The organism is Gordonia sp. CNJ-863 (genome assembly GCF_001942325.1).
Classification (GTDB): domain Bacteria; phylum Actinomycetota; class Actinomycetes; order Mycobacteriales; family Mycobacteriaceae; genus Gordonia; species Gordonia alkanivorans.
In genome coordinates this window covers 56,922-106,109 of record NZ_MKKG01000010.1, presented here as the reverse complement: position 1 = coordinate 106,109, position 49,188 = coordinate 56,922, and the positions used below count along the sequence as shown (strand labels likewise).

The following is a 49,188-nucleotide window of genomic DNA, read 5'->3' as shown; positions in this document are numbered from 1 at the left end:
GGTCCTGTCGGTGTGAGTGATGAGGTGTAGGGGCTTTCATCTTCACACCACAGGACCCGCCCGCATCCCCGGCTCGCCGCCGCCGAACCCGACCTACATCTTGTGCCCGGTAGAACCCGTTCTACGCACCGTCAATCAGGAAGAGCCCGATATCGTCGACTTCGTCGACGACAAAAATGTCAACGTCGTCGTTCCCATGCGCGGCGCGTACAGCTATTACACCGATTGGGTGAGGGTTGATCCGGTCCTCGGTCGCAACAAATGGACGACCTTCCTGACCAGGGAGCTCCCACCGGTCATCGATGACAAGCTCAGCACCAGCGGCGTCAATGCCATCGCCGGCATCTCGATGGCGGGAACCTCGGCGCTGAGCCTCGCCGAGGCCGCTCCCGGCCTCTACACCGCGGTGGCGTCGTACAGCGGCTGCGCGGAGACGAGCACCAACATCGGCCGACTCGCGATCCAGGCGGTGGTCGAACTCCGCGGTGGCGGTGACGTGACCAATATCTGGGGGCCGATCGGGTCGCCGGCGTGGCGGGAGCACGACCCGGTGGTCAACGCCGGCAAGCTCCGCGGGAAGTCTATCTACATCAGTTCGGGCACCGGCCTGCCCGGCCCGCACGATCGGCTCACCGGCGCGGGGATCGATGGCGACACCGTCATCTACGCCGATCAAATAGCGGTGGGCGGTGCCATCGAGGCGGCGACGTATCACTGCACGCAGAACCTCGAGAAGAGGCTCAAGCAGCTACGCATCCCCGCGACGTTCGATTACGAGCCCGGGACGCATTCGTGGCCGTATTGGCAGGACCAGCTGGCCAAGTCGTGGCCGATGCTCGAGCGTGCTCTGACCCGCTGATCGACCGGCTGGACGCCGGTGAGGCGTGTTCATCTGCAACGATGAGTCGCGTGACTGTGACACCCGGTGCGCCGAGCCCGATCGGCAGCCTCCCGAATCTGCGTGACCTCGGCGGCTGGCGGACCGCCGACGGGCGAGTGGTGCGATCCGGGTTGCTGTTCCGGTCGACGGACTTCTCGTCGCTCACCGACTCCGATGTCGCCGCCCTCGAGGGCCTCGGCCTGCGCACGGTCTACGACCTCCGTTCGGTGCACGAGAGGGAGGCCATCCCGGACCCGTCCCTGCCCGATGTCACCGAGGTCGGGCTCGACGTGCTCGCCGACGCGCAGATGTCGATCCCGGCCAACATCGGTGCCGTACTTGCCGATCCGGCCGTGGTCGCCCAGGCCGACGAGGTCCTGTCCGGCGGCAAGGCGCGCGAGATGATCTCCGGGACCTACCGCGAGATGATCACCCTGCCGAGTGCCACCGCCGCCTACTCGGAGTTCTATCGCGGACTCCTCGGCGACGCGCCGAGCCCGATTCTCTTCCACTGCACGACCGGCAAGGACCGCACCGGTTGGGCCGCCGCGGCATTTCTCACCCTGGTCGGGGTGGGTGAAGAGGACGTCTACCGCGACTACCTGCTGACCAACGAGCGCCTCATCCCGGCGCTGAAGCACATCTTCGACGGCTTCGCGGCCGCGGGCGGCGACCCGCAACTTCTCGTCGGCGTTCTCGGCGTCGACGCGGGATACCTCGACGCGGCCTTCGACGAGGTGCGGACCAGATACGGCGGCATCGAGGGGTACTTCAGCGAGGCGCTCGGAATCGGTACCCGCGAGCAGGACAAGATCCGCGAACGTTTCCTCGTCGAGGCCTGACCCGGCCTATCGGAAGACCATGCACGTGGCCGTGGCGCGTGCGACCAAGGTCTGCGTACCCGGTCGGACACGCCTCCCGGGCGATCGGGCTATGTATAGTCGCATAGACCACCCGGACGAGATGAAGGAGCAGGTCATGGCGCCGCATTCCGCCGAATCCGTCATCTCCGGTTCGGATGAGCGTGGTCCGCGTGAGCGGATGATCGTCCATGCCGCGGACCTGATCGGCCGCGACGGTGTCGCCGGGACCTCGATCGGCGACGTCATCTCCGCGAGCGCCGCGCCCCGCGGGTCCATCTACCACCACTTTCCCGGCGGCAAGACGCAGCTCATGACCGAGGCGGTCCGGTACGCGGGAGACTTCATCGCCGAGCGGCTCGCGCGCCGGGCCACGCTCACCCCCGCCGAGACGGTTCGCGAGATCGGCGGCGTGTGGCGGCGCATGCTGGTCAACACCGACTTTCAGTTCGGTTGCCCGGTCATGGCCGGCGGCCTGGCGCGTCGCGGCGAGCCCGAGGTGGCCGACACCGCCGCCGAGATCCTCCGCCGCTGGGCCGATCTGATCACCGCCCGGCTCGTCGTCGACGGTGTGGACAGCGAGCGCGCCGATTCGCTGGCGAACCTGATCGTGGCCGCCATCGAGGGGGCGGTCGCACTCTGCCAGACGCAGCGCAGCGTCGAACCGCTCGATCGCGTCATCGCCGAACTGGCCGCGCTCTGCGACGCCGCGGTCTACCGGTAGGCATTCCCGCCGGTTCTGACGAACCCGCAGACCTGGTCATCTGTACGTCGTTGGCTTGCGGCGGGCTCCGTAGTAGGTTCACGGTGGCGCCACCTCGGTGGCAGTACGCCGTGTGAACGACGCTGGGCCGAGTTCGGGAGGGGACACGATGACGCCGGTCTTCCGGCATGAGCTGGGCTCGGACTTCGACCGCCTCCACCCCAACGTCGCATGGCGTTACGGCATCGACTCCACCTCCGGGGTCGCCCAGATCTGCCACGGCATGTACGAGTCGGTGTACGTGTCCTCGGTCCTGCCCCCACCGGCTCTCTGGCACTACGCCAAGCGGAACGCCCTGCCGTCCAAGACCAGTCGGATGGTCCCGTTCACCCAGGCCTACTACTGCTACGTCGATGAACTCGAGCGCGAGTCCCTCGCGGTACTGCGGACCTTCCGGTACACGACCGGCCCGCGCAAGCTCAACTCCCTCCTCGTCGCGGGACGCAGCGGACTCGTCGACTACTTCGGCGACGGACCCGAGTTCCTCTATCCGATCGAGCCGTCGGTGACCCCGGCCGGCGAGCTGCTCCTCGAGAGCGGACCGATGCGCTGGCTGGGGCGCGGACCGAAGGTGGGCATGAAGGGCCTCTTCACCGCGCAGATGAACTACATCGAGGGGTGGGACGAGAAGCGCGAACGCTTCCGCTGTGACATGACGGTTCGCAATCCGGTCATCGGCGAGATCATGCATTTCCGAGGATGGTTCACGGCGGCGGACCAGGCGTGCACACTCCGCGACATCCCCGACGAGGCGTGGCCGGTGAACCTCGTCGACCGGGAGAGCTGATCCCCGTCGAGGCGCGAGCTGGGTGAACCTGGTCACCCGACCAGGACGAATCCCGACGGCGCACGGTTCGGTGTGTGCCCGCGGAGGCCGGACGGTAGGTTCACCCCATGCTGTCTCCGCGAACATCGAATTCCACATCGCCGCCCCGGTCTCGGTGGTGATGGAAGTACTCATGGACATCGAGTCCCTCCCCGAGTGGTCGGGCCCCCACAAAGAGGCCGAGATCATCGACGAGCACGACGACGGCGCACCGAGGACCGTGCGCATGGTGGTCACCGCGGCGGGTATCTCCGACGAACAGACCTGTACGTACGAGTGGACCGACACGACCTGCGAATGGCGCCTGATCAAGTCGAATCAGCTCAGTGAACAGCGCGGCAAGTACACCGTCACCGCGACCGACACCGGTTCGCACGTGCACTTCGACCTGGAGGTCGATCTCAAGATCAAACTGCCCGGATTGATCGTCAAGCGCGCCCAGAAGATGGCCGTCGACACCTCGCGCAAGGGGCTCACCGCCGAAGCCGAGAAGCGCGCCGCCGGCTGAGCAAACCGCGCCCGAACCGGGTCGCCGTCATCCGGACGGTGTCGACCCGACGATCCCCCGGGTGGCCCGCGCGGACCGCGGGTACCCTGGGATCGTCATCAGCCCAGCCGTTGCACCATGGAGGCCAAATCCCTTGAAAATGAACAAATTTGCCGTCCGGGCGTTGGTCTTCCTCGCCGGTGGCGCCGGTTGTGTCGCATTCGCCGGGTTGTCCGGTGAGGGTGTCGCATCGGCTGTTCAGTGCACGGCGTCGAACGGGCAACAGATCGAACGGGTCGTAGGTGCGAGCGGTTGCGGCGCCAAGGCCGGATTGGGTAGCCGCGCGACCGCCGAGGACCGCAGTGGCAACGGCACGGCCATCTCCGTGTCGGACAACGGCGGCAACGCCTCGTCGTACAACCTGCAGCCGGGCTCGTCGGCCCTCGCAGGTGCCAACTCGCGCGGCGTGGCGTACTCGGTGACCACCGGTCCCAAGGCGCTGTCGATCGCGCAGGCGCGGCGCGGCGGCACCACGGTGGCGGTCGGCGGCTGGGGTGGCCAGGCCTACGCCGGACCCGACGGCGCGGTGTGCAGCGGCGGCTTCGCGGCGGCCTTCGATTCGGTTACCGGTAAGGCCTGCCTGCATTCGGGTTCCATCGATCTGCGCAACTGACCGGTCGGCTCGTCCACCGATCTGAGACCAAACCCGCCCGACGCGGCGCGTCGTTCACCGGCGCGTCGGGCGTGGTCCACCCGGTCGTCCTATCGTTGGGATCGTGACCGATCTACACGACGCAGACCCCCACGTCGGCCCGGACTTCAGTGTCCTGAACGGCCGAGAGGCACTTCAGCAACTCGTCGACCTGCACGATGTCACCCAGTTCACCGTGAACGACGACGATGACGACGACCCCGTCCTGCTGACGCTGCCGCATCGCAACGTGGTCGACACCTGGCGTCAGGACTACCCGTACTCCGAGCGCATGAGCCGGCGCGAGTACGAGGTCACCAAACGTCGCCTGCAGATCGAGTTGCTCAAGCTCCAGAAGTGGTCCAAGCAGACCGGGCAGCGCCACCTGCTGGTCTTCGAGGGTCGTGACGCCGCCGGCAAGGGCGGCACGATCAAACGCTTCAACGAACACCTCAACCCGCGTGGTGCTCGCGTGGTCGCCTTGGAGAAGCCGAGCGAGCGCGAGGCGACCGAGTGGTACTTCCAGCGCTACGTCCAGCACCTGCCGGCCGGTGGCGAGATGGTCTTCTTCGACCGGTCCTGGTACAACCGGGCCGGCGTCGAACGCGTCATGGGTTTCTGTAATCCGCAGCAGTACACACAGTTCATGTCGCAGGTCCCGGCCTTCGAGAAGATGCTCGTCGACGACGGCATCAACCTGGTGAAGTTCTGGTTCTCGGTGACCCCGCTCGAGCAGCGCACGCGGTTCGCCATCCGCCAGATCGATCCCGTCCGGCAGTGGAAGCTCTCGCCGATGGACCTCGCCTCGCTCGACAAATGGGACGCCTACACCGAGGCCAAGGAGGCGATGTTCGCCGCCACCGACACCGACCACGCGCCGTGGACGGTGGTGAAGTCCAACGACAAGAAGCGTGCCCGCATCAATGCGATGCGGTACGTGCTCAGCCTGTTCGAGTACGACGGCAAGAACCACGACTTCGTCGGTCGACCGGATCCGCTGATCGTCGGGCGTGCCGCGGACGTCGTCGGGGAGTAGCAGTCGGGGCTCGGTAGCCTCGTGGGGTGCGAAGCTTTCTGAGTGCTCTGATGACGCTCGTCGCGATGGCGGCGACCGTGCTCGCGGTCCCGGCTCTGTGGCTGGACCTGCGTATCGTCGACCAGGACGGATTCGTCTCCACCGTCGCGCCGATGGCCGAGAACCAGAAGGTGAAGGACTACCTCGCCGACGAGATCGCCGCCCAGGCCACCGCCCGCACCGATCTCCCGATCGCGGGTGCGCTGGTGCGTCCGCTGGCCGCGACGTACACCGACAGCGAGCAGTTCCGGCTCGACTTCGCCGATGTGGTCGGCCAGCAGCACGCCTGGCTGTTCACCGAACCCGCACCGGGTGAGGACACGTCCGTCATGCAGCTCGACATCACCGCGATGATCAACCGGGCGCTCAATCTGACCGGCACCCCGAACGAGATCTCGGGACCGGTCGTCGTCGAATTGACCAACGGGGCTTCGGGTCTCGAGGCCGGTAGATACGCCGAGGTCGGCAGCCAGATCACCATGCTAGCCCGGGGTGCGGCGGCGGTCGCGGTCATCGCCGGACTCCTCGCCCTTCTGCTCGCGCACCGGCGCAGCACGGTCTTCGCCTGGCTCGGGCTGGGCGCTGCCGCGGCCGGGGTCGCGAGCTGGGTCATCGGCCTGTTCTTCGCCGACCGCGCCAAGCAGGAGGTCGCGGGTGCCGAATCATCGGGTCGGCAGGTGGCCGAGCTGATCATCGACGGGGCCTACTCCGACCTCACCCAGGTCGCGCTGATCGTCGGCGGGGTGGGCGTCGCGATGGTCGTTGTCGGGCTCATCGGCCGGATGGTCTTCGCGGGCCGGCGCTGAGCCGTCCCGCTCCCTCCAGCCGCGAGCGAAGCGAGCCTCTCAGTGCCCGGCGAAGGCCTCGGCGAGCCACCAGGATCCGCCGTCGTTCGTGATCTTGGCGTCGATGACCAGCGGGCCGGACGGTTCGGGGGAGTCGAGTGAGGCGACCCAGCGTCGAACCTCGTCGAGGTCGTCGAACCCGGTGACCGTCACGCCCGTCGCGCCGTGGCCGCGGGCGATGGCGGCGATGTCGGTCTCGGGGAAGGTCACCGTCGTCATGTCGGCGTCGCCGAAATGGTGTACCTCGGCGCCGTACGCGGAGTCGTTGTAGACGATCACGACGAGCGGAAGTGCCAGGCGGACGGCGGTTTCCAATTCGGAGATCGCCATCAGGAAACCGCCGTCACCGGTGCCGAGGACAGGCAACCGGGCGGGTTGGGCGATCGCCGCGCCGATGGCCGTGCCCAGTCCGACGCCGATCGACTGGAATGCCTGGGTGAAGCAGAAGCCGAACTCGTCGGGCACCGACAGATGCGTCGACGGGTACCCCATGAAATTGCCCGAGTCGATGGACAGGATGCGGTCGGCAGGCAGGATCTCGTCGAGAGCAATGCTCAACGCGCGCGGATCGATTCGGCCGTCGACAGGCTCGGCGGTGACCGGGACGTCCTGCCACCGCGCCGACGCGGCGATCCGTTCGGCCACATCATCGGTCCGGTATCCGTTGTGCGACAGCGGATCACCGGAAAGTGCGGCGAGCGCGTCGGCTGCGGTTGCTGCGCAGTCTCCCACCACGCCGACGTCGACCGGGCGGTGCGCGCCGATCGCCTCGACCTCGACATCGACCTGGGCCACCACGGTCTGGTCGCCGATGAGCCGGCCGTGCCGCATCGTCCACATGTTGAGCGCGCATCCCCACCCGACGATGAGGTCGCGCCGGCGATGAGCTCCGCGGTCGTCGGCGACGAGAAGCCGCCGGAGATGCCCAGCGAGAACGGATTTCCGGCGAAGAGGCCGTTGGCGACCGCCGACGTGGCGAGCAGCGCACCACTTGCCTCCGCGAGCTCCGCGATCTGCGGACCGGCCTCACGACCGCCCCGTCCGGCGACGAAGACCGGCCGGCGGGCCGCGCGAATCGCCGCGACGAGGGTTTCCGCCGACGCGGCGTCGGGCCGGATCCGCGGTGCCCCGAACGAAGCGGCGACCGGCCCGGGCACCTCGACCGGTGCCGCGGCCACGTCGATCGCGATGTTGAGCACGACGGTCCGGCGCTGGGTCACTGCGGTCCGGTACGCCCGGGTCACATCGGCGACCACGGTGTTCGGGCCGTAGACGCGGTCGCTCACCGCGCCCACGCTCGTCGCCAGTTCGTCCTGGTCGATCCGGAAGTTCGACTGCAGCGCGGCAGCCGGGGCGTCGGCGGTCAGCACGATCATCGGGGTACGACTCTTCGCCGCCTCGCCGATGCCGGTGACCGCGTTGGTCAGACCGCAACCCTGGTGCACCGTCAGCACACCCACCCGTCCAGACATGCGCGAGTAGGCGTCGGCCATGGAGGCCGCGCCACCCTCGTGGCGTGCCGCGGTGAATCCGACCCCGCCGGCGCGCAGCGCGTTGGTCATGACGAAGTTGCCGCTGCCGACGACCCCGAACGCGTGACCGACGCCCAGATCGGCGAGAACACGGCCCGCGACGTCGGCGACCGTCGGGCCGTACGTTGTCGCTGAGGCCGTCACGCCGATCAGCTCTCGACGATGGCCAGCACCCGCGACGGGCTGCCGGTACCGCCGACGATCGGGAGCGGACTGACGACGATCACGGCACCGGTGGCGGGCAGCGCACCGAGGTTCCGCAGCGAGGTGAGGCCGTACTTGTCGTTTCCGAGGAAGTGGTAGTGGACGGGGAAGGCCGGCTCGAAACCACCTGCGAGACCTGCGTCGACACCGACGGTCTCGACGCCGAGTCCGGTGATCTGCCGCTGCACGGCCAGCCACTCGGCGCATTCGACCGAGACGCCCGGGGTGTGCGAGCCGGTCTCGTCGGCGTTGAGGAACTCCGCTTCCGACCCACCTCGTGATTCCCATCCGGTGCGCAGCAGGAGCCAGGCACCCGGCAGCAGTTCGCCGTGCTCGGCCTCCCATGCTTCGACGTCGGCGACCTCGAGCAGATAGTCGGGGTTGTCGGCGACCTTCGCGGTCAGGTCGAGGACGGCTGCCGGACCGATCAGCCGCTGCACGGGGATCTGGGAGACGTCGTCACCGTCGCGACCGCTGATCCAGTGGATCGGTGCGTCGAGGTGGGTGCCGATGTGCTCGCCGGTGTGGATGTTGTTGTGCCGCCAGTATGGTCCGGGTTCGTTGTAGGCGCTGACCTCTTCGAGGCTGAAGTCGATCAGGTTCGCGAACGGGGCCGGCAACCGCAGGGCTGGGGTCGAACTCGACAGCGGGGTGGTCAGGTCTATCACCCGGAGGGATCCGTCGGCGAGGCCGGTGAGGAAACCGGGCAGGGCGGTGGCGGTCACTTGCGCGCGCCCCGCCAGTTCATGCCCCAGCCGTAGGCCTCGTCGATCTTGTCCTGAGCGCCTCGGATGTAGCGCACCTCGCGGTTGATCACCAGTTCGCCGCCGCGGTTCTCGAGCAGCGCGATGGCGCAGGAGATCGCGGACTGGTCGGCCTCGTCGAGTCGGACCTCGATCTGCGGTCCGCTGACCGGCGACAACGTGACGACGCCGTTGGCGCTGGCCCAGTTCGGCGTGCCCTCGTAGATGTAGGCGAAGATCAGGATTCGACGGATTCGGTTCGTGGCGGCGAGGTCGATGTACATGTTCTCGCCGCCGGCGCCGCTCCGGTCATCACCGTCGAGGTAGATGATCGGCTCCCCGTCGCGGGGAGCCCGGAACGAATTGCCCAGGGCCTGGACGATTCCCTTGCTGCCGTCGGTGAATTCCCACAGGCAGGCGAGGTCGAGGTCGATGCCCTTGGCCTTGCGGAAGAAGCCGCCGCCGGAGGAGTTCGCGGTCCAGCTGAGGTTGACGCGCACCTGACCGGTGGCCGCGCCCTGCTTGCTCAACGAGATGCTCGGCGCCGACTTGGTCAGCGTGATCTTGGAGAGCGACACCGGCTGGGCCGGCGGCTGCTGGCCGTGACCCGGAGCCGGAGGCTGTGCGGGCGGTTGCGGGGGTTGGGCTTTCGGGCGCTTGGTGTAGTCGATCCCCATCAGGTTTCCTCATCTCGTCGTGGGCGGCATCGTTGTCGGTCGCGGTGATCTGCTGCCCAGGGTAGTGGAGCTGCGACCTCAATCCGCCTGAGGAGCGAGCGTCCGCCACAGGAACTCGAACGCGAGCGCGGACTTGAACGCTGCCTGTTTGTTGTCCGCGGCGCCGCCGTGGCCGCCCTCGATGTTCTCGTAGTAGAGAACCTGGTGACCGCTTTCCTCCAGCCGCGCAACGAGTTTGCGGGCGTGGCCGGGATGGACGCGGTCGTCGCGGGTGGACGTCGTGACCAGGATCGGCGGGTACGAGGCGCCGGGATCGATGTTCTGGTATGGCGAGAACGGCTTCATGAACTCCCACTGTTCGGGATCGTCGGGGTCGCCGTACTCGGCCACCCACGACGCGCCGGCGAGGAGCAGGTGATAGCGCTTCATGTCGATCAGCGGGACCTGACACACCAACGCGCCGAAGAGTTCCGGGTATCGGGTGAGCATGACGCCCATGAGGAGTCCGCCGTTGGAACCGCCCTGTGCGCCCAGCTGTTCCGGAGTGGTGAGGCCCCCGTCGACGAGGGCACGTGCCACGGCGGCGAAGTCCTCGTACACCTTGTGGCGTCCGGCCTTCTGCGCCTGCGTGTGCCACGACGGACCGTATTCGCCACCGCCGCGAATGTTCGCGATGACGTAGATGCCGCCGCGCTCGATCCAGTTCTTGCCCGACAACGAGAGGTAACTGGGTGTGAGCGAGTTCTCGAACCCGCCGTAGCCGTAGAGCAGGGTGGGACCGCTGGTCACCTCCCGTCACGGATCACGAAGTAGGGAATCTGTGTTCCGTCGTCGGAAGTGGCGAAATGCTGCTCGGCGATCACCGATTCGGAGTCGAAGTACGTCGGGCTGCGCTTGATGACCTCCGGCGCGGTCCCGTTGCTGTGCAGGAGGCTCGGCGGATCGGTGAACGAGGTGGCCATCCAGAACACCTCGTCACTCTCGTCCGGATCGGTGTCGAGCACGGACACGGTGGCGAGGCCCGGGAGGCCCGGGAAGTCGATGACCTCCCAGCTGCCGAGCTTGCGCACCTCGACCATGGTGTGCACGTCGTGCAGCGTCACGATGATGAGTTGCGAACGCGTGTAGGCATAGTCGACGAGACTCGTGTGGGCATCCGGGGTGAACAGCACGGTCGCCTCGCGGCCACCGGCCCGGTAGTCGTCGTAGTCGAAGGCCAGCAGGGTGCCCGGCGCATGGGTCGTACCGTCGACCGTCCACTCCGACCGCGTCATCACCAGCAGCCAGTTCATCCGCACACCGGCGTGGGCATCGGTCGGGACGTCGATGAGTTCCGTTTCGCCGTCGCGTAATTCGAACATGAGCGAGTTGAAGAAGTCCGTCGAACGCAAGATGAAATGTCGCTCGAAGCCGGGGGTGTCGTCGTAGATCGCGTGCACCGACACGTCGCTCTTCTCGCCGGCGAAGACGGTGGTCGCGGCCTCCAGCGGGGTGCCCCGCGACCAGCGTTTGACCACGCGGGGATAGCCGGAGTCGGTCAACGACCCGACGCCGTCCGGTTGATCGCCGAAATCGGTTCCGACATAGACGGTGTCGCGGTCGATCCAGCGCACACTCGACTTGTTCTCCGGCAAGGAGAAGCCGTCGGTGATCCACTGCCGCGTCGGGATGTCGAACTCGCGGATCACGCTCGCGTCGGCACCGCCCCGCGACAGCGAGACCAGCGCGCGTTCGTACTCGGGACGGAGCACCGTGGCCCCCGACCACACCCAGTTCTCGTCCTCGGTGCGCGCGAGTTCGTCGACGTCGAGGATGATCTCCCACTCGGGCGCATCGGTCACGTAGGACTCCAGCGTCGTCCGCCGCCAGAGCCCGCGGGGATTGGTCGCGTCGCGCCAGAAGTTGTAGAGGAACCCACCGCGACGCCGGACGAACGGAATCCGGTCGTCGGTGTCGAGGATCGCCAGCGCCGACGCCTCCATGTCGCGGAAGCGGTCCGACGACGAGAGCTTCTCGACGGTCGGGTCGTTGTGGGAGCGTACCCAGGCCAGCGCGTCGTCGCCGGTGACGTCCTCGAGCCAGAGGAACGGATCGTCGGTGTCGGTGCTGGTGGAGATGCCGTCGGCGTGCTCGGTCATGGCGTCCAACTTACGCGGGACGGGTGCAGGTCACCGCCGGTGCGGGACCCGCCCTCGTCACGTCTGTGCCCATCCAGGCCGAAATCGTGCCGGTGGACCACGGAATGTGCACGTCAGGGCGTCTTCGCGGTATCTTTCTCCGCGAGGATGAGGAGATCCGCATGCCCACTACCGATTCGGTCCCTGTCCGACGCTCCGGCCCCGACACCGACTCCGCCGCGGGGCGACAATCACGATGGCGCGGCCCGGGATGGGGACGCGTGTCACTCGCGGCCTGCTCGGCCCTGTCGGTGATCGCCCTCGTCGCTGCGTGCGACACGGCCTCGTCCGGCACCGGCAACCCGCCGACCGAACCGTCGGGGGCGTCGGCGCTGGTGAACCCGAACGCCGTGGACGCGATGCCGCTACCCGACGGTGCGGTGGACAAAGCGGTCGGGCAGCTCGACGGGCTCGCCGAGTCGTTGATGTCGTCGACGGGTCTGCCCGGACTCGCGGTGGCGGTGGTGTCGGGCGGAGAGACGAAGTATGCGAAGGGGTTCGGGGTCAAGGACCTGACGACCGGGCAGAAGGTCGATCCGAACACGGTCTTTCAGCTCGCGTCTGTGTCGAAGTCGGTCGGATCGACGGTGGTCGGCGCGGCGGTCACCGACAAGACGGTTGCCTGGGGCATGCCGATCGTCGAGGGGCTGCCCTGGTTCGCGCTCGCCGAACCGTACGTCACCCGGACCGTGACCGTCGGCGACATGTACTCGCACCGATCCGGTCTGCCCGATCACGCCGGCGACAAGCTCGAGGACATGGGCTACTCGCAGACCGAAATCCTCCAGCGGCTTCGGTTCATGCCTCTCGACCCGTTCCGGATCAGCTACGCGTACACCAACTTCGGTGTCACCACCGGTGGTGAGGCAGTCGCCGCGAAGGCGGGCAAGGACTGGCCGACGCTGTCGCAGGACCTCATCTACGGGCCGCTGGGCATGACCAGCACCAGTTCCCGCTACGCCGACTTCGAGAAGCGGGCCGACCGAGCCGTCGGGCACATCAAGATCGACGGCAAGTGGGCCAAGACCGACATCCCCCGTGACCCCGACGCCCAGTCGCCGGCCGGCGGGGTGAGCTCCACGGTCAACGACATGGCCGTCTGGCTGAAGATGGTTCTGGCGCAGGGCAAGCACAACGGCGCCGAGATCGTCGCGCCGGACGCCCTGCTGCCGGCGGTCTCTCCGCAGATCGTGTCCAACCCGCCGGCGTCGCCGGACGACCGTGCCGGGTTCTACGGGCACGGCTTCAACGTCGGCGTCACCACCGATGCGCGCACCCAGTTCAGCCATGCCGGCGCCTTCGCCTCGGGTGCTGGAACCTCGTTCTCGATCCTGCCGTCCGCGGACACGGCGATCGTGGTGCTGTCCAACGCCGCACCCATCGGGGCGGTCGATGCACTCGCCGCGGAGTTCATGGATCTCGTGCAGTTCGGTGAGATCCGCAGCGACTGGCGTGCGCTGTACGCCAAGGCATATGCGCCGCTGAGTGTGCCCAGCGGCGACCTCGTCGGAAAGCAGGCACCGGCGAATCCTGCTCCGGCCCAGCCGTTGCCGACATTCGTCGGCACATATGCCAACGCAGTCTACGGACCGGCCGAGGTCGTCGAACGGGACGGCAAGCTGTTCCTCGAGATGGGTCCCGGTGGAGTCCGCAAACACGAACTCGCACACTGGGATCGGAACATCTTCACCTTCACCCTGCACGACGAGAACGCCGAACTCGGCAGCATCTCCCAGGTGACCTTCGACGGCCCGAAGATGACGATCGAGTACTACGACGACGAAGAGAGCGACGGGGTCTTCCTGCGCAGCTGAGGCCGGTTCAGCGGCCCGTCCGGCCGTCGACGCCCTCGCGGATGATGTCGAGATGGCCTGCGTGGCGGGCGGTCTCCTCGATCATGTGGGTCAGCGCCCACCGCATCGACGGTGAGGATCGTCGGCCGGCGGCCCTGGGCGCGGGCTCGCCGAGGTCAGCGTAGGCCTCGATGACCGCGTTCGCCTCGGCCACCGCCTGCCGGTAGCCGGCCTGGATGCCGGGCACCGTATCCGACTCCCCGCAGGTGAACGTCGCCTTCCAGTCGGCGGTGTCCTCGCCGAGGAAGAAGAACCGTTCGACGAAGGTCAGGTGCCGCACCAGCCCGAGGAGGTTGGTGCCCGACGGCACGGCGGCTGCGCGCGCGTCGGCCTCGTCGACACCGTCGAGTTTCGACACCGCCGACGAGCGCAGGTAGTCGAGGAAGCCGACGAGAACTTCCTTCTCCGTTCCGCCGGTCGCCGGCGGCGGTGTGTCCTTGCGGCGAGGAGCCATGGGGTCACCATAGGCGGGAGCACGGCGCACTTGTCGCGTATCGGTGCGGTCGGCGCCACGACACGCGACAGCTACCGCGGCGTCAGCTGGCCGGGCCGCTCACCGACGACGAGACCGCGAGGGGATCGGGCACCTCGCCGGTGCGGATCGGGCACCGCGTGTGCGAGTAGATCGTCGGCATGCAGAGGTTGCAGTGCACGCACTTCGACGTCGTCGACGGGTCTGCGGCGATCCGCAGCGGCAGATCCGGCTCACGGAGGACCGCCCGGCCCATCGCCATGAATTCGAACCCCTCGGCCATCGCGGTGTCCATCGAGGCCCGGTCGGTGATTCCGCCGAGCAGGATCATCGGCAGGTCGACGGCCTTCCGCAGTTCCCGCGCGAGCGGCAGCAGGTAGCCGTCGTGGTACTGATAGTGCTTGAGGAAGATCGGCGCGAAAGCCTTGAGCCCGTACTTCATCGGACCGGAGAAGGCGGCGGCGAACTCCTTGCGCGGCGCCTCGCCGTGGAACAGGTACATCGGGTTGAGCAGCGAGCTGCCCGCGGTGGGTTCGATGGCGTCGAGATGGCCGTCGGACTCCAGCAGCTGCGCCACCTGGCAGGCCTCGTCGACGTTGAAGCCGCTGAGCTTGGCGCGGCCCTTCGTTCGTGCCTCCGGCGACCGTTCGATGTCGGGCTTGCCGACGCCGTCGTAGGTGTTGAGCTTCACCCAGATCGCGGCCTCGTCCCCGACCTCCTCACGCACGCTCTCGACGACCTCGCGTGCCATACGCGCGCGGTTGACCAGGCTGCCGCCGTACCCGTCGCGGCGGTGGTTGAGCAGGGGAGACAGGAAGCTGGAGATGAGATAGTTGTGGCCGCAGTGGATCTCGAGCCCGTCGAAGCCGGAGTCGACGGCGATGCGGGCGGCCTGCCGGAACTTCACCCGCAGCTCGGCGATGTCGGAGACGCTCGCCTTGTGGGTCAACGACATCCCCATCGGCGCGGGGATTCGGCCCGGACCCCAGGCCTTGGCACGGTTCGACACCGAGTTCGCGACCGCGCCGGCGTGGCCGAGCTGTGCGGCGGCGAGTGCGCCTTCGGAGTGGATGGCGTCGGTCAGCTTGCGCAGTCCGGGCATCGCCTCGGGACGCATCCAGATCTGGTGGCGGTCGGTGCGGCCCTCCGGTGAGACCGCGCAGTAGGCGACGGTGCTCATCGCGACACCGCCGGCCGCGACCTCACGGTGGAACTCGACGAGTTCGTCGGTGACGAGCGCGTCGGGCGTCATGCCCTCGAAGGTGGCGCACTTGATCAGTCGGTTCCGCAGGGTGAGCGGGCCGAGCTGTGCTGGGCTGAACGGTCCGGCGTCGGGGCTGTCCACGTCGGTTCCTCTCAATCGGTTTCTTGTTCGGACGGGCTGGGGTCTGGTGGCGCCGACAGTCCCGCGGTGACGAACCCCGCGAGGGCGTCGACGGCCTGGGCGTCGAGTGGCTCGGAGCTGCCGAAGCGCAGGAGGATCAGCTGGAAGGCGAGTGCCCAGCGGCGCCGTGCCGCGCGGGAGGGCAGTCCGGGGATGGCGTCGAGCAGGAGGTCGGCGAACGGATCGAGGCCGAACCACCGGGCGGTCCAGCCGACCGTCGGGTGGGTCAGCACGAACCGCGACAGCAGGCGCAGGTGTAGGTGCCCGGTCGGATCGCACTGGAGATCGACGAACGGCGCGAGCAAGACGTCGACGACGTGGCGCACCGAATCGTTCTCGGGATCGATCGAGGCCAGCGCGTCTGCCCAGCACGGTGCCAGCCGGGATTCGAGAAGGGCGATGGTCAGATCGTCCTTGGTCCCGAAGTGGTAGTGCACGGCCGCGGGGTTTGCGTCGGCGGCGGCGCAGATCGCGCGGACCGACACCTTGTCGTAGCCCTCGGCCAGGAACAACCGTTCGGCGACGACGAGCAGGGTCTCGCGGGTACCGGGCGAGCCGGTCCCGGACGGCGTCGCGTCGGTGGTCTGGGTCACAGTGGGATGGAACCACAGATCAAACAGCGTTTCAAACAGTGATTGAAATCGTGGTGGTGTTACCAGGGAGTAGCGGGACGGACTGCGACGGACCATCGACGGGACGTAGGGTGGCAGGCGTGGCTGAACACTTTCAAACAGTTGTATTGGGTGCAGGTCCAGGTGGGTACGTAGCCGCGATCCGGTCGGCTCAACTGGGCATGAAAACCGCTGTCATCGAGGAGAAGTACTGGGGCGGTGTGTGTCTCAACGTCGGATGTATCCCGTCCAAGGCGTTGCTCCGTAATGCCGAACTGGCACACATCTTCAATCACCAGGCCAAGACCTTCGGCATGAGTGGCGACGTGTCCTTCGACTTCGGCGCGGCGTTCGACCGCAGCCGCAAGGTCTCGGACGGCATCGTCAAGGGCGTCCACTACCTGATGAAGAAGAACAAGATCACCGAGATCGACGGTTACGGCGTGTTCACCGATGCCAAGACCATCAAGGTCCGCGGCGGAGACGCATCTGATTCCACAGATCAGGAGATCACCTTCGACAACGTCATCATCGACACCGGCTCGACCGTGAAGCTCCTGCCGGGCGTCGAATTGTCGGAGAACGTGGTCACCTACGAAACCCAGATCCTCACCCGGGAGCTGCCCGAATCCATCGTCATCGTCGGCGCGGGTGCCATCGGTATGGAATTCGGCTACGTGCTCGCCAACTACGGCGTCGACGTCACCATCGTCGAGTTCCTCGACCGCGTCCTGCCGAACGAGGACGCCGACTCGTCGAAGGCCGTCGCCAAGGAATACAAGAAGCTCGGCGTCAAGCTGCTCACCTCCACCAAGGTGCAGTCGGTCACCGACAACGGCGACAGCGTCACCGTCAGCTACAAGGACGCCAAGGACAAAGAAGGCGAGCTGACCGTCGACAAGGTCCTCATGTCCGTCGGTTTCGCCCCCCGCGTCGAGGGTTTCGGTCTGGAGAAGACCGGCGTCGAACTCACCGATCGCGGCGCGATCGCCATCGACGACCACATGCGCACCAATGTCGAGGGCATCTACGCCATCGGTGACGTCACCGCCAAGCTGCAGCTCGCCCACGTTGCCGAAGCGCAGGGTGTGGTGGCTGCCGAGACCATGGCCGGCGCCGAGACGATGACCCTGGGCGATTACCGCTTCCTGCCGCGTGCCACCTTCTGCCAGCCGCAGGTCGCGTCGTTCGGTCTCACCGAGGCGCAGGCCAAGGACGAGGGCTACAACGTGAAGGCCACCACGTTCCCCTTCACCGCCAACGGCAAGGCGCAGGGTCTCGGTGAGACCGCGGGCTTCGCCAAGCTGGTCACCGACGCCGACACCGACGAGCTGCTCGGCGGCCACGTGGTGGGTGACGGTGCGTCCGAGCTGCTCCCGGAGATGACGCTGGCCCACAAGTGGGATCTCACCGCCAAGGAGTTGGCCCGCAACGTGCACACCCACCCGACGATGTCGGAGGCGCTGCAAGAGACTTTCCACGGCGCGATCGGGCACATGATCAACCTGTAGAAGTCCACTTCGCAAAGTGAGGGATTCGTGCCGGAAAAACGGTATGAATCCCTCATTTTGTTTGCGTGGTTCCGGCGAGTGGCAATTTCGTGCCTATTCCGAGGAACAAATCTGCGCATGAATGCGGGACCCGGTGTGAGGTTCTCCCTCGGATGCCGGGAAAAGAATGAATACACGGTATAACCAAAAGTCATGACCACAACGATCCTTCACAATGCTCGCCTGATCGACGGGACCGGCGCCGACCCGATCGCCGACGCGGTCGTCGTGATCGACGATGGCAAGATCGCCTACGCCGGTGCGGCTTCCGGTGCCCCGCAGATCGACGAATCGGCGAAGCCGGTGAAGGTGGATGTCGGGGGCAACACCGTGACCCCCGGGTTCTTCGACTGCCACGTGCATCTCTCGCTGCCGGGCACCAAGGGCTCGCCGATCATGGCCGCGATGGTGCCGGCGTCGTACCGTTTCTTCGAGCTCATCGACCGGCTCAAGACCACCATCGAGGCCGGTGTCACCACCGTCCGCGACCTCATGGGTGTCGACGTGGGCGTCCGCGACGCCGTCGCCCACGGTCTGGTCGCCGGCCCGCGTCTGCTGGTCGCCGACAAGATGCTCAGCCAGACCGGTGGTCACGCCGACTTCCACATCCCGTCGGGCCTCAGCGGAACCGGCCTGATCGGCGGTGAGCTGGTCGACACCGTCGACGAGGCGCGCAAGGCCGTCCGCGAGCTGCTCCGCAGCGGCGTCGACGTCATCAAGGTCGCCTCCAGCGGCGGTGTCTCCTCGCCCAGCGACGATCCGGACTGGCTGGGTGCCCGCACCGAGATCGTCGCCGCGCTGGTCGAGGAGGCCGAGAACTACGGCGGACGCAAGGTCGCCGCGCACGCGATCGGTTTCCTCGGTATCCAGGCCGCCGTCCAGGGTGGCGCGCACTCCATCGAGCACGGGTACGCACTCACCGACGAACTCCGGACGGAGATGGTCGAGCGCGGTCAGTTCCTGGTCCCCACTCTGATCGAGACCCTGAAGCCGGACACCGCGACGCCGCAGGCGGTCGCCAAGTCCGAGAAGTGGCACAAGCTGGCTCACGAGTCCATCGCGGCGTCGGTCGAGGCCGGGATCAAGGTCGCCGTCGGCACCGACGCCGGTCTGGTCCCCGACCACGGTGCCACCCTCGGCGAGCTCGGCTGCCTGGTGAAGTTCGGTGGCATGACCCCGATGCAGGCGATCGTCGCCGGCACCAAGACCTCCGCCGAGCTCTGCGACGTCGCCGACAAGCTGGGCACCCTGGAGGCGGGCAAGCTCGCCGACGTCGTCGTCGTCAAGGGTGATCCGCTCGCCGACATCGACTCGCTCGCCGACCACGACAACATCCTTCTGGTCCTCAAGGAGGGCAAGACCGCTTCCAACCGTGGCGGTTACGCGGTCTGATCGGTTTCGACCGACGCATCTCGCGAGAGCCGTCCATTCGCTGAACGACAGACGAATAGGACGCACGTCAGCGAGTGCATTCTCGGAGAATTCGACGAGAAACGGACTGCGCGGGGGCGGGCTACGCTCGGAACGGTGAGTGCCGACGAGCGTGCCCGGGAATGGGAGTTGCCATGGCAGCTCGACGTCCGTGGCACCGTCGGCCATCTCCGACGCGGAGCCGGCGACCCCACGTTCGTCTACGGCAACGACGGGTCGATCTGGCGTTCGGTGCAGACCCCCGACGGGCCCGGCACGGTGACGCTGCGCATCGACGGTTCGCGGGTGCTGGGACGCGCCTGGGGGCCCGGCGGCGACTGGTTGCTCGAGCAGTTGCCGGACTTCCTCGGCGCCTCCGACGAGCCGGAGGCGATGGCGGTGCACGACGACGTGGTCGCCGGACTCGTCCGTCGCTCGGCGGGCCTGCGGATCGGCCGCACCGATCGGGTGTGGGAGGCGCTGGTACCGGCGATCCTCGAGCAGAAGGTGGTCGGGGCGGAGGCCTTTCGCGCCTGGCGATATCTGGTCCGACGCTTCGGCGAGCCGGCGCCGGGTCCGGTACCCGGCACGATGCGTGTACCGCCGCCGCGGGCCGCGTGGGCGGACATCCCGTCGTGGGAGTGGCACCGTAGCGGCATCGAACCCGTGCGCATGCGCACGATCCGCGGGGCGACCGCGATGGACGTCGAACGTCACCACGATCGGCTCCGGCTCCTGCGGGGCGTGGGGCGCTGGACCGAGGCGGAGACGCGCGCCCGGGCCGTCGGCGACACCGATGCGGTGTCGGTCGGCGACTATCACATCCCGACGCTGGTGGGCCTGACCCTCATCGGCGAACCGGTCGACGACGCGGGCATGCTCGAGCTACTGGAACCCTATGCCGGACAACGGCGTCGGATCATCAGGATGGTGGAGCTGCACGGCGTCCGGCGAGAACGGCGCGGACCGCGGATGACGGTGCGCGACTACCGGTCCTTCTGACCCGGAACGTCAGCGAGACACATCCGAGGACGAAGAGGGCCACCGCGACCGCGCCGCAGTAGAGCAGCCCGCCGGTGGGACCCCACGGCGGCATGAATGCGAGTTCCTGCCCGGTGCCGAAGGTTCCGTTGAGGAAGGGCATGTACTGCTGCAGCGTGTAACCGTCGGGAACCAGGCTGATCGCGTTCTCGATGACGTACGTCCAACCGAGGAGGGCCACAACGGTTCCTGCCGGGTGTCCGATGATCGCTGCGAGTCCGATGCCGATCCCGACGGTGAACACCGCGAAGACGGGTACCGCGATCAGGAAGCGGAGGCCCTCGGGTGAACCGATGTCGACGCCGCTGTAGACCTTCGGGAAGAAGGTGGGCAGGATCGCCATGACCAGCGCGACCAGTGCGGCGCTGCACAGCGCGGCACCGACGCCGTAGGCGATCCACCGGGACACCAGACCGGTCCAGCGCCGCGGGTAGAGGTGGCGGGCGAGTTCTCCCAGCGCGCCGCGCTCGGCGGTCGCCTGTGCGTAGGCGGCGACGACGGCCCAGATCATCACGGTGAAGGTGATGACCCAGTAGACCGAGTTGGTGGTGGTGACCGAGGTGACCTGGATGCTCCCCGAGATCGACGCGAATCGTTCGGCGACGGTGGCGACGCCGAGGGTGATGACAAGGGGTAGCAACACCGCGCCCGGGATCAATCCGTAGAGCAGGATGCTGCGTGCACCGCCGACGCGGGTGAGTTCGGCGCGTGTGCCGCGACGTATCTGGCCCGCGACGCCGGCGAGTGTGGTGGTCATGCGATGACTCCTGCCGGGGTGTGCCCGCCCACCGCGGCGAGGTAGGCCTCCTCGAGATCGGCGTGCCCGCCGACGAACTCGGTCAGCGGCGCATCGGCCGCGATCCGGCCGGAGTCGAGCACGACGACGCGGTCGGCGGTGCGGGCCACCTCGTCGAGGTGATGCGAGGCGATGAGCAGGCGGCGGCCGTCGCCGGCGAGATCCTGCAGAAGTCCTCGCAGCCAACGGATGCCGTCGATGTCGAGACCGTTGACCGGCTCGTCGAGTATGAGGGTCCGCGCATCGCCCAGGAGGGCGGCAGCGATCCCGAGTCGCTGGCGCATGCCCAGGGAGTAGTCGACGACGCGGCGGCCGGCGACGTCGGTGAGTCCGACGAGGTCGAGCACCTCGCGACCCGGCCGGTCGGGATCCCACCGGCCCGTGCCAGCCAGGTCAGGTGACGCCGTGCGCTGTGGCCGGGGTGGGCGTCGTCGGTGCCCAGGTGCATACCGATCACCGTGGACGGTGAGTCGAGTTCGGTGAATCGCTTGCCGTCGATCAGGATTCGGCCCGACGCGGGAGGTATGACGCCGCAGATCGTCCGTAGCAGCGTCGTCTTGCCGGTGCCGTTGCGGCCGAGAAGGTAGACCAGCTCACCGTCGTCGACGCGGGTGGTCACCCCATCGAGAACGGCCTGCCCGCCCACTCGGACGGACAGGCCGCTGATGTCGAGCACGGCTACTAGGCGTTGCAGTAGATGTTCAGGCCGACGGTCTTGACGCCCTGGCACAGCGAGCCGGCCGCGAGCTTCCAGTTGCCGTCGAGCTTCTTGAACTCGATGGTCATGCGGATCGTGGGACGTCCGGCGGAGCCGCTGTTGAGCGTGGCGGTGGCGCTGTTGCCCTTCTGAACCAGCGGACCGGTCACCTCGTTCCAGCCGCGCGGCGCGCGGAAGAGGCCGAGCGAGTAGACGGTCTTGGGGACGATCACGGCATTCATCCCGCCCTCCACGTTGGCGGCCTTGGCCTGATCCGACGCCGGGGTCTCGACCAGGAACTCGACGATGTCGTTGAGGTCGGCGAGCGTCGGGCGGTCGGTGGTGACCTTGAAGTCCGGTGGGAAGGTCTTGGCGGCCGAGGCACCGCCGGTGGCCGCGACGAGCCCGACGACGGCCACGAGCGTCGCGAGCAGCGTGATGGTCATCCTGCGGATGAGATGCATGACGTGGGTCCCTCCTGTGTGGCGGTGGTCGTTCGCCAACGCCTTTGGAGAAACTTAATCCTTCAAATTAATTAAGGCAAGCCTCACCTGAGTGGGGCTTCAAGGCGGGTTGTACTGCGCCGCAACGGGGCCAGGCGCAGCACGATCTCGCAGTCGCCACCGGCGGGGTCGGGGGCGACGGTGACGGCATACTGCGAACTGAGCGCGGGGGAGCTGGCGGCGAGCGCCTGCTCGATGACGCCGCGGGCGACGCCGCGGGCGACCTCGGGATGCGTACGGGCGACGTCCCGCAACGGGCACGAGCAGAGCCGCAGCTCGTGAGAGCCGAAGGCGCTCATGATGTTCGAGACCTGGAATCCCAGCGCGCCGAGAGTCTCCGCGGCGACGGTCACCGGGTCGGGCAGATCGGTCGCCGACACCGGGCGCGCATGCTCCTCGGCCCAGAGGCGACCGGCCTCGGCTCCGGCATGTTCACGCGTGGCCTGCGTGCTGCCCAACTGGCCCAGGAGATGGCCCAGGAGTGCACCGGTGGGCGCCTGGCGGACCACCTGATAGCCGACGCGGGGGCGGCCGACGCCCGGCGTCGGAACGGTCGTGGTCTCGACCCGCCCCTCCTCGATCAGCTTGGCGAGGTGGAACCGGGCCGTGGTCACGTGCAGGTCGAGGCGCGTCGAGACCTCTCCGGCGACCATCGGTTCGACCGATTCGGACAGCAGGGCGATGATCTTGTCGCGCTGCTTGGCCGCCATGGTTGGTCCTCTCGATCTCGACGCGCCCCACGCCTGCTCTCAGTCCCCGGAGGGTTGCTCTCCGGTGGGATTCTCCAACACGACCAGTGTGACGACCGCATCGGTCCGCGCTTCGAGCGCATGCGGGATGTTGGCGTTCACGTGGATCGCGACGCCCGCCTCGAGGCGGGTGGTGGTCTCCCCGACGGTGAAGTCGATCTCGCCGGTCTGGCCGATGACCAGTATCGGCCGGCCGGCGCGATGGTCGGGCATCGTCTGCCCGGACAGGAACGACAGGCGGATGACGTTGCCGCCGTCGTTGCGGGAGAGAACGGAGATGTCGGGCCGGTCGCCCGCCTTGCCGGTGTTCTCGGTCAGGCCGGTGATCACGGTCGAGTCGCTCATTTCGTGGTCTCCGGCTTGGTCGCGATGACCTCGATGGCGGCCATGTGCGACTTGTACTTGGTGAACGTCGAACGCATGGCGAGGACGCGCTTGCGTGCATCGCCGTCGCGGATCACGTTGCCGACGAACTTCAGTGCGCCGAGGAGTCCCTCGTCGGCGATCACGCGACGCGGCTCGAGCAGCGCCATCTTGGCGAACTTGACCGTGGTGACCTCGAAGCCGGCGTCGGTCAGCAGCTTGCGCCACTCGGCCTCGGTCAGCGGGCGGGCGTTGACCTTGATCGATCGCGCCAGCGACTTGCGGATCTCGGTCTTCTCCTCGTCGGGGAGGGTGTCGGGATTGATCGCGAGCTCATGGATCGCGTAGCGGCCGCCGGGACGCAGCACACGGAAGGCCTCCTCGACGATCTTGGCCTTGTTTCGGTCGGACTGCATCGTCAGCATCGCCTCGCCGACGGCGACGTCGGTGCTCGCGTCGTCGAGTCCGGTGGCCGAGGCGTCGCCCGCGACGACCCGACCGCGCTCACCGATGACGCCCTTGGTGAGGACGACGGCGTCCGGGTCGTCGTCGACGCCGACGTAGCTCTTCGGCGAACGCTCGAGGATCGCGGTGGCCGTCTTGCCCAGGCCGGGGGCGATCTCGAGGACGTCGGCGCCGCTGATGCGGGCGTCGTCGAGCAGGCTCTCGGTGAGTTCGAGTCCGCCCGGCCGCAGGACTCGTTTGCCGAGTCGGGCGAGGAGCCAGTGGCCCGGCATGTCCGCGGTCTTGCGCTGGCCGAACGGCAGCAGATCCCCGGACGTAGTTTCGTTAGTCATACCTAACCTCCCTATTTCGAGGAGGACTTTACTGTAAATCCCCTGAAGTGCTCATGGACCCCGGTTTCACGGCCAGCACGTACTGTCCGTGGCCGGTGATCGTCTGCTCGATGCCCACCGCGCCCGCGGCGCGCAGGCGGTCGGTGATCGTGTCCTCGTCGAAGATGCGGAAGCCGGTCAGTCCGACGACCCGCTGGACGCCCGGAAGGGAGGTCACCACGGTCGCGACGGAGGTGAAGATGACGATCTCGCCGCCCGGCCTGGTGACCCGCACCAGTTCGTCGACGACGGGGAGCGGGTCGGGGATGAGATACAGGGCGGCCAGGCAGGTGACGACGTCGAAGGTGTTGTCCTCGAACGGGATCGAGTGGGCGTCGGCGCGGAGGAAGGCGGCGCGGTCGACGGCGTTGGTGCGGGCCGCGCGGGCGAGCATCGGGGCGGAGAAGTCGATCCCGATGCAGCGCCCGTCGCCGGTCAGGCCGTCGGCGATGAGTCGCGTGTAATTGCCTGGGCCGCAGGCCACGTCGAGGACGAGTCGGTCACCGGGGCGGGACAGGTAGGCCCGGAGTGCACGGTCGTAGTCCTCGGTGGCACGCCCACCGAGACTGAACAACCTCGTGAACGTCGGTCGCCAGAGGTTCTCGTAGATCTCGGCGAACGCGGCGTTGCGCATCAGGCGCTGGCTGATCGACTCCATCGCTCATCCCTCGTCAGGGGTGACCGTCAGGTGTGATGATCGCGCTGGATGCGGAGCGTGTGGATCGTCGTGGCCAGGCTGTCGTACTGGCCTACGAGCAGGGTGAACTCGATCAGGCGGCGATTGTCGAGATGCCGCGCCAAAGCGGCCCAGGCGATGTCGGAGACGTCCTTGGTGTCGACCAGTTCGTCGACCGCGCGGAGGATGGCCCGCTCGCGGTCGCCCCACCCGGCGTCGGGGCCGGAGAGGATGCGCTCGAACTCGGCGTCATCGATACCGGCCCGGCGCCCCAACCGGCGGTGATGGTCGAGTTCGTAGTCGCAGCCGCGGAGATGGGCCACCCGGATGATGATCATCTCGGAGTCCTTGCGCGGCAATGTCCCGAAGGGCATCAACCGGCCGCTGTAATGCAGCCAGCCGCGGAACAGTCCCTTCGCCCGGCCGAGCGTGGAGAAGATGTGGGCGTCGTCTACTCCGATGACCCGTGCAGCCCCACGCGCGAAGACGAAATTGAAGGGTCCGAGATCTCGGAGACCACCCGGTGTGACTCGCGGTGCGCTCATGGGGCCACGGTAGACTACGGCCACTATGACGAACAGCACACGGACGTTCACCAGTGTCGAGGAACTCAAGGCCGCGATCGGCGAAGACCTCGGATCGGGCGAGTGGCTGGAGATCACGCAGGAGCGGATCGATGCATTCGCCGACGCCACCGGTGACCACCAGTGGATCCACACCGATCCCGAGCGCGCGAAGTCGGGTCCGTTCGGCACCACGATCGCCCACGGCTACCTCACCGTGTCGCTGTTGCCGATGCTCGCCGGCCAGATCTTCACGATCGACGGCCCCAAACTGGTCCTCAACTACGGCATGAACAAACTGCGCTTCCCGAACCCGGTGAAGGTCGGCGCCCGCATCCGCTCCAACGCGGTGATCACCTCGATCGAGGAGACCCCCAAGGGCGTCAACATGGTCGTGACGAACACGGTCGAGATCGAGGGCGAGTCCAAGCCCGCATGCGTCGCCGAGAACCTGCGCGTCCTCGTCTACTGATCCACTCCCGACCCGTCACGCGGCGCTCGGCCTCACCCGGCCGGGCGCCGCGTGCATTCGTTCGGGGCCGGGCGGCCGGCGAGCCGCTCGTTCAGCCATTCCAGCGCGACCGGGAAACCCAGGATCGCGCCGGTGAGGTGTTCGCCGAAGATCTCCCGGTAGGCGGCGGTGGCGCCGTATCCGCACTGCTGCCGGTACAGCGCACGTGCGCCCGCCGCGGGAATCCACCACTCGTGGGTGCCGTGGTAGATCAGCAAGGGCACCACCGATTTCCGGTCGGCCATCGCGGTGAGCCGGTAGATGCGCTCGGCGACGGGCGAGTGGAACGGATCGGGGTCATTCGACATCAGCTGCATCGGCATGAAGGTCCCGCCGCCCAGTGCTTCGGGGATGACGCAGACGTTCTTCAACGGTGACGTGGCCAGCCACCGCGCGGGGCGATTGGCGAGCGCGAGGATCTCGGTGCGTTCGCGGGCGATGCCGAAGGTCGCCGCGTGGAACAGCCCGGAGGCCAGATTCGCGTTCATGCTGCCGACGAGCATCCGGAAATCCGCGGGCACCCCGCCGAGGGCGGCGCCGACGATCCGGTCGGACAGTTCGGGTGCGTACTCGCCGACCAGCTTCGACGCCCCGTGCGTCGCGATCGCCCCACCCGAGTAGCCTGTCATCGCGATCCTGCTGTGCCGCAGCGTTTCCGGGCGCACTGACAGTCCGGCTCGGATCGCATCGAGAACGACGTGCCCGGCGAGCACGGGCTCGGCGTACGCCATCCGCGGCCCCTGGTGGTCGGGGACGAGGACTGCGTGACCGTCGTTCAGGGCGAGCTGGGTGGTCGGCGGGATCAGGTCGGTGAGGTTCGTCGCGATCGAGAAGCCGTGCGCCAGAGTGTATCCGGGTGTGCAGGCGGCGCCGAGCGAGTCGATGGGGAGGTTGTTGACCAGCAGGGGGCGGGGTCCGCGGGTCGGCCGGTTGGGGATGAGCAGTGTCGCGGTGCCGAAGATCGGGGCGCCGGTCGCGTCGGTGGTGGCGAACTTGATCAGGGTGGCCGACCGGAGGGGAACGGTGACGACCGGGCCCGCGGTGGCGGTGACGTCGCGGACCGCGATGACCTGCCCCGGCCGCAGCGCCGGCAGATCCGCGGGCCAACGGTCGAACAGCGGATCCCCGGTGGGCGAAGGGAGCAGAGCCTCCCGCAACTCCAGTGTGCGGTGGTCGAATCCGGCTGCCCGTGCCCGTGGTGGTATGTCCCGCAGGCGCGGGATCGGAGGAGGTGGCACGGCCGCGTCGAGTGCATCGGCCACCGGCGGCGGGACCGGCATCATGTTCGGTGGTTCGCCGGCGGCGTACCCCGGTGCAACAGCACACCACGCAGCCACCAACCCGGCGGCGATCCCCACGATCAGCGCCCGGCGACCGTTCCGGTGTCGTCGACCGTTCGCGGTTGTCGCCATCGGGTGCCTCCGCAGCGTGTGAGTGCATCGTCGTCTCACTGCGGTCGACACTAGGACGAGCGACCAGGTGTCGATGTCCGGCGCCCCGATGGTCGTTTCTTCGAGATCGAACCGTGATCCACAATGAGCCGGACGATCGGATTTTCCGGCGTGAACAAGGGTGTGTCCTGCCGAAGTCCGTGCGGCCGTTTAGCATGACGGAATCCGGACCGGAGGAGCGAGTCGGGCTGACCATCGGGGGTGAGCTGACCCGGAATCGCCCGCATGACAGGAGTGTTGGTGATGCGTTCGATGGGCAGGTGGCGACCACGGACGCTGCGCGCGTTGGTGATCGTCGGCGTCGCCACGGCCACGCTGGTCTCCGGTCTCGGGGAGTGGGGACGGGCGCCGTGGCGAGTGCCGAGCCCCCGAACCTGACCGCCATCCAGCCGAACATCCCGGGCGAGATCGACGCGGTGGTGCCGCCGCCCCCGATCAAGAAACTCAAGCGCATCCCGCAGCGGTCGAGGATCGAAGGCGGTTCCCGTGAGCTGCAGGAACTACGTGAGGCGGTCATGCCGTCGCCGGTGGGCGACCGATTCTTCGATCACTGGCCCGCCGACCTCGCCGGACGCAAGCCCGGCGACCTGATCGCGACCCGGGACGTGACTCCGGTGGCCGGCTTTCTCGTCACGGTGCCCTTGCGCTCGGCTCGGCAGGTCAAGTTCCGCACCACCGATGCCACCGGCGGACCGCTGTTCGGTACGGCGACCCTGTTCGTCCCGCGAAAGCAGTGGACGGGTCCGGGGCCGCGACCGGTCGTCATCAACAACACGCCGATCGTCGCACTGGGAACCACCTGTACGCCGGGGTACACGTTCTCCCACGGGTACAACGACGACACCAACAGCACCGACCTGTTCCCCCCGCTGACGCAGTTGGCGCTCGACCGCGGATATGCGGTGATCGTGCCCGACCACACCGGCGCCCGGATGGCCTACGCCGAACCGTATGTGGGCGCTCATGTCGTCCTCGATTCCGTTCGGGCCGCCGCGAAGCTGGACCCGAAAGAGTTCGGCCGGGGTCCGATCGTCATGAACGGGTACTCCGGCGGCGCGATCGCGACCAATGCCGCCTCGAGACTCGCCTCCTCCTACGCGCCCGATCAGGCGGGACGGTTCGTCGGCGCGGCCATCGGCGGTGTGCCGGCGGACTACCGGGCCCTGGCCGGCGCGATGAACGCCAACCTGGCCTCCGGGGTCTACCACTCCGCGATGCTGGGCGTGGCTCGGGAGCGTCCCGAGATCCTGGAGATGTCGAACCACGCCGCGCGCTGGCTCGCGACGTCCCCCTTGCGCGATCTGTGTACCGGCGACATGGGCAAACTGGGTATCTCCCACATGCCCACACAGTTGCTCTCGGTCGACCCCGACCCGTTCCATACACCGGTCGCCGAGCACATCTTCGACGTCACCTCGATGTCGGGGCAGAAGGCGACGATGCCCCTGTTCATCTACCACGGGGCCTATGAATGGTGGATTCCCGCGGCCCAGGCGCGGGCACTGTTCGAGGAACAGTGCGAGCTCGGTGCGACCGCGAGCTACCGCGAGTACCCGATCGAGCACATCACCGCGGTGTTCACCTCGTTCCCGGACGTGGCCACCTGGCTCGACCGTCGACTTCAGGGAATCCCCGCCACGAACGAATGTCGCTGATCGTCACCGGGTCTCGGTGATCGCCATGTACGGCGACACCGTGGAGGAGTGCTCGTTCACGCGCAGCGTCGCACCCAGCGCCGGGAACGCACGCTGCGCACAGTTGGTGCGCTCGCAGACCCGGCAACCCGCACCGATCGGGGTCACGTGCGCCTGCGGGCCGATCTCGAGGCCGTCGGAGTAGATCACCCGGCCGGCATGGCGGAGTTCGCATCCCATGCCGATGGCGAAGGTCTTGCCGGGTTGTCCGTAACGCGCCGCCCGTCGTTCGACGGTCCGTGCGACCCAGAAGTAGTTGCGGCCGTCGGGCATCTCGGCGATCTGGGTGAGGATCTTGCCCGGCGAGGCGAATGTCTCGTAGACGTTCCACAGCGGGCAGGTGCCGCCACTGGAGGAGAAGTGGAAACCGGTGGCGGACTGACGTTTCGACATGTTCCCGGCACGGTCGACGCGCACGAACGACCAGGGGATGCCGCGCAGGTTGGGGCGTTGCAGGGTCGAGAGCCGGTGGCAGATCGTCTCGTAGGAGACCGCGTAGAACGCCGACAGTCGCTCGATGTCGTAGCGGAAATCCTCTGCGGCGCCGTGGAACTGGCTGTAAGGGAGGACGACGGCCGCGGCGAAGTAGTTCGCCAGTCCGAGCAGCGCCAGCGATCGGGCGTCCTCGCTGGTGAAGTTGCCCTGGTCGACGAGTTCGTCGAGCAGGTCGTGGTACTCGAGGTAGCAGAGCTCGCTGGCGAGTTTGAAGGTTCGCTGTCCGGCGGAGAGGGCGGCGGAGAACTCGAGCCTGCGCTCCTCGGCGTTCAGGCGATGCAGGGTGTAGTCGCCGAGGTCGACGCGGCGCACGATGCTGATCCCGTGCACGTTCTCGATGCGGTTCATGATCTCGCGCCGGATGTCCGCGGAGTGCATGCGCATCCGGTTCGTCATCTCCTCGGCGGCGATGTCGAGCTCGTGGATGTAGTTGCGGCGCTGATAGAAGTAGTCGCGCACCTCCTCGTGCGGCGCACTGATCGTGCCGCGCATGCTGCGGTCGCCGCGTTCGTCGGTGGCCGCGGCGAGCTGGTCGGTCGCGATCCGGTAGCGCCGGTGGAGGTTGACCATCGCCTGCGCGATCTCCGGATGTGCAGCGACCATCGTGCTGATCTGCGAGGCGTCATGCGCGCCCGGCGCGGCCTCGATGTCGTCGTCGAGCAGCACCTCACGCAGTTCGGCGACGAGTCGGAGGTCGTCCTGGGAGTCGAAGAACCCGGCGTCCACGCCGAACGCCTCGGTGATCTTGCGCAGCACCGAGGTCGTGAGCGGTCGGGCGTCGTGCTCGATCTGGTTGAGATACGACGCGGAGATCGACAGCGTCTGTGCGAGGGCCACCTGCGACAGTCCGCGCTCGGAGCGCAACTGGCGCAGCCGAGATCCGACGTAGGTCCTGCTCACTCGTCACCTCCGGAACAGGGGATGCCAGATCGATGATCCCCTTCAGGGTACGGTGGCCGCGTGCGCTCACCCCACGGCCGACTCCGCACCCCGATGCGGGTGACGGCCGCGACGTTCGTGCTGGTGACCGGGATGATCGCGAGCGTCGGGTGCTCGACCGGGTCGGCCGGGGCGCCTGCGCCGCGCACACCGTCCGACCTGCTGCTCCCGACATCCGACCTGCCGCCGGGATTCGCCGCCGAGGCGCTGTCCGTCAGCGACCTGGTCGCCGGGAACCGGGCGGGTATCGACGCCGCGCGCACCACCCGCGTCACCCCTGAGTACTGCGTCCCGACCGCCGACGCGGACCTCAACGGAGAGCTGACCGCGGACAACTCGGCGGTCCTCGCCGGTCGAGGTGGCAGCGGGGTGCTCGTCGAGCTGGTCACGAAGGCGCGGCGCGACATCGACGCGGACCGGCTCGCCACCACCGGACGCTGTGCGCGCACGACCACCGAGATCACCACCGGTAACCTCGCCGGCAGTCGCGTCGTCACCGAGTACACCGAGATCGCGCCACCCGAGATCGACGGCGGGCTCGGTGCAGGCGAGCAGATGCTGCTGACGCGGTCCGAGGTCACCACCACGCTTCCCGACGGCGGGGTCCGACGCCAGGTCGGCTTCGCCGGATACGCCGCCCTGGACCGACCGGCGTCGGGTCCGGTCACCGTCCAGCTGACGGTGTCGGGCGCTGCGACCCCGGCCGCCGATCCGCCCACGGACCCGACCGAACCGGTCGACTCCGCTGCCATGGCGGAGCTCTTCGGCGACGCGATCGGCCGCGTCACCGTCCCCTGATCGAGCCCCTCGAAGGGCTCATCCGGCCGTCTGCGCGGTGTGAATGTCGTCACTCCGTGCCCGGTCTGCGCCGAGCGCGGTCTCCTCGATACCTCGCATCGCGGCCGGGGAGTGTGCTGTACTCCTGAGTAGGAAATCCCAGTACGCGCGTACTTTTTTCGACGGACCGCGGGGGTTTTCACACGACAAGATTTGCAGAATTTGCAAACCCTCGTCAAAAAATAACCCGGATTTGCACTCGCTGAGGGTTGGACCTGCGGGTTTGTCCTGTGGCACCCTTGCTGCAGGCACCACAGACGGAAGCCCAAGAGTTCGCAAATCCGGCCGACACCGCCGCCGGACGCGCGAGTGTAAAGCTCTCGGGGTTCACGAGGGATGCCGGTCAGCACTCCAGGCCTCGGCGGCGCGCCGGGCCGGTCGCCCCGATCCGACCCGGTCGGGACGAGCAGGACAACGAAAGCGAAGTAGCCAATGAGCAACGTCGGAAAGCCCCGCACCGCCGCGGAGATCCAGCAGGACTGGGACACCAACCCCCGCTGGAAGGGCATCAAGCGCGACTACACCGCCGAGCAGGTCGCTCAGCTCCAGGGTTCGGTCGTCGAGGAGCACACCCTCGCCCGCCGTGGCGCCGAGATCCTGTGGGACGGCGTGACCAAGGGTGACGGTTCCTACATCAACGCTCTCGGCGCCCTCACCGGCAACCAGGCCGTGCAGCAGGTCCGCGCCGGCCTGAAGGCCGTGTACCTGTCGGGTTGGCAGGTCGCCGGTGACGCCAACCTGTCCGGCCACACCTACCCCGACCAGTCGCTGTACCCGGCGAACTCGGTTCCCAACGTTGTTCGTCGCATCAACAACGCGCTGCTCCGCGCCGACGAGATCGCCCGCGTCGAGGGTGACGACTCGGTCGACAACTGGGTCGTGCCGATCGTCGCCGATGGTGAGGCCGGCTTCGGTGGCGCTCTCAACGTCTACGAGCTCCAGAAGGCCATGATCGCCGCGGGTGCTGCCGGTACCCACTGGGAGGATCAGCTCGCCTCGGAGAAGAAGTGCGGCCACCTCGGTGGCAAGGTGCTCATCCCGACCCAGCAGCACATCCGCACCCTGAACTCGGCCCGCCTGGCCGCCGACGTCGCCGGTGTCCCCACCGTCGTCATCGCGCGTACCGACGCCGAGGCCGCGACCCTCATCACCTCCGATGTGGACGACCGCGACAAGCAGTTCGTCACCGGTGAGCGCACCGCCGAGGGCTACTACCACGTGAAGAACGGCATCGAGCCGTGCATCGAGCGTGCGAAGTCCTACGCTCCGTACGCCGACATGATCTGGATGGAGACCGGTACCCCGGATCTCGAGCTGGCTCGCAAGTTCGCCGAGGCCGTCAAGGCCGAGTACCCCGACCAGCTGCTGTCCTACAACTGCAGCCCGTCGTTCAACTGGAGCAAGCACCTCGACGACAGCACCATCGCCAAGTTCCAGAACGAGCTGGGCGCCATGGGCTTCACCTTCCAGTTCATCACCCTGGCCGGCTTCCACTCGCTCAACTACGGCATGTTCGACCTTGCCTACGGTTACGCCCGCGAGCAGATGACCGCCTTCGTCGACCTGCAGAACCGCGAGTTCAAGGCAGCCGACGAGCGTGGCTTCACCGCCGTCAAGCACCAGCGTGAGGTCGGCGCCGGGTACTTCGACAGCATCGCCACCACCGTCGACCCGAACACCTCGACCGCAGCTCTCAAGGGCTCGACCGAAGAGGGCCAGTTCCACTAGGAGCTATTCCGCCTGCCCGGAACTTTGGCGAACCCCTTCAGGCGGTCCGCGGCTTTCGCTGCGGGCCGCCTGCTGGCGTATCAAGGGCTTTGGTCGTACCCCGGGAGTTACCCGTGTTCTTACGAGATCAGTTGTCACATAGGCGTTTCCCGGAGGATCTGACATGACAAGCCAGAAGATCACCCGAGTCGGCATCGTCGGAGCCGGACAGATGGGCGCCGGGATCGCCGAGGTGTGTGCCCGGGCCCAAGCCGACGTACTGGTCTACGAATCCACCCGCGATCTCCTCTCCGCGGGGCGCGCCCGCATCCTGAGTTCGCTCGATCGGGGAGTGTCGAGCGGCAAACTGACCGAACGCGAACGCGACCAGGCGGCCGACCGACTCACCTTCACCTCGGATTTGAACGACTTCGCCGACCGTCAGCTGGTCTGCGAGGCCGTCGTCGAGGACGAGGCCGTCAAGACCGCGATCTTCACCGACCTCGACAAGATCGTCGACGATCCGCACGCGGTCCTCGCGTCGAACACATCCTCCATCGCGATCATGAAGCTGGCCACGGCGACTCAGAGCGCCGCCCGCGTGATCGGCCTCCACTTCTTCAATCCCGTACCCGTGCTCCCTCTGGTCGAGCTCGTCACCACGCCGGTGACCGCTCCCGAGGTGACCGCGCGGGCCGAAACCTTTGCGCACGACGTCCTCGGCAAGCAGGTGATCCGTTCCGCCGACCGCTCGGGCTTCGTCGTCAACGCCCTGCTCGTTCCCTATCTGCTCTCCGCGATCCGCATGGTGGAGAGCAGATTCTCGACGGTCGAGGACATCGACAGGGCCATGATGCTCGGTTGCGCCCATCCGATGGGGCCGCTGAAGCTCGCCGACCTGGTGGGTCTCGACACCGTCAAGGCCATTGCCGACAAGATGCACGAGGAGTTCGACGAGCCGCTCTACGCGCCGCCCCCGCTGCTGGTGCAGATGGTCACCTCGGGCCGTCTCGGCAAGAAGGCCGGTCACGGCTTCTATGAGTACGAGCGGGTTCTCGCCGGCAAAAGGTGAGCTGAGACACAGGTGTTAGCAGAATGCTTGCATTTGCTAGCACGGCGTGGATACTGGACTTCGGAAACACCAATACCGATGGCGCCGCGGTTCCCTAATCTCGCGCGGTGACGAGCCGGAAGATCATGGCGGCTTGCGACACCGGACATCGGGTCGAACCGACGACAAACCGACATGCGCCCGGCAATGATGCCGAGATCGGCGAGACCGCATGTGCTGCAGCGCGATTGGTGCCAACAGAAGGAGTCACTCGTGACCACCACCCGTAACTACGCCCCCCTCTACGCCGCAGTCGGCGCCGGTGACTATGCCTTCACGCAGGTCACCGAGAAGCTCACCGAGCTCCGTGAGCGCACCGAGGCCGCCGCCGAGACCGCCCAGACGCGTCTCGAGGCTCGCTACACCGAGACCAAGGCCCTCATCACCGACCTGCCCGAGACGGCTCAGAGCCGCTTCGATGAGGCCAAGACCCGCATCGAGTCGCTCTCCGAGGAAGTTCCCACCGAGATCGACGAACTCCGCGGCAAGCTGACCGCCGACGAGCTCAAGAAGCTGGCCGACCCGTACGTCGAGAAGGCCACCGACTTCTACAACACGCTCGCCGAGCGTGGCGAGGCCACCCTCGAGCGCCTGCGCAAGAAGCCGGTCGTCCAGGAGAACCTGTCCCGTGTGGAGAAGGTCTACAACGACGCGGTCGACATCACCGAAGACGCCCTCGGCGTCGTGTCCTCGCAGACCCGCCTCGTCGGTGAGCGCGCCGCCAAGCTGGCCGGTCGCGTGAGCGAAGAGGTCGAGGACGTCGCCGTCGCCATCGAAGAGATCGGCGGCGACATCAAGGAGCAGGCCGACGACGCGGCCAAGGAGATCGACGGCGCCGCAGGCACTGTCGAGGCCAAGGCCCGCACCGCCCAGGCATCGCCGGCCAAGAAGGTCGCCGAGGCCAAGGACGAGTCGGTTCCCCCGGTGAAGAAGGTCCCGGCCAAGAAGTCGCCCGCCAAGAAGGCTCCGGCCAAGAAGGCGACCACCGCGAAGTAAGCACTCGCGCAAGTCACTACGACGCCCCCGCTGTCCGGCGGGGGCGTCGTCGTGTGTGCGCTCGGGTGTTTCCCCCGCGCGGGCTGGATTCCTTCCCGCGGGGAGGACTACCTCCCGCGGGCGCCAGCCGATAAGCGCGAGGGAATCGGGCCGGCGGCAAGGAAACAGTCACGCGGGAATGGTCCTCGACGACAGCAGCTTCAGACTTTCCAGCCACGGACGAAGCATCCCCACCACCGCACCCTTCTTGAGATCCGTCCACGTCCATCGGACGACGATGGCACCGAGAGCGCGCAGGTCATCCTCACGACGCTTCTCCCGCATCACGGCATCTTCGACGGTGGTTCCGGGTTTGCGCAGCCGGCCGTACTTGACCATCCCGTCGAACTCGCCGATGAGCCGCTCGTCCCAGTCGAAGTCCGAATAGTAGGTGCCGCGACGGCCGCGGAACTCGTGCTGGAGTCTCGGTATCGGCAACCCCGCCTCGATCATCTGCGCGCGACTCCAGGATTCGGCCACGTTCTCGGACAGGGGGTCGGCGAGTCGCAACGCCCGTCGGGCGGTGCGGACACCTCGGCGTCGACGATCCGCCAGGGTATGTGCGAGCTTTTCGGCGTTCGCGCCGGTACGCAGGGCCTGATCGAATGCGGCCAGCGACTGGGCGAAAGTGCCGCTCGTTGCGACATCGACCGCGGTGCGTTCGAGGGTCGTGACCAGCATGCCGTCGACCTCGACGATGTCGTCGTCACCGAATGGTGCTGCGTGGACGTGGCGGTGCCCCTGGATGAATCCACCCGACTTCTTCCCGTTCACGACGTGCACGGACTCGATGTCCGGTTTGAGGAGTGGGAGTCCGTGGACGGCGGCAGCCGACGCATGACTCAGCGGCATTGCCTGCGCACCGGCGTCGCAGTTGGTCGCAACCGCGATCGCTTTGAACCGGTGTAACCGTTGGGCGCCCTCATGTCCGACGAACTGTGTCGATGCCGGTACGAACACGCCTGGCACGAGACGTATGAGTTCGCGGCGGCGGACGGCGGCCGCGAGCTCGTTGTCGGAGATCGCGGCGTCGAGCGCTGCGGCTCTCCTGACGAGACCGTACTGATCGATTGGGAAGGCCATCATCCTTCTTTGACGCACCGAAACGCATTTCGGCTCCCACCGATCTCATCGCCTTCCCGCCGCGTGTCCGTTTCCCTCCCGCCGTACCCCTGCCCTCCCGCTTATCGGCTGGCGCCCGCGCAAAGGAACTCCTCCCGCGGCGACGAAGCGCTCACGCGGGAGTGGCTCTTTTCGCGACGTTCAGTCGCTGGCGGCGAGCCGCTTCTTCTCGGCCTCGACGTCGAAATCCGCTTTCGGCCAGTCGAGATCGAGGCCGGCGAGTGCGGTGGTGAGCAGCTCGCAGACAGCGAGGCGGGCGAACCACTTCCGGTTCGCGGGGATCACGAACCAGGGTGCCGAGTCCTTGTCGGTCAGGTCGAAAACGTCCTGGTAGGCCTCGAGGTAGGCGTCCCAGTGGGCGCGCTCGTCGATGTCACCCGGGTTGAACTTCCAGTACTTGTCCGGACGGTCGAGACGTTCGGCGAGACGTGCCTTCTGCTCGTCCTTGGACACCACCAGGCAGCACTTGATGATCGTGGTGCCGTTGGCGACCAGTTCGGACTCGAACTGGTTGATGAGATCGTAGCGCTTCTCCCACTCCGACTTCGGGACGAGGTTGTGTACCCGTACGGGCAGGACGTCCTCGTAGTGCGACCGGTCGAAGATCCCGATCCGGCCGGCGGGCGGGAGCGCCTTGTTGATGCGCCACAGGAAGTCGTGCTGCAACTCTTCCGGCGTCGGCTTCCCGAATCCCTTGATGGACAACCCCTGTGGGTCGAGGAGACCTCCCACGTGCCGGACGATGCCGCCCTTGCCCGCGGTGTCCATGCCCTGCAGGACCAGCAGTACCGACCGGTGGTCGCCGGCACGGCCGTTGGCGTACAGCAACTCCTGGAGGCCGGCCAGCTCCTCACCGCGTTTCACGAGAAGCTCTGCGCCGGAGATCTTGTCACCGTCGAACCCGGGCGTCGATCCGGGGTCGAAGGAGGCGATCGGCCCGACCGCACCTGCGCGGAGGGCTCCGGCGGCGGGAATGGACCAACCGTTCCTCATGACTCGTCCTCTCGTGGCTCCACTGCTTGATCGGTCTCGATCGCCGGCGGGAACAGCGGCCCGCCGCCGAATGCGCCGCGATGCGAATCCGGTGGTGTGCCATCGTTGTTGACGATCCCGTAGCGGGCGCCCAGTTCGGCGGTGACGAGGGTGTGGCCGCTGTGCGCGGCGAGGTCGGGGTCCTGCGCGAGGCGGGAGATCACGCGACCCACGAACTCCGGGTCCTCGGCTCGTTGCAGCGAGAAACCGGCGAACTCGTCGAGGCCGAGCGACAGCAGTAGCTCGGTGCGGATCAGGCCCAGCCACAACGAGATCGCGCTGACCCCGGTGCCCTTCAGCTCGACGGCCATGTCCGCGGCCATCTTGTCCAGCGCCGTCTTGCTCATCCCGTACAGCACCGAATGCAGATGGCCGCGGGAACCGAACGACGAGATGTTCGTGATCAGACCCCGACCGGCCTCGGTCATCAGCTGCGCCGCATGCACCGAGGCCACGTAGTGGGCACGCAGACCCACGCCGATCAGGGTGTCCCAGTCGTCGACCGGGCGCTTCCAGAACGGGTCCGAGAACCCGCCGAATCCCTTCGGCGCCGCCCACGCGTTGTTGACGAGGAGGTCGAGTTGCCCACTGGAAGAGGCGATCTCGTCGAACACCGCGGCCACCGCGGCGTCGTCGGTGTGGTCGCACGCAAGGGCGATGGCGCCCTCCGGTCCGGTGCCGTGACGTGAGGTGACGTAGGTGGTCCAGCCGTCGTCGACGAGCGAACGGGCGACGCCCTGGCCGACGCCCCGGCTACCGCCGGTCACCAGCGCGACCCGGCTCATGAGCCGCCTGTCGCGTCGGACGGCGCCTCGCGTGCTGGTTCGGTCAGCGGCGGGGGAGAGGCGAGGAAGGCCTCGCGCGAGCCGTCGACGGCGGCGACGCCCACGACCGCGCTCCACACCATCATCGTCAGGTAGTCGACGACCTGGTCGGCGTCGAGCGTGCGGCTGGTCATCCACCAGTCGACGACGTGCTGGATACCGCCGACGAGAGCGTGCGACCACAGCTCGGCGCCGGTGGTGTCCGCGCCGCGCTCGGTCATGCGCATCACGATGCTGCTCATGACCAGCTGCGACACCAGGCGTACCGAGTCGGCGGGAGCCGGCGACGAGGTCGGCGAGCTGGCGAGTGCGAAGCGGTACAGGTTGGGTTCGTCGTCGACCGCGTGGACGTACACACCGATGATCGTGTGGGTGAGCGTGTACTCGTCGACGTCGTCGGAGAGCGCCTCCGTCAGTCGCGGCCAGATCGTGTTCTCGAAGAAGCGCACGGTGGTCGCGACCCCGAGGTCGCTCTTGTCGGTGAAGTACCGGTAGAGAACGGTCTTGGAGACACCGATGTGGGCGGCGATCTCGTCCATCCCGACGTCGGCGCCGAGCTCGCGGACAGCGGTGATGACGCCGTCGGTCAGCTCGGTGCGTCGGGCGAGCTTGTGCTTCTCCCAGCGCTGCTTGCGGCCGTCCGGTTTGGCGCCGGTCTCGGTGACCGTGGTCAGAACCTGTTCGAGGCCGCGCGTCACGTTGGCCGCAGCCGCCATCGCTGCACGCGCAGCAGCTGCGGGATTGGGGCGGTTGGCCATCACGACGCCAGCGTAGTCGGTTGATGGGTGACACTGGTGCCATGGCATCGAGAGTGATCGAAGGAGTCGCCGGGCAGCCCGAGGGCAAGCCCGATGCGCCGTCCGCCCCTGGATTCGGAGGGGACAGCGCCGGGGATGCCGGCCGACGCAGGGATCTCCGCAGGATGAAGGCGGTCGCGACCGGCTTCCTGGTCTTCGCGGCGGTGGTCTACCTCTTCACCCGCTACCTCGAGCACCGCGACGGCGCCGACGTCGCCGCGTGGGTCGGCTATGTGCAGGCCGCATCCGAGGCCGGCATGGTCGGCGCGCTGGCCGACTGGTTCGCGGTGACGGCTCTCTTCCGGCATCCGCTGGGTATCCCGATCCCGCACACCGCCCTGATCCGCAAGAAGAAGGACGACATCGGCGACCAGCTGGGCGGCTTCATCGAAGAGAACTTCATGACGCCCGAGGTCGTCGTCTACCGCGCACAGCAGATCGATCTGCCGCGACGGTTGTCGACGTGGGTCGCCGATCCGCGCAACGCGCCGCGGATCTCCGGCGAAGCGGCGCGCGCGATCCAGCTCGCGTCGGAGATGCTCCGCGACGAGGACGTCGAACAGCTCATCCAGGCCGCACTGAAGTGGGTCGCCGAACCCCAGTGGGCACCCCCGACGGGCCGCATCCTGGAACAGCTCATCGCCGAGGACCGCCTCGAACCGGTCTTCCAGATGCTGTGCGATCGCGCGCACGAATGGGCGATCGGCAGCCAGGACCTCATCGACCGCCTCGTCGACCGCGACGGCCCGCAGTGGACGCCGAAGTTCGTCAACACACTCGTCGGCGACAAGATCCACCGGGAGCTCGTCGAGTTCACCTACAAGGTGCGCTCCGACCCCGACCACGAATTGCGCCGGGCCATGCACGAATTCGTGGAGAAGTTCGCCGACGACCTGCAGAACGATCCCGAGATGATCGAGAAGTTCGAGGCGATCAAGATGGAACTGGTGGGTCGCGACGAGGTCACCGGCGCGGCGTCGACCGCCTGGAAGACCGGCAAGGCCGTCATCGAGCAGATGCTCGACGACCCCAACAGCACGCTGCGGAACACCCTGTCGGACTCGATCATCCAGCTCGCCACCAGGATTCGCGACGACCGTCCGCTGCAGGAGAAGATGAACGGCTGGGTCGCGCGGGTCGCGCACCACATCGCCGCGAACTACTCGCAGGAGATCATCTCGGTCATCACCGAGACCGTGCGCGGTTGGGACGCCGACGACACCAGCCGCAAGATCGAACTGCAGGTGGGACGCGATCTGCAGTTCATCCGGATCAACGGCACCGTGGTCGGTGCGCTCGCCGGCCTGGTCATCCACACGACGTCGGTGCTGATCTTCCACTGACGTCGAATCCCGGTGATCCGCCCACGATCCGACGCCCGGATTAGCTGTGTGCTTGCACGTGCTAGCAGCGACGTCGATACTCGGTAGAGATGATCCACCCCTGGAACGGAGCGTGATGAAGCGCGACAAGGACGAGGCTTCCGTCGACGCCGTCGTGAACGGCGAGGCCGAGTCCGTCGACTCCGCGGATCATGCGTCCGACGACGGCGACGGCACGACGGCGATGGCGGTCGAGGCCGTGGAGGCCGTCGCGACGGCCGCGCAGGACGCGGTGGCGAACGCGGCGCAGGACATCGGTGCTTTCATCCGGTCCCAGCGAGTGGCCGCAAAGGTCTCGCTCCGGCAGCTCTCCGAACGTGCCGGGGTCAGCAATCCGTACCTCAGTCAGATCGAGCGAGGCCTCCGGAAACCCTCCGCGGACGTCCTCGCCCAGATCGCCAAGGGCCTACGGGTGTCTGCGGAAGTGTTGTACGTGCGCGCAGGAATTCTCGAAGAACGCCCCGCGAGCCCGGTCCGTGATGCTCTTATCGCAGATGACTCGATCAACGAGCGTCAGAAACAGATGTTGCTGGAGATCTACGAGTCCTTCCGCAAGGAGAACGCGATCTCCTCGACTGGTTCCGAGAAAGACGAGTTCCGAGAGAACTGAGGCAGGAGAGCTGAATGAGCGAGAACCCGTTGACGACAGCCGTGGGACAGGTGGCCGCCTTGCTGGCCGAGGTCCGGCAGCGCGGGGAGGCGGCGAGCGAACAGGCCCAGTCCAAGCTCGCCGAGACCGTCGAAACCACCCAGTCGAGGCTCGCCGAGACTGTCGAGACCACCCAGTCGAAGTTGGTCGAGACCGTCGGCTCGACGCAGGCGAAGATCACGGGTTCCCGGGACGACGCCCAGGCGAGGATCGACGAGGCGCTCGCGACCGCGTTGGCGCTCTTCGAGGAGGCGAAGTCGAAGCTGTCGACGCTTCCGGTCGAATTGCCCAGCGAGATCGAGGAATTGCGCGCCCGGTTCTCCCCGGAGGAGCTCCGCAAGGTCGCCGAGGCCTATCTCGCCGTCGCGGCCGGGCTGCTGACGTCCCTGTCGGAACGGCGTGACGAGGCCGTCGGGAAGCTCTTGTCGCAGCCGGTCGTCGGGGAGAACCTGCCGAAGCTCGAGAAGGTCTACAGCGACGCGGTCGGTCTCACCGAGGAGGCGCTGGGGACGATCTCCGAGCAGACTCGCGCGGTTGGTGAGCGGGCGCTGCGCCTGGCCGGGCTGGCCGACGGCAGCGGACCCGACGGCACGATCCGCGACGCCAGCGCCGACGCTCCGGTGCGGGCGGTCGCTGCGGCGCCGGCTCCGGCGAAGAAGGCCCCCGCCAAGGCGACCCCTCCCGCGAAGGCTGCCGCGGACAAGGCACCCGCGAAGAAGGCACCGGCCGAGAAGGCGGCAACGAAGAAGGCCCCCGCCAAGACGACCCCGGCCAAGAAGGCTCCCGCGAAGAAGGCGCCGGCGAAGAAGGCCGCCGCGGTGAAGGGCGCCGCCGAACGCGCCGCGGCCAAGAAGGCCCCGGCCCGCAAGACCACCCCCGCCAAGGCGACGAAGGCCACACCGACCAAGGCGGCTGCGAAGAAGACACCCGCGGCGAAGAAGGCCGCAGCGGCGAACAAGGCGACCGCGGCGAAGAAGACGACCGCAGCGAAGAAGACGGCCGCGAAGAAGGCTCCCGCCAAGAAAACTGCTGCCAAGAAGGCCACTCCCCGCGCCGACTGATCCCTCGGCGCACGTTCCGCCCGCGCGTGGCGTCGTGGGCTGCTGCGGCAATCGGGGCGCACGGGACTAGAGTGTTCGGCGTGGACGTCTTCAGCGTGTTGGCCTACGGGCAGAGTCTGATCATGTTGGTCCTGACTGTGGTCGCGGGGATCGCGGCGGTCGTCGCGTTGATCCACGCGGCCATTCAGCGGCCCGATGCCTTCCCTGCGGTCGACCGGCAGAGCAAGGTGATCTGGGTTGCGATCCTGGCCGCCGCGTCGCTGTTCATCTGGTTCTTCGGCGCGGTGAGCTTCCTGGGCATCATCGGCGTGGTCGCGATGCTCGTGTACCTGGTCGACGTGCGCAAACGTGTGGACGACATCCAGGGCAAGTCCTGGTTCAGCAAAAAGGCCTGAGGCATCGTGGCGGAGTATCGGATCAACGACCTCGCCGAGGCGTCGGGGGTCAGCGTTCGCAACATCCGGGTCTACCAGGACCGCGGACTGCTTCCGCCACCCACCATCCGCGGCCGTGCGGGCTGGTATTCCGACCAGCACCTGGTCCGCCTGAACCTCATCTCCCGCATGCTCGAACGCGGGTACACGTTCGCGACGATCAGCGAGTTGCTGCACGCCGCCCACCACGGCATGCGCGTCGAACAGATCCTGCGCGGGTCGCCGAAGGGCGGTCGATTCCGCAACTTCAAGCGCGCCGCGACGATCACCATCGCCGAGCTGAAGAAGACGCTCAACGCGTCGGACAGGTCCATCGCGCTCAGTCAGAAGCTGGGTCTGCTGGCCAAGGACGGCACGCACTATGCGATCCGCAACCCCGAGCTCCTCGAGGGTGCCGAGGTCCTGGTGAAGGCCGGTGTCGACCTGGAGTTCCTCCTCGACCGGTGGGTTCGTGTCCAGGACGATCTCGAGGACGTGGCGTCGAGCTTTGTGTCGATCATCACCGACAAGTATTTCGACGAGAACCTTCCCGACCTGGGCGAGGCCGGCGTGAGCGAGATGGCTGACCTGATCCAGACGGTTCGTCCGATGGCGCACGAGATCGTCGAGACGACGTTCCGCCGGGCCCTCGACGAGCAGATCTCCCAGGCGATCGGGCGGGCGGCGACCTACTTCGATGCCACCACCGGGGATGACGAACCTGACTCCACGACGCCGAATTCGTCCGGTGACCAGCCTGACCCCGGCTATGAGACAACGGATATTGGTACATTGAACACCGACACGGGGCGCTGAACGCGGCGCCCCCCTCGGGTCTCCCTTGCGGACGACCCGTCCGAGGCTGGAGGAGTGCCGGTGAACAAGAGGTCGTTGGTGAACGTCGGGGGAATCGCGACCGTGATCGGTGCGGGCGTGGTCGGGGTCGGCGTGGGCACCGTGCTCGCCGGTATCGCCCGAAGTGCGCTGCGCGCCGAACTCGCGGTCGACGACGGTCCCGACGACCTGCTCACCGCGCCCGACTCGGCGCCGCACCGGCTGCCGGTCCGCAGTTCCGACGGGACCGTCCTCAATGTCGAGATCTACGGCTCCGACGACGCAGCGGACGACGACGGTGACGTCATCGTCATGGTTCACGGTTGGACCTGCAACACCGCGTATTGGTATCCGCAGATCAATCACCTCGCCTCCTCCGAGGGCGGTCGCCGACGCGTGGTCGTCTACGACCAGCGTGGTCACGGACTCAGTGAGCGAGGCCTCCGGCGTCCGACCATCGCGATGCTCGGACAGGATCTCGACGCTGTGCTCGAGGCAGCCGTGCCCGCCGGCCGGCGCGCAATCCTGGTGGGGCACAGCATGGGCGGGATGACCATCATGTCGTGGGCGGGGCAGTACCCGGAGAAGGTCGGCTCGCGGGTCTCGGCCGTGGTGCTCGTCTCGACCGCAGCGAAGGGCGTCCTGGAGAACCACACCCTCGTCCCGGTTGATCTGCCCGCGTATGCGCGGCCGTTCGCGCCCGTGGTGGCCAAGGCGTTCACCTCGATGCCGGTGCCGATCCCCAAGACTCCCTACGGCGTTCGCATCTCGCATTACATCGCACTGGGACCCCACGCGCGCAAGGCGCACGTCGACTTCGTCGAGAGATGATCGGAGCCTGCCCCCCGCGCGCACGGGCCGGCTGGGGTTCGGCGATGGGCAAACTCGACGTCACGCCGGGGCTGGCCGCGCTGTCGGTGCCCACGACCGTGGTCGTCGGCACCGAGGACCGGCTGACCCCGCGCACTCATGCCGAACAGATGGCAGAGGTGTTGCGGCGCAATGGTTCGCTGCGTGATCTGGTCGTCTACCAAGGCGTCGGCCACATGACGAGCATCGAGGCCGCGGAGCGGTTCAACGAAATGCTCGACGACCTGGTGGCCGAGGTCTCGCGAGCCGAGCAGCGGGTCAGCTGAGTCGCGACATCCGACCCGGCGTCACAGCGCGCAGTTGACGAAGACCGGCTCGGGTCGCAGGGTGACGCCGAAGGTGTCGAGAACGCCGTCGCGGACCTCGCGCGCGAGCGTCAGCAGCTGTTCGGTGGTAGCCGCACCCCGATTGGTCAGCGCCAGAGTGTGTTTCGTGGACAAGCGGACCGGGGCGTCGGCGGACGGGTAGCCGCGTCCGAAGCCGGCCCGTTCGATGAGCCACCCCGCCGACAGTTTGATCGCGGTGGGGGCGTCGGCGTTCGGGGAGTCGCCCGTGTTCGGCTGCGGGCCGGCCGGGTAGGACGGGATCGCCACGTCGTCGCCGACCCTCGCCGCGATGCGTTCCAGGACCGCGGGGGCGTCCTCGCCGTCGACGATCGGGTTGGTGAAGAACGAACCGGCACTCCAGGTGTCGAAGTCGTCGGGGTCGAGGACCATGCCCTTGCCGCGACGCAGTCCGAGCACCGCCTCGCGGGCGGTGACGGCGTCGACGCGGTCGCCGGGCTCGACACCGACCGTCGTGGCCAGCTCGCGGTACCGGATCGGCTGGCTCGCGCGATCGTCGTTGAGCCAGAAGGACACCGCGACCACCACGAAATCGTTGCGGTGCTTCAGATTGCTGGTGCGGTAGCCGAGTCCGAGCTCGGCGGGGGAGACCCACCGCAGGGTGCCCGACCGGCGGTCGAGGACCTGGACCGACCGCAGGATGTCGGCGACCTCGACTCCGTAGGCCCCGACGTTCTGCACCGGCGTCGCACCGGCCGCGCCCGGAATCCCCGACAGGCACTCCAACCCTCCGAAACCCGCCTCCACGGTCGCGGCGACCAGGTCGTCCCAGCCCACGCCGGCGTCGGCGACGACATGCGGACGACCCGACTCGCGGCCCGAGCCGAACTCGATGCGGCTGCTCGCCAGCACGACGGCGGTGCCGTCGAAGCCGGCGTCGCCGATGACGAGGTTGGACCCGCCGCCGATCACCAGCACGGGTTCGGACCGTTCGTCGAGCTCCTGGATGGTCTCGACGATGCTGCGCGTGTCCGGGCAGCGCACGATCTCGCGGGCCGGGCCGCCCAGACGCAGGGTGGTCAGCTCGGCGAGGGGCGCGCTCAGCGGCGTCTGCGTGTCGGTCACGCGTTCAACGGTAACCGGCGAACGGTAGCGTTCTCCTCATGGCGAGCAAGCTGCAGCACTCGGTGTCCTACCCGTTCTCCACCGAACGGCTCTGGGCGCTCTACACCACTGAGCAGTACTGGCACGATCTGGTGGAGCGGATGAACTCCGGTCACGGCCACGTCGAGAAGGTGAACATCGCGGGCGACACCGTGTCCGTCGAGATGAGTCAGGGCATCCCCTCGGAGAAGCTCCCGTCGGCGGTCACCAAGATCATGCCCGGCGACCTCCGGATTCCGCGGAAGAACACATTTCGGCTGGTCGGAGACCGGATCGAGGGTGAGATCCACGCCACGGTCGAGGGCGCCCCGGTGCCGGTGAACGTGTACGGGACCATCACCACCGCCGGCGATCCGGCGACCAGTGACTGCTCCGCCGAGGTGTCGGTGAACCTGCCGATGTTCGGTGGGAAGATCGAGAAGGCCGTGGTCAGCGAGCTGGTCGGCCTGCTCGATCACGAGTGTGGGCACACCGTCGATTGGGAGTCGGGAAATCCGCTGACGTAGCCTGGTCGTCATGGCACGACGGCTCAGCTACTCCGCTCGCTACACCCACCCTGCGGAGAAGCTCTACCAAGCGCACAGCATCAAGCAGTACTGGGACGACATGATGGCGGGATTCCAGATGATCTCGCCGCACTGCGAGGTCGCCTCCTTCACCTCCGACGAGAACGGGGTCAAGGTCGTCCTCAGGCAGACGATCGGTCGCGACCAGCTGCCCCCGCTCGCGCAGACGGTGATGATGAAGGACATGGTCATCACGCGTGAGGAGACCCTCGGTCCGTTCGACCCGGACCACACCAAGGGCACCTACAACGCGTCGATCCCCGCGGGTCCGGGCAGCCTCAACGGCTGGCAGGAACTGTTCCCCACCGACGACGGCTGCACGATCCGCCGGACCAGTGAGGCGAAGGTCTTCGTCCCGTTCGTCAACGGCAAGCTCGAGCAGATGATCCTCATCAACCTGGTCGATCTGTTCCGGGCCGAGGCCGAGTACGCCAAGGACTGGATCGACAAGAACTTGTGAGTCGCACCCCCGGACAGCAGTCCGGGCGACGGCCGTCGAACAGTCCGATCGGCCGGGTGACGCGCGGAACGACCAACATCAACCGTCTCCGTCGGGTGGATCGGTGGATGGCTCATGAACCGGCCGTGATCGCGGCCCTCGATGTCGCCCGTCCGCTGGTCGTCGACCTCGGCTACGGCGCACGCCCCGACACCACCGTCGAGATGGCCGGCCGGCTCCGCCGCGTAGCCCCCGACCTGGAGATGGTGGGACTCGAGATCGACCCGGCCCGCGTCGTCGACCCGCGCGACGGTGTGCGGTTCGCGGTCGGCGGCTTCGAGATGGCGGGCCTGCGTCCCCGGGTGGTGCGCGCCTTCAACGTCCTGCGGCAGTACGACGAGACCGAGGTCGACGCCGCGTGGTCGCGGCTGCGTGCGGCTCTGTCGCCGGGCGGGGTGATCGTCGAGGGCACCTGCGACGAGATCGGCCGACGCTGTACGTGGGTGCTGCTCGACGTCGCGGGGCCGGTCAGCCTGACGCTCTGCTGGGCTCCCGAACACTCCGAGCGCCCATCCGATCTCGCCGAACGACTGCCGAAGGCGCTCATCCATCGCAATGTGCCGGGCGAGAAGATCCACGACCTGCTGACCCTCGCCGACCAGTGCTGGGACATCGCCGCCCCGCTGGCGCCGTACGGGCCACGCGTCCGCTGGCGTCACGCCCAGGACCTGCTGCGCGAACGCGGCGTCGACTGTGTCGTCACCCGCCGTCGGATGTCGGACAACGTGCTGACTGTCCCGTGGGAAGCCGTCGCCCCCTAGACCGCGGGCACTACTGTGGCGGCTATGCGTGTGGCGATGGCTCAGATCAGTTCGACCGACGATCCGAGCGAGAACCTGGTGACCCTACGCGCGGCGACGCAGGACGCCGCATCGCGCGGGGCGCGCCTGGTCGTGTTCCCGGAGGCGACCATGTGCCGGTTCGGCGTTCCGTTGAAGCCGGTGGCGGAGGATCTCGACGGGCCGTGGGCGAGGGCGGTGTCGGAGGTGGCGGCGTCGGCCGGCGTGACCGTGGTGGCCGGGATGTTCACCCCGTCGGACGACGGCCGCGTGTTCAACACGGTGCTCGTCGCACACCCCGACGGGTCGCGTCAGGGATACGACAAACTGCACCTGTACGACGCCTTCGGGTTTCAGGAGTCCAAGACCGTCGCGGCCGGTTCGGAACCGCTGACCTTCGAGGTCGACGGGGTCACCGTGGGGGTGGCCACCTGTTACGACATCAGGTTCCCCGCACTGTTCACGAACCTCGCCCGACGTGGCGCGCAGATCGTCGTCGTGCCGACGTCCTGGGGTGCCGGGCCTGGCAAGATCCATCAGTGGAAGGTGCTCGCGACGGCCAGGGCACTGGATTCGACGACGTTCGTCGTCGCCGTGGGGCAGGCACTTCCCCCGGATGAGGCGGTCGCCGGGTCGGGGGCCCCGACCGGGATCGGACACAGCCAAATCACAGACCCCTTCGGTACCGTGGTCGCCGCGTACCCGGAGAGGGTCGGTGTCGATGTCCACGACCTCGACCTGGCACTGGTCGAGAAGGCTCGTAAACAACTGGCGGTCCTCGCCAACGAGCGAGAGCTGCCTGCCGGCGGTGCGGTGTCCAGCAAGGTCGCACCCACCGGCGAACGGCTTCGAGAGTCCGACGACCGAGGACGGAATCCATGAGCGACAGCAAAATTCCCGGTGGTGGCCCCCGAGACCAGGGTGAGTCGCACGATCCCACCGAATCCGCAGGACCCACCGATCACACCGAATCCACCGGCGACGACTGGCGTCCGGTGGAGGACGCCGACCCCACCAGGTCCGCTGAGCCAGTCGAGCCCTCCACCGGTACAGACGTTCCCGAGTCGGGGGAGACCGAACAGTTCCCCACGACTCCGATCGCGCCCGGGGCGCAGGCGTATTCGAACGTGCCGCCCTCGGAGGCCGACACCTCCGACCTGAGCGGCGGGCCCGGCCGGCCGGGCACCGCGCAGTTCGCGCCCGGGGAGACGCCCTACCACGACGACTCGAGCGCACCCCTGGCGACGCCGGGCAGCGGTCCGGTGCTGACCTCGCCGCGAAAGAGCCGCAGCACCAAGAAGATCGTGGCGCTGAGCGCCATCGCCGTGCTGCTGCTCGTGGTCATCGGCGCGGTCGGCAGCGAGCTCTATCTGCGCAACAAGGTGACGAACTGCCTCGAGGAGTCGTTCAGCGGTCTCACCGGCGTGCCCACCTCGGTGTCGCTGAGCCGCAAGCCGATCATCCTGCAGGGCAGTGGCGACGTTCCGTACGTCCAGGTCGACACCAAGGACGGTGCCGATGCCGACGGTGTGCGTCTGCACATGCGGGCCGACGGCATCTCCGGGAACAGCAGCAGCACCGACATCCGCACCCTCAACGGCGACGGCTTCATCCCCTACGAGCGGATCGTCGAACTCAGCAAGGAAAGCGCTCCCGCCGGTGCCGGCGGCCAGAGCACCGGCAACGGCGCGAGCCCGGTCGGCTCGGTCGAGGAGATCACCGGCAATGCGGCCGACGGCACCTTCGAGGTGCAGGCGGCCTTTCCGGTGATGTTCTTCGCGGTTCCGGTGTCGGCGACGATCAAGCCCGTCCTCACCGACGGCCGGGTCGACTTCGAGGTCGTCAAGGCCAGCGCGCTGGTGTTCGGC

46 protein-coding genes and 6 pseudogenes (1 of these 52 cut by a window edge) are annotated in these 49,188 nt (G+C 67.6%); 29 read left to right on the top strand and 23 right to left on the bottom strand.

Annotated elements, in window-relative coordinates:
- Positions 1-139 precede the first annotated feature (139 nt).
- The 8 genes and pseudogenes from BJF87_RS05860 to BJF87_RS05825 all read left to right on the top strand — a co-directional run.
- Positions 140-859: pseudogene (locus tag BJF87_RS05860) on the top strand (alpha/beta hydrolase); the annotation flags it as partial.
- A 50-nt stretch (positions 860-909) separates the two neighbouring features.
- On the top strand, positions 910-1,722 hold the full coding sequence (locus tag BJF87_RS05855; protein WP_075862802.1) for a tyrosine-protein phosphatase: 813 nt from the start codon (positions 910-912) through the stop codon (positions 1,720-1,722).
- A gap of 136 nt (positions 1,723-1,858) precedes the next feature.
- On the top strand, positions 1,859-2,464 hold the full coding sequence (locus tag BJF87_RS05850) for a TetR/AcrR family transcriptional regulator (RefSeq protein WP_075862808.1): 606 nt from the start codon (positions 1,859-1,861) through the stop codon (positions 2,462-2,464).
- 148 nt (positions 2,465-2,612) lie between these two features.
- Positions 2,613-3,290, top strand: a complete 678-nt coding sequence (locus BJF87_RS05845) for a DUF4166 domain-containing protein (RefSeq protein WP_075862801.1) — start codon at positions 2,613-2,615, stop codon at positions 3,288-3,290.
- Positions 3,291-3,360: 70 nt separating this feature from the next.
- Positions 3,361-3,837, top strand: coding sequence for an SRPBCC family protein (locus tag BJF87_RS05840; RefSeq protein WP_262338881.1), 477 nt, complete (start codon positions 3,361-3,363; stop codon positions 3,835-3,837).
- A 133-nt stretch (positions 3,838-3,970) separates the two neighbouring features.
- Complete coding sequence (locus BJF87_RS05835; RefSeq protein ID WP_035752055.1) at positions 3,971-4,489, top strand: DUF6764 family protein; 519 nt, start codon at positions 3,971-3,973, stop codon at positions 4,487-4,489.
- A gap of 103 nt (positions 4,490-4,592) precedes the next feature.
- On the top strand, positions 4,593-5,543 hold the full coding sequence (ppk2, locus tag BJF87_RS05830) for a polyphosphate kinase 2 (protein WP_006358304.1): 951 nt from the start codon (positions 4,593-4,595) through the stop codon (positions 5,541-5,543).
- Between the two features lie 50 nt (positions 5,544-5,593).
- The gene (locus tag BJF87_RS05825) at positions 5,594-6,388 is read left to right on the top strand and encodes a hypothetical protein (RefSeq protein WP_006358305.1); all 795 of its coding nucleotides are present in this window, start codon (positions 5,594-5,596) and stop codon (positions 6,386-6,388) included.
- Positions 6,389-6,427: 39 nt separating this feature from the next.
- Here BJF87_RS05825 and BJF87_RS05820 read toward each other — a convergent pair.
- The 4 genes and pseudogenes from BJF87_RS05820 to BJF87_RS05805 all read right to left on the bottom strand — a co-directional run bounded on the left by BJF87_RS05820 (position 6,428) and on the right by BJF87_RS05805 (position 11,721).
- Positions 6,428-8,103: pseudogene (locus BJF87_RS05820) on the bottom strand (thiamine pyrophosphate-binding protein).
- A 5-nt stretch (positions 8,104-8,108) separates the two neighbouring features.
- Positions 8,109-8,888 (bottom strand): cyclase family protein, encoded by a 780-nt coding sequence (locus BJF87_RS05815; protein ID WP_006358307.1) that lies wholly within the window; start codon positions 8,886-8,888, stop codon positions 8,109-8,111.
- The gene (locus BJF87_RS05810) at positions 8,885-9,583 is read right to left on the bottom strand and encodes a hypothetical protein (protein ID WP_006358308.1); all 699 of its coding nucleotides are present in this window, start codon (positions 9,581-9,583) and stop codon (positions 8,885-8,887) included. Before BJF87_RS05810 ends, BJF87_RS05815 begins: the two co-directional genes overlap by 4 nt.
- A 78-nt stretch (positions 9,584-9,661) precedes the next feature.
- A pseudogene (locus BJF87_RS05805) lies at positions 9,662-11,721 on the bottom strand (prolyl oligopeptidase family protein).
- Between the two features lie 260 nt (positions 11,722-11,981).
- On the opposite strand from BJF87_RS05805, the gene BJF87_RS05800 reads away from it, so the two are divergent.
- A complete protein-coding gene (locus BJF87_RS05800; RefSeq protein WP_035752130.1) occupies positions 11,982-13,574 on the top strand; it encodes a serine hydrolase in 1,593 nt (530 codons plus the stop codon).
- Between the two features lie 7 nt (positions 13,575-13,581).
- On the opposite strand, the gene BJF87_RS05795 is transcribed toward BJF87_RS05800, so the two are convergent.
- The 3 genes from BJF87_RS05795 to BJF87_RS05785 all read right to left on the bottom strand — a co-directional run bounded on the left by BJF87_RS05795 (position 13,582) and on the right by BJF87_RS05785 (position 16,062).
- Positions 13,582-14,067: a DinB family protein gene (locus BJF87_RS05795; RefSeq protein WP_035752049.1), complete on the bottom strand. Its 486-nt coding sequence runs from the start codon at positions 14,065-14,067 to the stop codon at positions 13,582-13,584.
- An 82-nt stretch (positions 14,068-14,149) separates the two neighbouring features.
- Positions 14,150-15,430: an NADH:flavin oxidoreductase gene (locus BJF87_RS05790; RefSeq protein ID WP_006358312.1), complete on the bottom strand. Its 1,281-nt coding sequence runs from the start codon at positions 15,428-15,430 to the stop codon at positions 14,150-14,152.
- An 11-nt stretch (positions 15,431-15,441) separates the two neighbouring features.
- Complete coding sequence (locus tag BJF87_RS05785; protein ID WP_035752045.1) at positions 15,442-16,062, bottom strand: TetR/AcrR family transcriptional regulator; 621 nt, start codon at positions 16,060-16,062, stop codon at positions 15,442-15,444.
- Positions 16,063-16,181: 119 nt separating this feature from the next.
- On the opposite strand from BJF87_RS05785, the gene lpdA reads away from it, so the two are divergent.
- The 3 genes from lpdA to BJF87_RS05770 all read left to right on the top strand — a co-directional run bounded on the left by lpdA (position 16,182) and on the right by BJF87_RS05770 (position 20,042).
- Positions 16,182-17,591 carry a dihydrolipoyl dehydrogenase gene (lpdA, locus tag BJF87_RS05780; protein WP_035752043.1) on the top strand — a complete coding sequence of 470 codons (1,410 nt, stop codon included), beginning with the start codon at positions 16,182-16,184 and terminating at the stop codon, positions 17,589-17,591.
- A 192-nt stretch (positions 17,592-17,783) separates the two neighbouring features.
- Entirely contained in the window at positions 17,784-19,022 is a 1,239-nt protein-coding gene (locus BJF87_RS05775) for an amidohydrolase family protein (protein ID WP_006358315.1), read from the top strand.
- Between the two features lie 135 nt (positions 19,023-19,157).
- Positions 19,158-20,042: a DNA-3-methyladenine glycosylase gene (locus BJF87_RS05770; RefSeq protein ID WP_006358316.1), complete on the top strand. Its 885-nt coding sequence runs from the start codon at positions 19,158-19,160 to the stop codon at positions 20,040-20,042.
- Here BJF87_RS05770 and BJF87_RS05765 read toward each other — a convergent pair.
- From BJF87_RS05765 to BJF87_RS05730, 9 genes and pseudogenes are all read right to left on the bottom strand, one after another.
- Entirely contained in the window at positions 19,963-20,838 is an 876-nt protein-coding gene (locus BJF87_RS05765) for an ABC transporter permease (RefSeq protein WP_006358317.1), read from the bottom strand. The genes BJF87_RS05770 and BJF87_RS05765 overlap by 80 nt on opposite strands.
- The gene (locus BJF87_RS05760; protein ID WP_396246693.1) at positions 20,835-21,362 is read right to left on the bottom strand and encodes an AAA family ATPase; all 528 of its coding nucleotides are present in this window, start codon (positions 21,360-21,362) and stop codon (positions 20,835-20,837) included. The genes BJF87_RS05765 and BJF87_RS05760 overlap by 4 nt, the downstream gene beginning before the upstream one ends.
- Positions 21,341-21,496 (bottom strand): annotated as a pseudogene (locus BJF87_RS27190) (ATP-binding cassette domain-containing protein); the annotation flags it as partial. The pseudogene BJF87_RS27190 and the gene BJF87_RS05760, both read right to left, overlap by 22 nt.
- A gap of 62 nt (positions 21,497-21,558) precedes the next feature.
- Positions 21,559-22,038, bottom strand: coding sequence for a hypothetical protein (locus BJF87_RS05755; RefSeq protein ID WP_006358319.1), 480 nt, complete (start codon positions 22,036-22,038; stop codon positions 21,559-21,561).
- A gap of 83 nt (positions 22,039-22,121) precedes the next feature.
- Complete coding sequence (locus tag BJF87_RS05750; RefSeq protein WP_006358320.1) at positions 22,122-22,787, bottom strand: metalloregulator ArsR/SmtB family transcription factor; 666 nt, start codon at positions 22,785-22,787, stop codon at positions 22,122-22,124.
- Positions 22,788-22,826: 39 nt separating this feature from the next.
- Entirely contained in the window at positions 22,827-23,171 is a 345-nt protein-coding gene (locus BJF87_RS05745; RefSeq protein WP_006358321.1) for a cupin domain-containing protein, read from the bottom strand.
- Entirely contained in the window at positions 23,168-23,986 is an 819-nt protein-coding gene (locus BJF87_RS05740) for a class I SAM-dependent methyltransferase (RefSeq protein WP_006358322.1), read from the bottom strand. The genes BJF87_RS05745 and BJF87_RS05740 overlap by 4 nt, the downstream gene beginning before the upstream one ends.
- Before the next feature lie 28 nt (positions 23,987-24,014).
- Complete coding sequence (locus BJF87_RS05735) at positions 24,015-24,683, bottom strand: class I SAM-dependent methyltransferase (RefSeq protein WP_006358323.1); 669 nt, start codon at positions 24,681-24,683, stop codon at positions 24,015-24,017.
- 26 nt (positions 24,684-24,709) lie between these two features.
- Positions 24,710-25,246: a carboxymuconolactone decarboxylase family protein gene (locus tag BJF87_RS05730; RefSeq protein ID WP_035752040.1), complete on the bottom strand. Its 537-nt coding sequence runs from the start codon at positions 25,244-25,246 to the stop codon at positions 24,710-24,712.
- Between the two features lie 25 nt (positions 25,247-25,271).
- On the opposite strand from BJF87_RS05730, the gene BJF87_RS05725 reads away from it, so the two are divergent.
- Positions 25,272-25,736 (top strand): MaoC family dehydratase, encoded by a 465-nt coding sequence (locus tag BJF87_RS05725; protein WP_006358325.1) that lies wholly within the window; start codon positions 25,272-25,274, stop codon positions 25,734-25,736.
- A gap of 32 nt (positions 25,737-25,768) precedes the next feature.
- On the opposite strand, the gene BJF87_RS05720 is transcribed toward BJF87_RS05725, so the two are convergent.
- Complete coding sequence (locus BJF87_RS05720) at positions 25,769-27,058, bottom strand: lipase family protein (protein WP_035752127.1); 1,290 nt, start codon at positions 27,056-27,058, stop codon at positions 25,769-25,771.
- A gap of 411 nt (positions 27,059-27,469) precedes the next feature.
- On the opposite strand from BJF87_RS05720, the pseudogene BJF87_RS05715 reads away from it, so the two are divergent.
- Positions 27,470-28,881: pseudogene (locus BJF87_RS05715) on the top strand (lipase family protein).
- 3 nt (positions 28,882-28,884) lie between these two features.
- On the opposite strand, the gene ramB reads toward BJF87_RS05715, so the two are convergent.
- Positions 28,885-30,315, bottom strand: a complete 1,431-nt coding sequence (gene ramB / locus BJF87_RS05710) for an acetate metabolism transcriptional regulator RamB (protein ID WP_006358329.1) — start codon at positions 30,313-30,315, stop codon at positions 28,885-28,887.
- 93 nt (positions 30,316-30,408) lie between these two features.
- Between ramB and BJF87_RS05705 the strand changes: the two genes are divergently transcribed.
- The 4 genes from BJF87_RS05705 (at position 30,409) to BJF87_RS05690 (ending at position 35,005) form a co-directional block, all read left to right on the top strand.
- Positions 30,409-31,152, top strand: a complete 744-nt coding sequence (locus tag BJF87_RS05705; RefSeq protein ID WP_006358330.1) for a hypothetical protein — start codon at positions 30,409-30,411, stop codon at positions 31,150-31,152.
- A gap of 471 nt (positions 31,153-31,623) precedes the next feature.
- Positions 31,624-32,919: an isocitrate lyase gene (aceA, locus tag BJF87_RS05700; RefSeq protein ID WP_005200301.1), complete on the top strand. Its 1,296-nt coding sequence runs from the start codon at positions 31,624-31,626 to the stop codon at positions 32,917-32,919.
- A gap of 163 nt (positions 32,920-33,082) precedes the next feature.
- Complete coding sequence (locus BJF87_RS05695; RefSeq protein ID WP_006358331.1) at positions 33,083-33,970, top strand: 3-hydroxybutyryl-CoA dehydrogenase; 888 nt, start codon at positions 33,083-33,085, stop codon at positions 33,968-33,970.
- A 252-nt stretch (positions 33,971-34,222) separates the two neighbouring features.
- Positions 34,223-35,005, top strand: a complete 783-nt coding sequence (locus tag BJF87_RS05690; RefSeq protein ID WP_006358332.1) for a hypothetical protein — start codon at positions 34,223-34,225, stop codon at positions 35,003-35,005.
- Between the two features lie 168 nt (positions 35,006-35,173).
- On the opposite strand, the gene BJF87_RS05685 is transcribed toward BJF87_RS05690, so the two are convergent.
- The 4 genes from BJF87_RS05685 to BJF87_RS05670 form a co-directional block, all read right to left on the bottom strand.
- Entirely contained in the window at positions 35,174-36,127 is a 954-nt protein-coding gene (locus BJF87_RS05685) for a hypothetical protein (protein WP_035752124.1), read from the bottom strand.
- Positions 36,128-36,307: 180 nt separating this feature from the next.
- Positions 36,308-37,159, bottom strand: coding sequence for a polyphosphate kinase 2 family protein (locus BJF87_RS05680; RefSeq protein WP_006358334.1), 852 nt, complete (start codon positions 37,157-37,159; stop codon positions 36,308-36,310).
- Positions 37,156-37,983, bottom strand: a complete 828-nt coding sequence (locus BJF87_RS05675) for an SDR family NAD(P)-dependent oxidoreductase (RefSeq protein ID WP_006358335.1) — start codon at positions 37,981-37,983, stop codon at positions 37,156-37,158. Before BJF87_RS05675 ends, BJF87_RS05680 begins: the two co-directional genes overlap by 4 nt.
- Positions 37,980-38,780 (bottom strand): TetR/AcrR family transcriptional regulator, encoded by an 801-nt coding sequence (locus tag BJF87_RS05670; protein WP_187346472.1) that lies wholly within the window; start codon positions 38,778-38,780, stop codon positions 37,980-37,982. The genes BJF87_RS05675 and BJF87_RS05670 overlap by 4 nt, the downstream gene beginning before the upstream one ends.
- Before the next feature lie 41 nt (positions 38,781-38,821).
- On the opposite strand from BJF87_RS05670, the gene BJF87_RS05665 reads away from it, so the two are divergent.
- From BJF87_RS05665 to BJF87_RS05640, 6 genes and pseudogenes are all read left to right on the top strand, one after another.
- Positions 38,822-40,162, top strand: a complete 1,341-nt coding sequence (locus tag BJF87_RS05665; RefSeq protein WP_006358337.1) for a DUF445 domain-containing protein — start codon at positions 38,822-38,824, stop codon at positions 40,160-40,162.
- 115 nt (positions 40,163-40,277) lie between these two features.
- Positions 40,278-40,811 carry a helix-turn-helix domain-containing protein gene (locus BJF87_RS05660; RefSeq protein WP_006358338.1) on the top strand — a complete coding sequence of 178 codons (534 nt, stop codon included), beginning with the start codon at positions 40,278-40,280 and terminating at the stop codon, positions 40,809-40,811.
- A gap of 14 nt (positions 40,812-40,825) precedes the next feature.
- Entirely contained in the window at positions 40,826-41,911 is a 1,086-nt protein-coding gene (locus tag BJF87_RS26050) for a hypothetical protein (RefSeq protein ID WP_006358339.1), read from the top strand.
- Between the two features lie 71 nt (positions 41,912-41,982).
- The gene (locus BJF87_RS05650; RefSeq protein WP_005200278.1) at positions 41,983-42,306 is read left to right on the top strand and encodes a DUF2516 family protein; all 324 of its coding nucleotides are present in this window, start codon (positions 41,983-41,985) and stop codon (positions 42,304-42,306) included.
- A 6-nt stretch (positions 42,307-42,312) separates the two neighbouring features.
- Positions 42,313-43,140 carry a MerR family transcriptional regulator gene (locus BJF87_RS05645; RefSeq protein ID WP_006358340.1) on the top strand — a complete coding sequence of 276 codons (828 nt, stop codon included), beginning with the start codon at positions 42,313-42,315 and terminating at the stop codon, positions 43,138-43,140.
- Between the two features lie 60 nt (positions 43,141-43,200).
- Positions 43,201-44,294 (top strand): annotated as a pseudogene (locus tag BJF87_RS05640) (alpha/beta fold hydrolase).
- 21 nt (positions 44,295-44,315) lie between these two features.
- Here BJF87_RS05640 and BJF87_RS05635 read toward each other — a convergent pair.
- Positions 44,316-45,437 carry a UDP-N-acetylmuramate dehydrogenase gene (locus BJF87_RS05635; protein WP_006358342.1) on the bottom strand — a complete coding sequence of 374 codons (1,122 nt, stop codon included), beginning with the start codon at positions 45,435-45,437 and terminating at the stop codon, positions 44,316-44,318.
- Positions 45,438-45,475: 38 nt separating this feature from the next.
- Here BJF87_RS05635 and BJF87_RS05630 point away from each other — a divergent pair, with 38 nt between their 5' ends.
- The 5 genes from BJF87_RS05630 to BJF87_RS05610 all read left to right on the top strand — a co-directional run.
- Positions 45,476-45,982: a DUF2505 domain-containing protein gene (locus BJF87_RS05630; protein WP_006358343.1), complete on the top strand. Its 507-nt coding sequence runs from the start codon at positions 45,476-45,478 to the stop codon at positions 45,980-45,982.
- Between the two features lie 10 nt (positions 45,983-45,992).
- Positions 45,993-46,502 (top strand): DUF2505 domain-containing protein, encoded by a 510-nt coding sequence (locus tag BJF87_RS05625; protein ID WP_006358344.1) that lies wholly within the window; start codon positions 45,993-45,995, stop codon positions 46,500-46,502.
- Between the two features lie 107 nt (positions 46,503-46,609).
- A complete protein-coding gene (locus BJF87_RS05620; protein WP_230461890.1) occupies positions 46,610-47,302 on the top strand; it encodes a class I SAM-dependent methyltransferase in 693 nt (230 codons plus the stop codon).
- Positions 47,303-47,326: 24 nt separating this feature from the next.
- Positions 47,327-48,202 carry a carbon-nitrogen hydrolase family protein gene (locus tag BJF87_RS05615; RefSeq protein ID WP_035752029.1) on the top strand — a complete coding sequence of 292 codons (876 nt, stop codon included), beginning with the start codon at positions 47,327-47,329 and terminating at the stop codon, positions 48,200-48,202.
- Positions 48,199-49,188, top strand: the 5' portion of a protein-coding gene (locus BJF87_RS05610; protein ID WP_035752027.1) for a hypothetical protein. 189 nt of this gene lie beyond the right edge of the window; the window shows 990 of its 1,179 coding nt (coding positions 1-990); its start codon is at positions 48,199-48,201; the stop codon falls past the right edge of the window. Before BJF87_RS05615 ends, BJF87_RS05610 begins: the two co-directional genes overlap by 4 nt.

Bases quoted from the DNA above. Each gene is read 5' to 3' on its own strand.
- BJF87_RS05730 (WP_035752040.1), bottom strand. From the start codon at position 25,246: ATGAGCGCACCGCGAGTCACACCGGGTGGTCTCCGAGATCTCGGACCC.
- BJF87_RS05795 (WP_035752049.1), bottom strand. From the start codon at position 14,067: ATGGCTCCTCGCCGCAAGGACACACCGCCGCCGGCGACCGGCGGAACG.
- BJF87_RS05735 (WP_006358323.1), bottom strand. From the start codon at position 24,683: ATGGAGTCGATCAGCCAGCGCCTGATGCGCAACGCCGCGTTCGCCGAG.
- BJF87_RS05670 (WP_187346472.1), bottom strand. From the start codon at position 38,780: ATGGCCAACCGCCCCAATCCCGCAGCTGCTGCGCGTGCAGCGATGGCG.
- BJF87_RS05740 (WP_006358322.1), bottom strand. From the start codon at position 23,986: ATGACTAACGAAACTACGTCCGGGGATCTGCTGCCGTTCGGCCAGCGC.
- BJF87_RS05825 (WP_006358305.1), top strand. From the start codon at position 5,594: ATGACGCTCGTCGCGATGGCGGCGACCGTGCTCGCGGTCCCGGCTCTG.
- BJF87_RS26050 (WP_006358339.1), top strand. From the start codon at position 40,826: ATGAGCGAGAACCCGTTGACGACAGCCGTGGGACAGGTGGCCGCCTTG.
- BJF87_RS05695 (WP_006358331.1), top strand. From the start codon at position 33,083: ATGACAAGCCAGAAGATCACCCGAGTCGGCATCGTCGGAGCCGGACAG.
- BJF87_RS05850 (WP_075862808.1), top strand. From the start codon at position 1,859: ATGGCGCCGCATTCCGCCGAATCCGTCATCTCCGGTTCGGATGAGCGT.
- BJF87_RS05755 (WP_006358319.1), bottom strand. From the start codon at position 22,038: ATGCATCTCATCCGCAGGATGACCATCACGCTGCTCGCGACGCTCGTG.
- BJF87_RS05705 (WP_006358330.1), top strand. From the start codon at position 30,409: ATGCGGGTGACGGCCGCGACGTTCGTGCTGGTGACCGGGATGATCGCG.
- BJF87_RS05685 (WP_035752124.1), bottom strand. From the start codon at position 36,127: ATGGCCTTCCCAATCGATCAGTACGGTCTCGTCAGGAGAGCCGCAGCG.
- BJF87_RS05615 (WP_035752029.1), top strand. From the start codon at position 47,327: ATGCGTGTGGCGATGGCTCAGATCAGTTCGACCGACGATCCGAGCGAG.
- BJF87_RS05620 (WP_230461890.1), top strand. From the start codon at position 46,610: ATGGCTCATGAACCGGCCGTGATCGCGGCCCTCGATGTCGCCCGTCCG.
- BJF87_RS05665 (WP_006358337.1), top strand. From the start codon at position 38,822: ATGGCATCGAGAGTGATCGAAGGAGTCGCCGGGCAGCCCGAGGGCAAG.
- BJF87_RS05720 (WP_035752127.1), bottom strand. From the start codon at position 27,058: ATGATGCCGGTCCCGCCGCCGGTGGCCGATGCACTCGACGCGGCCGTG.
- BJF87_RS05745 (WP_006358321.1), bottom strand. From the start codon at position 23,171: ATGAGCGACTCGACCGTGATCACCGGCCTGACCGAGAACACCGGCAAG.
- BJF87_RS05765 (WP_006358317.1), bottom strand. From the start codon at position 20,838: ATGACCACCACACTCGCCGGCGTCGCGGGCCAGATACGTCGCGGCACA.
- aceA (WP_005200301.1), top strand. From the start codon at position 31,624: ATGAGCAACGTCGGAAAGCCCCGCACCGCCGCGGAGATCCAGCAGGAC.
- BJF87_RS05660 (WP_006358338.1), top strand. From the start codon at position 40,278: ATGAAGCGCGACAAGGACGAGGCTTCCGTCGACGCCGTCGTGAACGGC.
- BJF87_RS05680 (WP_006358334.1), bottom strand. From the start codon at position 37,159: ATGAGGAACGGTTGGTCCATTCCCGCCGCCGGAGCCCTCCGCGCAGGT.
- BJF87_RS05775 (WP_006358315.1), top strand. From the start codon at position 17,784: ATGACCACAACGATCCTTCACAATGCTCGCCTGATCGACGGGACCGGC.
- BJF87_RS05725 (WP_006358325.1), top strand. From the start codon at position 25,272: ATGACGAACAGCACACGGACGTTCACCAGTGTCGAGGAACTCAAGGCC.
- BJF87_RS05845 (WP_075862801.1), top strand. From the start codon at position 2,613: ATGACGCCGGTCTTCCGGCATGAGCTGGGCTCGGACTTCGACCGCCTC.
- BJF87_RS05750 (WP_006358320.1), bottom strand. From the start codon at position 22,787: ATGGCGGCCAAGCAGCGCGACAAGATCATCGCCCTGCTGTCCGAATCG.
- BJF87_RS05810 (WP_006358308.1), bottom strand. From the start codon at position 9,583: ATGGGGATCGACTACACCAAGCGCCCGAAAGCCCAACCCCCGCAACCG.
- BJF87_RS05675 (WP_006358335.1), bottom strand. From the start codon at position 37,983: ATGAGCCGGGTCGCGCTGGTGACCGGCGGTAGCCGGGGCGTCGGCCAG.
- BJF87_RS05625 (WP_006358344.1), top strand. From the start codon at position 45,993: ATGGCACGACGGCTCAGCTACTCCGCTCGCTACACCCACCCTGCGGAG.
- BJF87_RS05630 (WP_006358343.1), top strand. From the start codon at position 45,476: ATGGCGAGCAAGCTGCAGCACTCGGTGTCCTACCCGTTCTCCACCGAA.